A 56,613-nucleotide genomic window follows, 5' to 3' on the forward strand; every position below is an offset into this window, starting at 1 on the left:
CCACGGTCCAGTCGCGCGCCACCGCGGTCAGGCGCGCGCGCAGTTCGATGGCGCGCTGTTGCTTGTCGTCGGTCAGGGTGACGGTCGCCCGCAAGGCACCGGCCTGGGTGGTGGGCTGGAGCGCGATATAGGCGATACCATCGTCGCCGATCACCAACGCGGTGCCGCTGGCGCGGCGGCTGGCCGGGACGGTGGCGTCGAGAGCGATGGCATAGGGTTGATCGACCGTGACGGGAACGGTCGTGCCGTCGCGCACCGGGCGACCGCTTCGGTCGGTCAGGCGGAAGGCGAGGACGGGGTTGGTCAGGCCGTCCGCGGCGAGCTTGCTGGCGTCCGGCGCGACGATGGCGTTGGCAGCAGCGCCGGCATAATGGACGGTGCCGTGCAGCGTCTGGGCGATGCTGCCGTCCGCGTTCATCACGGTCGCTTCCAGCGCATTGTCACCCGGATTGAGGCCGATGCCGGACCATTTGGCGACCGCGATGTCGCCGTTGGTATCGGTGGTGTCATAGGACAGCGCATCGACCAGCCCGCCGTTCAGGCGCAAAGCGACCTTCTGCCCGGCATGATGTTTGATGACGACGCGGGTGGAGGGCGAGCGGGGGTTATAGCCCTGCGCCGGGAAGAGCAGGGCGATGCCGGCATCCTGTCCGTCGAACCAGTCCCGGTCGCCTGCGGCCTGGGCGGCGTCGGGCGCGGCGGGCAGGGCGTCGGTGGTGGTGGCCACAGCGACGCCGGTCAGGCCCAGCTGGAAATCGACGCGCTGGAGCAGGCCGCCGGCGCTTTCGACGAAGCGGGAGGTCGCGCTGCCGCTGTTGCGGGTGTCGGCATCGCACAGCAGCGGCGCGTGGCTGGCGGGCAGGCTGGCACCGTCAAGTTGGACGACGTGGCGGCCCGGACGCACGGCTTCGAAATGATAGAGGCCGTCCTTGTCGGTGACGACGAAGCTGCCATCCTCCATCAGCAGGCGGATGCCCCCTACGCCCTTGCGCCCCTTGGCCGGGGCGTTGCAATCGCCCTCGGTAACGCGGCCGACGACGGTGAAGCCGTCGGTGAAGAGCAAAGCGCCAATGCGGACGGAGGCGGCGGCTTCATTGCTGGTCGCGCCAGCGGAACCGGAGGCAAGCACGCGGTTGAGCGCTTCGCCGCGCGGCGCGCCGGGGGCGACCGAGACGATGTAGCGTATCTCGATCGTTTTGCCGGCGGGCAGGGTCGCAATGGTGAAATCCAATGTGCGGCCGTCGGTCGCTACCGCGGGTTCTTCCGCGCCGCGGGCCGATCCGCGTTCGTAGCGCAGGCCGGGCGGCAGGATGTCGGTCAGGTGGATGCCGCTGGCGTCGGATTCCGAGCGGTTATCGGCGCGGACCAGATATTGGATGAAATCGCCGGGCGAGGCTTCGCGCACCGACGCGGTCTTGGTCAGCAGCAGGCGGGTTTCGCCGATGCGGTCGAGCGGGATGTCGGCGATGAAGGGTTCGGGATCGGTCAGGGCGAAAACGCCGCCGAACGACGCTTCGTTCAGCATGAAACCGCGATTCATCGGCCCGCGCAGCGCCTCTAGGTCGGCGCGGCTGCGGGTCGAGGGCGCGATATAATGGGCCGGCGGCGTGACCCGCAGATGGTAGCGGCCCGGCGCTGTGAGCGGGAAACGGTAATTGCCCTGCGGGAAATCATAGAGGCGGCCGCTGGCGTCGGTGGCGCTGGCGCCGCTGACGACGGTGGCGGGATAGGCGCTGACGCCGTCGTCGCCGAACACTTTGGCTGGCTGGCCGTCTTCGCCCAGCAGCGTCACCGTGGCACCATCGACCAGCGCGCCGGTTTCGGAATCGAACACATAGCCGGTGGGGTCGATTAGGATCGAACTGGTCGAGCCATAGCTATAGGCGTCTTCGGTGAAGCTGAGCATCAGCTGCGCGCCGCGTTCCAGCGTAGGATCGCAGGGGGACGCAGCGCCATCATTGCCCTTCGGCACGCCACCGGCGAAGACGCCGGTGTCGGGGCCGGTTTCCATCAGGGCGATGCTACTGGTCAGGTTAGGGGTATGGACGTTGATCCAGGCGGTTTCGCGCGCCAGCGGATCATGGTTGCCGCCGGGATTGTCCAGCACCAGTATGAGCGGGACAGTAAGGTCGATGGATTCCGCTACCGGTGCGCGCGCAAGGTCGGCGGCATCGACGGGGGCGGGGGTGAAGAGGATGGAGGGCGCTGTCTGGCACTGCATGCCTTGCAGGCTGTAGCCGATCGGGAGCAGGCGGAAGCTCAACCGGGTCGGGCGTTTGCCGCGCGCTTCGACGTCGAAGGCCACGGTATTGGAATCGATGCTGACCGGGCCGGTGGGGGCCTGCCAGTGCAATGTCGCGGTGTTGACGACGCGCGTCTGCCCCTGCGTCGCGACGGGAGTCGCGGCGGCCACGCCGGTCAGGGCGGCGATCAGGCTGGCAAGGGCGCGGATTTTGGCCATAGGGGTCCTACCGGCGCGCGCGGGTAAAGCGCGCGCCGCCAAGTAATCCTTTGCTTTTACAGTGATTTAGTTGATCGTCACCTTGAAGGCGACGGCCAGCGAGCCCAGGCCTGCGACGGTGCCGACATTGGCGGTGACGGTTTGCGTGCCGCTATTGTAATTGGCGGTGAAGCTGTCGGTTTCCGCTGTATCGTCGCTATCGTCATCCTCGGTGGTGCCGGCGAGGACGCAAGTGCCCCCCGGCAGGCCGACGCTGATGGACCCCGGCACATAGGTCGTGGTCGAAGGTACGACGTCCGTCAGTGCGACGCCATTTGCCCCCGTCAGCGCAGTGCCGTTGTGGACGAGCAGGCAATATTGCACTGTCGCGCCAGGCAGCGCCTTGGGATTTAGGGTATTCACGCCATCCGACAGGATCAGCGCGGACTTGGTCACGGTCAGCGCCACATTCTGCGTCCCGATGACATAGGCGGCATAAGCGCGCCCCTGGCCGTTGCGAGCGATATCGCCCAGGTTGAGCGCGGCGTCGCTGTCATCGTCCGCGAACACGATGTCTACGACATTGTCGGCATTGCCAAGATTGAGGTCGGTCGCGACGAGCAAACCGCCCTTGGTTCCCGAAGCGCCGCCAGCGGCGGCAATTACATGCAGCGAAACCTGCGCTTCGTGGATGCCCACGGTCGCGGGGATGTTGCCGATGATGAATACGGCGACCGACGCTTCGGGCGCCAATTCGTCGATATAGGTCTGGGTATCGACATCGACGTCATAGACGCCGTTATTATTGCTATCGACAAAGACCTTCATGGTGGAAATGTCGAAATCGTCGGTACCGGTCAGGATGCCGACCGACAAGGTTGTCTGGTCGGGATCGAGCCAGAAATCCTGCGCGCCGTTGGTGTGGTTGGTGACCTTGAATTTGGTGACGGCGGCCTGTTGGCTCAGATTGACCTGGGTCGCGCCGGTCTGGTCGGTGATGACGGTGAAATCGACCTTGCGATCGACCACGAACTTGGCGGTGTTGGACGTCGTCGTCTGCGACGCGCCGTTAACGGTATAGGTCACGGTCGCGGTGTTGGAGACTTCCGTGCCAGCGGTGGTCGCGGTCGAGGCGGACTGGGCGTGGGCCGTGCCGGTGGCGGCGATGGCGGCGCCGCTCAGCAGCATCAGCCGCAGGGAGCGAGAGATCATATTGTGGGTTCCTGTGGTTAGAGCAGCGGGGATCATTTGAGGACGGCCTTGAAGGCGAGCTGGCCTTGTCCTCCGGCAGGCACGGTCGCGATGCGCCAGCGGATGTGGCGGACATCATTGGATGTGGCCGCGCGGCTGCCGCCGCTGGCCGTGGGCACGCGCAACTGGGCGAGCGCGCCATAGGTCTTGCCGTCGATCGACAGTTCCGGGGTGGCCGATCCGGCACCGGGCGCGCGATAGGTGATCGCGCCGGGCACGGGGTTGTCGAGGACGATGTTGGAGAGCGATTGCGCGCCGGTGTTGCGATAGGCGAGCACGAAGACAACATGGTCGCCCGGCACGGCGCGCGTGGCAGGCGCGAGCGAGGTGCTGACGGCGCCTGCCTTGTCCAGCGCGCGCTGTTCGACGAAGATCTTGGAGGCGACCTGCAACGGTCCCTGGGAAGCGACTGCCGGCGTGACGACGGCCGCGGCGGCGAGGAGAGTGATCAATATACGGGCCATGGTTCCAGTCCTTGTTGGAGCACTGGTTCCCTTGGACGGATTTGCGGCTAACGAAATCTTACCGCGCGGTCCGTAGCGGCGCAGAGTTCGACCATGGTCTAACGGTTGCGTAAAATTCGCAGCGCACCCTCAAAATCGCTGCGGGACGGCTGTTGCGGTCTTGGCGGGCCTGCAACATTGGGAGACGCGCGCATGGTGATGCCGACCGCGCGCCTGCATGGACGCGAAGCCGGTGTCCGGGCTGGTCAGGGGCTTGGATGCAGGCTGAGGCGGCTCAGGCCGCCATGCGACTGCCCGACAGCTTCACCAGCAGGGCGGGAACGTCGGCCGCCGGGATCGGCCGACTGAACAGATAGCCCTGGATCTGGTTGCAGCCTTCGGACCGCAATATGTCGAGCTGTTCGCTGCTTTCGACGCCTTCGGCCGTCGTTTCGATCCCCAGCGCGTCCGCCAGCGTCGTGATGGCGCGGATGATGGCGGTGGCGCCCTTGTTGGCGAGCAGGTCGACGATGAAGCTGCGATCGATCTTGAGCTTGTCGAAGGGGAAGCTGCGCAAATAGCTGAGCGAGGAATAGCCGGTGCCGAAATCATCGAGCGCAACCCGTACGCCCAGGACTTTGAGGGAGTGGAGCGAGGCGAGGGTCGCCTCTACATTGTCGATGAACAGGCTTTCGGTGATCTCCAACTCCAGCCGCTGCGGCTCCAGGCCGGATCGCGCCAGCGCCTGGAGCACGATGCTGTTGAGCGTCGAGCTGCGGAACTGGACCGGGGACACATTCACCGCCACGCGAATGTCGTCGCCCCAGCTCATGGCGATCCGGCAGGCTTCGTGCAGCGCCCATTCGCCGATCGGGATGATCAGGCCGGTTTCTTCCGCCAGCGGGATGAAGTCGATCGGCGATACCATGCCGCGCACCGGATGGTTCCAGCGCATCAGCGCCTCGAACGCGGTCACGCGGTTCTGCGACAGGCCAAAGAGGGGCTGGAAATGCAGCTCCAATTCGCCATTGCGCAGCGCGTCGTGCAGATCGACCTCCATCGCGCGGCGGGCCTGCGCTTCGGCGTCCATGGCGTTTTCGAAGAAGCGATGGCTGCCCTTGCCGTCGTGCTTCGCGCGGTAGAGGGCGAGGTCGGCATTTTTGAGCAGCGAGGTCGCATCCTGCCCGTCCTGGGGTGCCAGCGCGATGCCGACGCTGCCGCCGGTGACGATGCGATGGCCATTGACGGTGAAGGGGCGAGTTAGCGCCTGGACGATCGCGCGGCCGGTCTGGTCGGCGGCACCGCTGCCGTCCTGAACGATGACCGCGAATTCGTCACCACCCAGCCGGGCGACGAAACCCTGTGGGCAGGTTTCGGCCAGCCGCGTTGCGACTTCGCACAAAAGGGCGTCGCCGGTCGGATGACCCAGCGTGTCGTTGACCGCCTTGAAATTGTCTAGGTCAAGACAGAAGAGCGCAAAGTCCACGCCGCCGTGGCGGTGCAGCGCCAGCGCTATCTGTTCGCGCAGCAGGGTGCGATTGGCGAGGCCGGTCAGCGAATCATGGAAGGCCATATGCGCGATCTGGCGCTCGCGCTCCTCGACTGCGGTGACCATGCGGTTGAAGCTGCGCGCGAGACGGCCGATCTCGTCGCGGGTTTCCACTTCCACCTGCGCATGTTCGCCGGCGCTGACCTTGCGGGCGGCAGCTTCCAGCGCGATGATCGGCCGCGCCAGCCGACGCGATGCGGCAAAGGCACCGGCGATCGCCAGCAGCAGGCCGAGCGCGCCGAAACCCAATAAGGCCCACAGGATAGGCGCATAGCCTTGCAACGCGCGGGTGAGGCTATATTCCAGCACCAGCCGTTGCGGTGCCGCCTCCACCAGCGCAGGCACCGGACGCGCCCAACTGAGGATGCGTTCGCCGTCGCGATCGACTTCCTGCACCTGGGTACTACGTCTCGTGGCACCGGTAAGCGGCACGAGTTGTGGATGGAGATCTATCGACGAGAGCTTAGCCAGCTGTCTCAAGTCGGTCGGCCCCATATTGCGCGCGAACACGACCCAGCCCATCAGCATCGGCGCGCGCACCGGCGCGGCGGCGACCATATGGCTTTGCCCGCGCCAGCGCACGATGCCGCGCTCGCGGCCGGCATCCAGCGTATCGAAAAGCTGGGTCTGGTCGTCCACCGACAAGCCGTCGGCCCGGCCTGCGACGACGCCGTCGATGCTTACGAACATGGCATGGTCGATTTTGAATCGGCCTTGCAGGCTTTGGAGCGCCGAGGCGATCGTCGCCGCGTCATTGGTGCCGACCGCCTCGCGAAAGCCGAAGTCGCTGGCCAGCACATTGCCGGCCTGCGTCAACTGGTGGAACTGCATCGCGGCAATTCGGTCGAACAGGGCGCTCCCGACCGTCATTTCGCGGCGGATCTGGCTTTCGGCGTAGGATTCGATCGCCTTGCGCGTGCCATATAGCGACAGCATCGACACTGCGGCGAACAGCGCGCCGTAGAAGAGCGTCATGCGGAATGTGAGCGTCGACTGGAAACGCCAGACGGTGCGCCGCCAGAGCCGCTTTAGAGCAGCGATGCGGATCATCGGCCGCTGCGCAATGTCAGCGGGACGGTCTTGCTGGCCGCGCCGCTGCCTGGAATGGGGACGTTGACGACCATTTCGTTATCTTTCGTCTTGAGCAGCGGATGCCAGATCGTCACCTGCGCCGTGCCCGTTGCCATGCCGGCGAGATGCGCTGAGCCGGCGGCATCGCTCTTGATCGCGAAGGGGGTGTCGACGACCTTGATGAAGCCGCTCATCTGGTCGTGGATGTTGCAGCCCAGCGCTACGGCACCGGTCGAGGTGAAGGTGTAGCTGCGCGTTTCATCCTGGCCGAACAGCTTGATCTCGAACTTGGCCGGTTTCGAGAAGGAATAGACGTGATGGCGCACCTTGTCCTTGTTGGGGAAGCGCACCGTCGTACCGACCGGCACCACCAGCACATGGGGGGCAAAGGCGATATTCTGCTGGACCATGGTGGTGGCCCAGGGAAAACGGATGGGGCCGGGCGGAATGCCGCCGGCGGGGCGCACCGTAACGACGGCGTCCGCGACCGGGCGCCCCGCCGCATCCACCAGCTTTAGGTTGAGATCGCCCGCCAGCGCAGGCGCGGCCAGGCAGGTCAGGGCGAGAGGGGCAAGACGCAGGTAATACATGAAGCGCTCTCCTAATCGCTAAGATTGAAGAAATGTTTAGTGCGAACTGGAGCGAGTTTTTGCAGCGCATGGCCGCCTTGATCGGCAAATCGAATATTAACCACGTGCGGCTATCAGCATGGCATGACCCGATTTTCTTTCTTCGCGCTCGCCGCCCTGACCCTTGCCCTGCCCGCCGGGCAAGCCATGGCCAAACCGCTCCGTAATGGCGGCAAATTGCTGCTGACCAATGGCATCAGCTCGCTGGAGGGCGCAGCCGGTGGCGGCCTGACCCCCTGGGCGGTGATCGCGGGCAATGAGACAGACGAGGGCTTTGGCCTGTCCGCCCATGGCACGATCGTCGAGGTCAAGGATTATGACTATCAGAGCGCTGGCGTCGCCATCGGCATCCGCGACCGGCTGGAGCTGAGCTACACCCATCAGGATTTCAACACGAACGAGATCGGCGCGGCGCTGGGCCTGGGCAAGGATTATGCCTTTTCGCAGGATATCGTCGGTGCCAAGCTGCGCGTCGCGGGCGACCTGGTCTATGATGCATTGCCGGCGATCGCGCTGGGCGTGCAATATAAGAAGAACGGGCAGGGCGACGTCGTGCGGGCGCTGGGCGCGCGCGATGATGAAGGCGTGGATTATTATGCGTCGGTCAGCCGCCTTTTCCTGTCCCGTTCCATCCTTCTGTCCGCCACGGCGCGCCTGACCAAGGCGAACCAGATGGGCCTGCTGGGCTTTGGCGGCGACAAGAATGGCGATTATGGCGTGGAATTCGAAGGATCGGCCGCGTGGCAATTATCGCGCGGGCTGGCCATTGGCGGCGAGTTTCGCAGCAAGCCGAACAATCTGGGCATCGCGCGGGAGGATGACTGGTTCGACGCCTTCGCCGCCCTGTCGCTCAGCCGTCACCTGACCGCGACGGTCGCCTATGCCGATCTTGGCTCGATCGCGACGGTGAAGGGCCAGCGCGGCGTCTTCCTCTCGCTCCAGGCCGCCTTTTAAGGACTATTCCAATGTCGCTGATCCTTTCCCTGCTTCTGCTTCAGGCGGCTCCCCATGCCATGCCCGGCGAGGCGACCGTCGATCCCTATGTCGCCAGCAACGCCAATGCCGGCGCGACGCCCTTCACCGGCGATGCGATGGCCAGAGCCTTTCATGGTCAGGAGGGTATCGGCCGCGTGGTCGATGGCATGGTAACGCGGGCCTATGCCGATCCGGTCATTGGCGAGATTTTCACCAGCCATGACAAGATCCGGTTGAAACGGACGCTGGTCGAGCAATTTTGCTACATCCTAAACGCTGGCTGCTCTTATAGCGGCCGCGACATGGCCAGTTCGCACAAGGATCTGGGCGTGCAGCGCAAGGATATGAACCGGCTGGTCGAGTTGCTGCAACAGGCGATGCGCGAGGAAAAGATCGATTTCCAGGCGCAGAACCGCTTCCTGTCGAAACTGGCGCCGATGCACCATGACGTGGTGGGGCAATAGCAGAGCCGGCCGCGCGCTTGGCCTGAAAGGGAGCTTACGGCGCTTTACCGCAGACGTAGCGCACCAGATGACGGAGTTGCTGGCGCTCGAACATAACGCAGAGCCGGGCACCCGGATCTGCGTTATGTTCGATGCGCCTCCGGCTTAGGCGGCCGGTATCAGTCCTGCCTGGTCGCAAACCAGATGGTGTGGGCGGCGGCTTCGCCGTCGATCACGACCGCCACGTCAACCTCTTCGACATCGAAACGGGCGCGCTCTAGTCTATCGACGAAATCATCGTCGGGATAGGCCGACCATATGGCGAGTACGCCTCGCGGCCGCAGGGCCGCATGGGCCGCGCGCAATCCCCAATTGCAATAGAGGCGCTCATTGGCCAGGTGGATCAACCCGTCAGGCCCGTTGTCGACGTCCAGCAGGATCGCGTCATATCCGACCGTTTCCTTGACGATGGCGTCATGGACATCGCCCATTTTCAGCGTCACCCTGGCATCGGTCAGATAGTCATGGAACAGGTGGGCCAGCGGCCCTTTTGCCCATTCCACGATCGCGGGGAGGAGTTCGGACACCGTGACGGCGGCGGTCGCCGGAAGGGACTTGAGCGCAGCGCCGAGCGTGAAGCCCATGCCCAGCCCGCCGATGAGAATGCGGCTGTCGCTCTGCGTCAGGCGCTCGCATGTCAGGATGGCCAGCGCCTCTTCGGACTGGCGGACCTGGTTGCCCATCAATTCGGTGTCGCGAAACCGGATCGAATAATCGTCGCCGCGGCGCAACAGGCGCAACGTCCCGCCATCGGGAAGATCGGCGGTGTCGACCAGTTCCACCGGAACCGTCGCAACTTCAGCAATGATGGCCAAAAAACATGCCCCCTGATTGGCTTTATGCGCCGTTATTGTGTGGCATATTGTCCGGGTTGGGCCTTGAACGTGTCCCGCGCAAAATTGCGGACGGCTGCCGCCGACTTGAACAGTTCATCCTGCAACTGGGATGTGACGAGCGGATAACCCTGCGAATTATAACGGGTTTCCCGAACGGTGAGCCGAAAATTCCCTTCCTCATCCTTGGTGATCAAAAAGGGGCGAATTTTTTCTCGGCTCATGTACGTTCCTTATAATGTTGGGAGGCCCGCAAGCATATGGCTTGCAGGCCTGTGGTGGTCAGCCCAGCACGGCCGCGACGATCTGTTTCAATTCGCCGCTCGACAGGGTTGCTGCGGCGGGCGTGGCGGAGCGTCCGGCCGACCTGCCATAAGGCAGGCGGAAGGCCGGGCGGCTGGCGTTTTCGGGCATGATATTCATATAAAATCCTGGCGGCCTGGGCCGCGTTCTGTTTGCAGGCGACAGGCGCGGTCTTCCCACAGGGCATGTCGTGGGGATATGATCCCCGGATTGCCGCTTGTCGGTAGAAGTGCGCCCTGCCTCTTCAAGATCAGGCCCGGTTCTTCCGGGCGAGATAGCGCGCGTCGCGCGCAGCTTTACGTTCGGCTTCGGTCAGGACAGGCTTCTCGCGTGCGGCACTGGCCGCTGCGGCTTCGAGGGCCAGCGCCTTTTTGGCGGCCTTCTCTTCTTTAGCCGCTAAAAGGGCGTTCTGACGCTTTTCGCGCGCAGCCGCTTCCTTCGCGAGACGCCGTTCGGCGCGTTCGGCCGCTGCGGCTTCATCGACCGGGGGCTTGTCACGCAGTTGCTCGAGAACCGTCGTCCGGGCGCGCGCGGCCGCAGCGATGCGCTCCTGAAACTGTGGTTCCTTATATCTTTTCATGCAGTAAATTATCCTGTTTTAAGTCCATGCCAGAAGCGGCCGGGCGACCAATGACCGCCCGGCGCACGATCTTCAGGCTGCCTGAAGGTTGACCGCTGAGGTCTTGCCGCGCTGATCCTTTTCCAGATCATAGGTGACGCGCTGGTCCTTTTCGAGCGTGCGCAGGCCGGCGCGCTCGACAGCGGAAATATGAACGAAGGCGTCGTCGCCGCCCGTTTCCGGGGCAATGAAACCATAGCCCTTGTCGGCGTTGAAGAATTTGACGGTTCCGGTGATCATAACGAAGTCTCCTTGTCGCAGGTACACGGGCACACGCGACAATTCGCGCATCCCGGCTTTGAGAGGCAAAAATGGGGACAAAGGAGAGCCGAAGCGGCCCGATATCCGTCAAAACGCGACGTTCAGCGAAATCCGCCTAGCACAGATTGGCCCAATTTCAAAGCGAGCGATCGCCCTGACCGACGGCGATTCATGGAATATACAGCTATATCAAACTGATAAGCATGAATCGTTGGGATGTTCGGCATCGACGGCAGTCAGGTTTTTATGCCATGGAATCGCCAACCGCGCGACGACAGGTCATGTTTCATCGGTCCGCAATTTGACCTTGTTCGGCAGTTTCTTGCCCTTGGTGCGGCGGGAGGGGATTTGCACTGGATTCTTTTTCTTCCATGCCGCCCATGTCATGGGGCCGTCGGGCGTATTGATGATCTCGTCGTCCATCCTCGCAAAACCTTCTGCCGCTGGATTCGTTGCCAGGCGATACCATGGTTGTGGCGTGGCGGGGGTTGGAATGATGGCGGTTGATCGACAGGGATTTTCCGCGCACCACAGGGCGTCCCATCGCCTTACTGCGGTCCGGCTGTCCTAATCACGCCGACGCCGCGCTCCATCGTGATCGCGGTGGCAAAGGGTTGCGACCGCCGTTGCAGCCTTTCAAGGATGCGTGCGCCGGTGGTGCCATCGGCCATATGCGGCACGCCGCGGGCAGCGCCGGTCGCGCTGACGCCCAGATCGACTGGATAGAGGCGGATCTTGGCCAGCTGGCCATCGTGATACTGGCTGACGGCGATGACGGTTTCATAGAGTTTGGGATCGGCAAACTCCTTGGCGTTGCGGGCTGCAAGCGATTCGGGGGTGGTGACGATGCCGGGTGCCACGCCGAACTGGTCGTCCATGTCGGCGGGCACGTCATCGAGGCTGTCGTTCATCATCGCGAAGTTGCCGAGCGAAAGAAGATCGGCTTGCCCCTGTAGATTTCGATCCCGCGCAGCTGATGCGGGCCATGGCCGACATAGGCGTTGGCACCCGCGTCGATCACCTGATGCGCCAGGCCCTGGGCGAAATTCGCAGGGGTCTGGAAGGCATTGCCGGGTTCGTGATTGTGCAGCGAGAAGACGGTGAAATTGCCATTCTGTTTGGCCTGACGGACGGCGAGCAGATTGGCCTTCACGTCCTTCGCATTGAGATCATATTCGATCGTCATCGGCGTGGCGGGATTGGCCGTGGCGCGGAACTCCCGTCCCTTTATCTTCACCGCCGCGTCCGGTTTCGTACCGGCAAGCCGCGCGATGGTCGCCAGGTCCGTGTCCGACACCAGGCCGATTTCCGTGCTGCGGATCGTGTTGGCGCTGGAGCGGCCGGGCGCCTGGCCCAGCGGATCGGCGGCGGGAGTCATGGGGGTGAAGCTGGTCGTTGCCGAGATCAGGCCGACGCGGCCATGCGGGCCGTCATAATAAGACGGCGCGCGGGCGGCGGTCATGGAACGGCCGGTCCCGGCGTGGACCAGATGCGCCTGATCCAGCAGGTCGAGCGTGTCGAGCATCCCCTCCACGCCCCAGTCGGTCGCGTGGTTGTTGGCGTGGCCGACGATATCGACGCCCATCATGGCGACGTCGCCTGGGACGGCCGGATCGGCCAGCATCCAGGTGCCGCCGGATTCCGCTTGGGGCGACCCCTTAAAGGTCTGGAGGTCGAGCGCGGTCGTCTCGAAATTGCCGAAGGTCACGTCCGCGCCCCGCAGGATGCGCGGCATGTCGTGCGAAGATAAATGAGGTCGCCGATCGCAGCGAAGCTGAAGTCGCCAGCGATCGGCGCACAGGCCCCGGCCGCGGATTTCGGTCGCGATCCGGGCAGGCTTGCCGTGCAGCGTGCCGCTGCGCAGATAGGCTGTTTGCGTGACCTGCTGGGCGTCGACGGGGTCCAGATAGCCACGAGCCATCGGGGTTTCGCGATAGGCGTTGACGACCAGCGGCGTGGATATCGAGGCGACCTATACCCTGCCGCTGACCACCTATGGCGCGATTCACTATGACACGATTGGCCGCTACATGACGGTTGGAGCGAAGGTTCGCTTCTGATCTAAGCAGGATGATGGCGGCGCTGGGTCGGCGCCGCCATGAACGCATGAAGGGGACTATGATGAAGCGGTTGGCGTTGAAGGCGATGCTGGCGGGCGCGGCTCTGTCGCTGTCCGTGGGCGGCTTGGCGCAGTCCAGCGCACCGCTTCATTCCCCTGCAGACGCGCAGACACTGGCGGCGATCAAGGCCCGTCCGACGGTCCAATCCGCGCTCGCCGCACTGGAGAGCGAGCATGACCAGTGGGTCGACACCATCGTCTCGCTCACCCAGATTCCAGCGCCGCCCTTTAAGGAAGAGGCGCGCGCCAAGGCCTATGCCGAGCGGTTCAAGGCCGCCGGCCTTGCCGATGTGGAGATTGACGAGGTCGGCAATGTGCTGGGCCTGCGGCGTGGCACCGGCAAGCCGGGCGGCAAGCTGATCGTCGTGTCGGCACATCTCGATACCGTCTTCCCCGAAGGCACCGACGTCACCGTCCGACGGGAGGGCAACAAGCTGTACGCGCCGGGCATAGGCGACGATGTCGCCGGCCTGGCCACCCAGCTTAGCCTGGTCAAGGCGCTGGCGGTTGGTAAGGTCGCGACCCCGATGGACATATTGTTCGTCGGCGATGTCGGCGAGGAAGGGCTGGGTGACCTGCGCGGGATCAAGCATCTGTTTCGCGAGGGGAAATATAAAGGCCGTATCGCCGCTTTCTTTTCGATCGACGACGGGTCGGTCGATGGCCTGACCAACGGTGGCGTCGGCTCCAAACGCTATCGGTTGACCTTCAAGGGGCCGGGCGGCCACAGCTTCGGCGCGTTCGGGCTGGTCAATCCGTTGACGGCAATGAGCCAGGCGATCGTCAATATCTACGGCATTGCCGTCCCCACATCCCCCAAGACCACCTATAGCGCCAGCGTTGTTGGTGGTGGTTCGTCGGTCAACGCGATCCCCAGCGAGGCATGGCTGCAACTGGACATGCGGTCCGAAAGCGCGGCAGAACTGGCGAAGCTGGAGCAGGCGGTCTTGGCGCAGGTCGACCTGGCGGTGGCATCGGAAAATAAGGCGCGATCGATCAAGGATGGCGCGATCAGTGTGGACAAGGCTCTGATCGGCGATCGCCCGGCGGGCATGACCGGCGCCGACACGGCGCTGGTCCGGCAAACCGCCGCCGCCTTCGCGACCGAGGGCGTTGCGGCCAGGCTCAGCTTCAGTTCGACCGACGCGAATGTGCCGATGAACCTGGGCATCCCCGCCATCACGATCCCGCGGGCAGCGACGGGCGGGCGCGGCCATTCCTTGGACGAGTGGATCGATATAAACCCGCGCGAGTCGCTGAAGGTGAAGCGGATGGACCTGCTCGCCATTCTTGCCGCGGCGGGCTTGCGCTAGGCGGCGTCTCAATCTTCTCCAGCCGCCGTCCTCATCTCATTCTTCGTTCGTACCCGACGCTGCGATCAGAAGAGAATGACCGGCTTGATCGCTACGCCGCTCTCCGAATCTCGGAAGGCATCGTTGATGCTTTCAAACGGGTAGAAGCGGATCAGTCTGTCGAAGGGAAATCGCCCCGACTGATGCAGCGCAACCAGTTGTGGGATGAAGGTCTTGGGATCGGCGTCGCCCTCCACGATGCCGCGCACCGCGCGGCCGCCGCTCATCACATGCGACACATCCGCCTGGAACATCGTGCCGGGCGCGGCGGCGCCGACAATCCCGCAAGTGCCGCGGATACCCAGCATCGCAATGGCCTGCTGGATGGCGATCGGCAGGCCCGTACAGTCGATGGCATAATCCACCCCGCCCGGCACGCGGGCGAGGACTTGGGCGACCGGATCTTCGGACCGGCCGTTGATCGTCAATGTCGCCCCCAGTTCGGCCGCCAGCGCCAGGCGATCGTCGTTCAGATCGACCGCGATGATCTCGGCAGCGCCGACCAACTTCGCCGCCATGATCGCGGACAGGCCGACCGATCCGGTGCCCATGACCACGACGGTCTGGCCGGCCTGAACGTCAAGCGCGTTCATCACCGCCCCCGCGCCGGTCAATATGCCGCAGCCGAGCGGTCCGGCGATGCGCAGGTCCAGATCGGCCGGCACGACCACGGCATTGCGTTCGTGGCACATGGCGTGGGTCGCGAAGGAGGATTGGCCGAATATATTGGCGAACACCGGGTCGCCATCGGCCGTTGAGAGGGCGGTGCTGCCGTCGGGGCGGGTGCCAAAGAAATTGCGCGGGAAGAATTCGTGGCAATAGCTGCTGTGGTCCGAACAACAAGTTGGACAGTTGCCACAGCTATTATAGCTCATCACCACAGGATCGCCCGGACGGATGTCGGTCACGCCATCGCCCACCTGTTCGACGATGCCCGCACCTTCATGACCCAGGACCACTGGCTGGGGCACCGGTACGCCCTGCTGCCACATGGTCGCATCGGTATGGCAGACCCCGGTGGCGACCAGCCGCACCAATATTTCGCCCGCGCGGGGCGGTTCGATGGTCAGCGGCCGGATGACCATGGGGCGGTCCGATGCTTCGACGACGGCGGCGCGGATGTCCATCTTTGTCCTCTCTTCATTATCCATATAGTTTATGGGACCGATATCAAATGTCGTTCCAATGTCCAAGTGCGGGATGCGGCGAAATCATTTTTTCTCTGGCTCAGGGGCGGAATATGACGGTAAAAAGCCAAATAGGGCCTGTATGCAGGACATTTTCATGGGCAGCGCAAATGTCATTCTTTGGGTGCAGGGGGATTGCCTTGATCAAACACATTCGCTAATGTGACCGATATCACGATAAAGCGGATGGCAAATCCGAGAGTGTTGGGAGGATGGGAATATGAATCTTCATTTGGTATCTCGCTTCAAATACGGGCTTCTGGGTAGCGTCGCGCTGTGCGCCTTGCCCCATGTCGCGATGGCGCAGGACGCCGCGCCGCAGCCCCAGCAGGCAGCGGTCGATGACGCGGCAACCGCCGACATCGTCGTCACCGGATCGCGCATCGCCCGTTCGGGCTTCAATGCGCCCACGCCCGTCACCGTGGTCGGCGGCGAGCGGCTGGAGCAGCGCGCCATCACCAATGTCGGCGACGCGCTCAATGAACTACCGTCCTTCCGGCCGCTGGTGACCCCGGCGACGCAGCAGGCGGTGGGCGGCAATATCGGTGCGCGCGTGCTTGACCTGCGCGGCCTGGGGGCCACCCGGACGCTGGTGCTGCTCGACGGCAAGCGTTTCGTGCCGTCGACCACGCAGGGCACGATCGACGTCAACCTGATCCCCAGTTCGCTGGTGTCGCGTACCGAAGTCGTGACTGGCGGCGCGTCGGCGGCCTATGGGTCGGACGCGGTGGCCGGCGTCGTCAACTTCATCCTCGACCGCAATCTGACGGGCCTGAAAGGATCGATCCAGGCGGGCATATCCGACCGCGGCGATTATGCCGGGCAGAATGCGCAACTCGCCTGGGGCACGAAGTTCGCCGACGACAAGGGCCATTTCATGATCGCGGGCGAATATGACCGGTCGGACGGGATGGGCGATTGCTACACCCGCGACTGGTGCCCGCGCGAACAGCTGATCGGCAACAGCCCGGCGGGGTCGGGCGGCCTGCCCGCCAGCATCCGTGGCGGCCCGGCCGGCACCGGCAATATCTCGTCCGGTGGCCTGATCGTCGCCAATGGAGGGCCGCTGCGGGGTCTGGCGTTCAACGCGGACGGCACGACGCATGCGTATGATTTCGGCACCATCTACGGCACCAACCCGTCGCCGCTCTTTACGCAAGGCGGTGAGGAATCGGTGCGCAACGGCTTCCTCGACGGCATATTGCTGATCCCGCCGGTCAAGCGCTTCGTGGCCTATAGCCAGGCCTCCTATGAATTTTCCGATGCATTGAAGGCCAATCTGGACCTGTCCTATGCCCGGTCGCAGGGCATGGTGATCGGATCGGTTGCCCGCACGACGCAGACGATCCAGCGCAACAATGCCTATCTGCCGGACGGCGTCGCGGCGATCATGGACGCGAACGCCATCACCTCCTTCACCCTGGGCCGCGCGCTGATGGACCTGGGCGGATCGGTCAACCATAGCGATAACAAGACCTATCGCGCCGTACTGTCATTGGAAGGCAAGATCAGCGATAACTGGCGCTGGGACGCCTATTATCAATATGGCCGCAATAAATTCCGCCAGGATTATAGCGGCAACGTCGTCGGGTCGCGCGTCACCAACGCCGCCAATGCGGTGAATGTGAACGGCCAGGTGGTATGCGGCATCAATGCCGACGCCAGCGCCGCGAATGACGATAGCAGCTGCGTGCCGATCAACCTGTTCGGCCCCGGCAATATCTCGCCACAAGCCGCCGCCTATATCGCGCCGTCGGGTTATCAGACCACCGACACCACCGAACATGTGGTCGCGGCCAACATCAATGGCGCGGTCTTCGCGCTGCCGGGCGGCGACTTCTCGATCGCGGTGGGCGGCGAATATCGCAGCGACAAGGCGGTCGGCACCGCTGACGCCCTGTCCACCGCCAACGCCTTCTGGTCGTTCAACGGCAAAGCGGTGAATGGCAGCATCCGGGTCGCCGAAGCCTATCTAGAGGCGCAGGCGCCAATCCTGAGGGACGTCGCCTTCGCCCAGACGCTGGAACTGAACGGCGCGGTCCGTCGCACCCATTATCGCCGCTCCAGCCCCGGCCTCGACACCACCAGCGTCAATGCGACCACCTGGAAGCTGGGCGGCATCTATGCGCCGATCGAGGAAGTGCGTTTCCGCGTCACCCGGTCGCGCGACATCCGCGCGCCCAACCTGACCGAACTTTTCGGTCCGGTGACGCTAGGCCGCACGACGATCGTCGATCCGCTCAACAATGGCGCGCAGATTCAGGTGAACAGCTTCTCTGGCGCCAACCAGCAACTGTCGCCGGAAAAGGCCGATACCTGGACGGCGGGCGTGGTGCTGGCACCCAAGGGTTTCCTGCGCAACGTCCGCTTCTCGGTCGATTATTATGACATCGACCTGCAAGGCGCGATTTCGACGCTGGGCGCGCAGGTGTTGGTCGATCGCTGTGCGGGCGGGCAGACATCGCTGTGCGACTTCGTACAGCGTGATGCGTCCGGCACGCTCACCAGCGTCAGCGACGTGCTCCAGAATGTCAGCCAGGTGCGCAATCGCGGCATCGATTTCGAGGCGACCTATCGCACCAATGTCGGTTCGCTCGGTAGCCTGGACTTCCGCCTGCTGGCGACCCGATACCTGAAGCTGGAGATTGGCGGCATCGACCGGACTGGCCAGACCGGCTATCGTCCCGGCACCACCACGGGCGTTCCTGACTGGATCGTGGATGGCACGGTCGTCTGGGATCTGGGTAGCGTCGCTCTTAACCTGCACGGCAAATATATCCCCAAGGGTGTGTTCGACACGACCTTGGTCGGCCCGGAGGATGATGGCTATTCGCCCGGCCTGCCGAATAGCGTCAACAGCAACCGCGTTGCGGGCCGCTTCTACCTCGACTTGGGCGCCACGGTGAAGGTGAACGATCAGTTCGAGCTGTTCGGCGTGGTTAACAATCTGCTGGATAAAGACCCGCCGCTCGCCGCCAGCGCGCAAGGGGGCACCAACCAGGTCTATTTCGATCCGATCGGCCGTTATTTCAAGGTCGGCGCGCGCGTTCGCATGTAACTGATTCAACTAAGGAAACTGGCAAGCACATGGCAAAGAAGACTCTGCAACAACTGCTCGAAACCAGCGACAAATGCATCGTCGCCCCCTGCGTCTACGACTGTGCGTCAGCGCGGGCGGTGGAGATGGTCGGTTTCGAGGCGATGATGCTGTCGGGCGGCGAAGTGTCGATCGCGATGAACGGCGTGATCGACTATGGCTTCAACAACCTGACCGATGTGGAATGGATCACAAGCCGCATCAGCCAGACGTCGCCCATTCCGCTGGCCGCCGATATCGAGGATGGCTTTGGCGGGCCGCTGGCCGTCTATCGCAGCGCCCGACGCATGGCGATGGCGGGCGCGACCGCGCTGCAACTGGAGGATGCCGACGATATGGAGGAATCCACCGGCCTGCTGCCGCGCGAACGCTATCTGGAAAAGGTGCGGGCGGCGCTCGCGGCGCTGGAGGGCACCAACTGCTTTCTGATCGCGCGCACCAACGCCGACCCGGAAACGCAGATGGACGAAGGGTGCGAGCGGATGCGGCTGGCGCATGAGTTGGGCGCGAAGATGACCACGGTGGTCAAGATCGGCACGCTGGAACATGCCCAATATGTGTCGTCCAAGGTCCCGGGGTGGAAGATGTTCCCCGATGTGCGCAACGTCAACGGCAAGCCCGCGGTCACGGTGGACCAGATCCATCCCCTCGGCTTCAACATGATGACGATGCATTATACGCTCAAAGCCGCGATGGACGGGATGCTGGAACATGGCATCAAAAACTTCGCGCAGCAGGGTTGTGACTATACCTGCGAGAAGGTCGATGCGACCGGCATCATGGGCATGAGCGCCACGCCTTTGTTCGATCCGCAAAGCTATATGGAATTGGAAGGCCGTTTTTCCGGCCGCGCCAAGGAATATACGATCGTCGGCAACCATGTCGAAAGCTTCCCCGACGGTTTCGTCCGTTCCTCGATCGACGATCGCCTCTGAGAAAGGGTTAGCCTCTCCCCCCTGAAAAGCCCGGTCGTCTGCACGCGGCCGGGCTTTCTTTTTATGGGCGGGGCGAGAAAAACGACGTTAGCGGGCTGATAAGGACAAAATGTTCGGAACCGACGTCCGACTGGCTGGTTTATGCTGTACCGAACGCGATCATCTTTGCCCCCCGCTCGATCCGTTCGGCTCCCTATCGAGGCCCCGCTGTCCCCCCGGCGGGGCCTCATTTATTGGGGCCTGAACGGGCCGATGGGCGGCGGGACTCTCGCGACGCTGAGCAAAGCTCTAGTTCACCGGCGGACATTTCAGGCATCGTCATGCTGAACATGTCCAGGGTGACGACGCTTAAATGTACCTTCTGGTCGCTTTTACCCCGTCGATCCCGCCAGCCTTAGCGCGCGATAGGGGCGCAGAGCCAGCAGGAGCAGCACGCACATGATCGGGGCGGCGCAGCCGACGACGATGGCGAGGGAGTAGCGGATGTCGGTGGGGGCGGTGAAGAGATGGTCGGTCATGAAGCCGATCACCACCGGGCCGATGCCGATGCCGACCAGCGAGATCACCATGATGTAGAGCGCGGTCACCTGGCCACGCGCGCGGTTAGGCAGGATGAGTTGCAGCGCGGTGCCGGCGCAGGGAACGGGCATACAGCTTAAGAACATGGCGGGCGCGATCAGCGCCAGCGCCGCCCAAGCGTTCGGCATCAGCGGGGCGAGCGTGCCGAAGACACCGCAGGCGAGGAAGCCGAAGGCGGCGACGCGCAGATGGGCGTCGACATGGCCGGCGCGGGTCAGCCGGTCGCTGAGCCAGCCGGCAAAATAGGTGCCGCCCGTGCCGCAGATCATCATGATGAGGCCAAAGCCGATGCCGACCTCAGCCGGGGTCCAGCCATAGACGCGGGAGAACAGAGCGGGGGTCCAGACATTATAGGCGAAGTTCACCACCGTCACCATCGAGAAGCCCGCGAACATCAAAGTCAGCGCGCGGCGGCGGGCGCGGATGACGGCGAGAACTTCGGGGATGGTGAGCGGCGTCTTGCCGCCGGGGCCGCGTCGTTCCGGTTCCTTCATGAAGAATAGCGCCGGGGCCAGCAGCAGGCCTGGCGCGCCGACGATCAGGAAGGCGGCCTGCCAGGGTTCCAGGCCAAAGGGCAGGCCGGACAGGGTCCAGCGCTCGGCGAGCCATTGCAGCAGCTTGCCGCCCGCCATGAAGGCAAGGCCGATGCCGAAGGGGGCGCTTAGGAAAAAGACGCTGACGGCGCGGCCGAGCTTTTCGGATGGGAACAGGTCGCTGAGCAACGACAGCCCGCTGGGCGTCACGCTGGCTTCGCCGCAGCCGACCGCGACGCGCGAGAGGAAGAGTTGCGAGAAGCTGCGCGCCAACCCCGACCCCATTGAGGCGAGGCTGAAGAAAAAGAGAGAGATGCCCAGCACGATGCGTCGTTCGTAGCGATCGGCGAGACGGCCCAAGGGTACAGCGCCCAGCGTGTAGAAGATGCCGAAGGCGACCCCCTGCAACAGCGCGAAGCTTGTGTCGTCGAGGCCGAATTCCGCCTTCACCGGCTCGACCGTCAGGTTGAGCACGACCCGGTCGAACTGCGAGGCGATCGAGGCGAGCGAGAGCAGCAGCGCCACGGTCCAGGCGCGGCGCGCGTCTGGCCAGGGGCGCTGGTCGGCGTCTGCTTCGGGGACAGGGATGTCCGGCTGGGTCATCAGGGCCATGTTCATCCTCTTGTGGTACGGGCTGGCGACGGCAGCCTCTTTATGAATGGTGCAGTGCGGCTTCGATCAGGCGGACTTGTTCGGCGACCGGCAGAGTCCCGTCGAGGATCAGCGCCCGCTCGTCCGCATCCGGCAGTTCAAGCGTGGCGAGTTGGCTGTCGAGCAACGATGTCGGCATGAAATGGTCGGGCCGCTGACCCACGCGCCGTTCCAGATCGGCGCGCGACAGATGCGGCAGGGCGAATAATATGTCGCCAACCTGCTGCCGGATGAGGTCGCGATAGCAGCGTTTAAGCGCGGAGCAGGCGGCGACTGCGCCGCCCTTCGACCCGGTGAGGGCGATGGCGACGTTGCGCAGGAACAGCTGGCGCGCGGCATCGTCCAACGGGATGCCGGCGGTCATGCGTGCGACATTTTCGGGCGGATGGCAGAGGTCGCCTTCAACGAAGGTCCAGCCGAGATGCTGCGCCAGCGCGTGCGCCAGGGTCGATTTGCCGCAGCCGGCCACCCCCATCACCACGACCGCGCGAGTCATGTCGACCGCTCTCCGTCCAGGTCGAACAGGCGCATATAGGCGGCGCTGTCGGCCGCGCCGAGACCGCCGGCCACGGCCATGCGGTGCAGGTCGGCGATCAGTGAGGTGACCGGCAGCGGCGTGCGGGTTGCGAGAGCAGAGGCCTGCACCGTTTCCAGATCTTTCAGCATATTGTCGATCCGACCGGTGTGCGAATAGTCGCGCCGGGCCATTTTCGCCATATATTCCTGTAGGATGCGGCTATCCCCCCGGCCGCCTGCGAGTGCCGCGGGGATGAGGGTGGCATCGACGCCATGCGCTTCGGCGAAGCGCACGGCTTCGGCCACGGCCATGAAATAATTGGCGCAGAGGATCTGGTTGATGAGCTTGACCGTCTGGCCTGCGCCGGGTGCGCCGAAGCGGGTGATGTTGGTGGACAGCAGCTCCAGCACCGGTCGCGCGCGATCGACATCCTCCGTCGCGCCGCCGACCATCAGGGTCAACTTGCCCTGCGTGGCGGCCGGCGCGCCGCCCGACAGGGGCGCATCGACCCAGCCCATGCCGGTTTCGTCGCGTAGCCGCTGCGCCATGCTGGCGGTGTGGCCGGCGTCGATGCTGGACATGTCGATCAGCAGTTTGGCCGCGTCCGGCGCTTGCGCAACGCCATCGGGGCCGAATACCGCCTGTTCCACGATGGCGGCGCTGTTGAGGCTGATGATGATATGGCTCGCGCTGGCCGTGGCCTCGCGTGCGCTGGCAGCGGCGGTGGCGCCGCGCGCGACCAGCGGGGCCATCTGCGCGGGATCGCGGTCGTAGAGGTGGAGGCTGACCCCGCTATCCAGCAGGCGACCGGCGATCGCCGATCCCATCACGCCCACACCGATGACCGCGATCTGCATATTATCTGTCCCTTACCGAAGCGCGCTCGACGATGCGCAGGCCGACATCGACGGTCGATGGGGCCGGGGTGGCATCGCTGGCGAGCAGGTCGACCAGCATCTTGCCGGTGCGCAGCCCCAGCGCGTGAAAATCGACATGGATGGTGGTGAGCGCGGGGTTGATTTCCCGGCCGATCTCGAAATCGCCAAAGCCCATGATGGAAATGTCTTGCGGGATGCGCAGGTTCATCCGCTGCGCCTCCATCACCGCGCCGACGGCGGACAGATCGGACACCGCGAAGATCGCTTCGATATCCGGTTGTTGTTCTACCAGCGCGCGGAAAGCCGCGGCACCATGGTGGAAGCTGACCGGGGCCGTGCCGTGGCGCAGGACGCCGTCGGTCGAGCGGCGGGCCAGGCGCAACTCCTCCTCGAAGCCGCGCATACGTTCTTCGCCGCGATGGTCGGTAACTTCCCCTTCGGGCGAGGCGGCGATCGCGCCGATCCGGGTGAAGCCGCGATCGAGCAGATAGCGGGCGGCGGTGCGGCCGACCTGATAGTTGGAAAAGCCGATCGCATGTTCGATCGGCTGGCTCGGCAGGTCGGCAATCTCCACCACCGGCACGTCGGCGGCCATCAACATGCGCGACGCATTGCGCCTATGCATCGCGCCAGTCAGCACGATCGCTTCGGGCCTGCGGGCGAGCAGGTTGCGCAGCTGCCGCTCCTCCTCCGCCATGTCATAGTCGGTATAGGCGATCAGCAGATGATAATCGGCCCCGCGCAGCGCGTCGGTCAGGCCATGGGCGACGGCGGCGAAGTTGGCGTTGGTCAGCGTCGGCAGCATCAGGGCGATAAAGCCGGTGCGGCGGCTCGACAGGCTGCCGGCGGTCTTGTCCGGCACATAGCCCAGGTCCGCCACGGCCTTGAACACCTTGTCGCGCGTGGTGGGCAGCACCAGTTCGGGATCGCTGAGCACCCGCGACACCGTCATGCGCGATACGCCCGCCAGCCGCGACACGTCGCGGATGGTCGGTCGCTGCGACGTGCGCCGGCCGGGTTTCGGCTCGGCGGGAGCGGCGGTTTCGCGGGGGGGACGGCTCATGGGCGGGGCTTTCCTGATGGCTGCTATCCTGGTCGCATATCAGCGTCAGGCGGCGGCGGCCACCGCATTGCCGCTGCTGATGGCGTGGTAGAAGCGGCCCTCGAACATCTCCAGCAACTCCAGCGTCAAGGCGCGCGCCTGGGTGCGGATGGGGGAGGCAAGCGCCTCCTCCAGCGCGGCGAGGGAGGGATAGTCGACCTGTTGCATCATCGCGATCGGCGGCGCGCCTTCGTCCACCTGATCGACGAAGAAGAGGCGGACATTACTGCCATGGGGAAACTGACCCCAGAGCGGGGCGAGACGGGTGCGGACCTCTTCGCGGAAACGGTCCTCGAAGCCCGGCTTGATCGTGCCTTCGAAAATGGCGGTGCGTGTGATCACAGGACGTCCTTGTTGATGGCGATGTGCAGTTTGACGAAGCGGGAGCGGTCGCCGGCCTGTTCGAAGGCGTCGACCGATTGTTCGAGCGGGAAGGTGCCGGACAGGATGGGCGAGACGTCGATCGCGTCGCTGACGATCAGGTCGACGGCCAAGCGAAACTCGCCATTGGCGCGGAAGGCGCCGACGAACTCGATCTCGCGCGATTGCAGGGGATTCACAGGGATCGGTGCGGTGCCGGGGGGCAGCATCCCGACCTGGACGATGCGGCCGCCGCGCCGGACGATGGGGAAGAGCGAGAGGACGGCCGAGGGCGCGCCGGACGCTTCGAACGCGACGTCGAAATGGCCGGCGGGACTGGCATAGGCACCGAGCGCATCAGGATCGCTGGCTACGTTGATGGTGCGGGTCGCGCCCATGCGATCCCGCGCGACGGCGAGTGCGGCATCCTCGACATCGGTGCAGACCACTTCGATCGCGCCGGCATGGAGCGCGCAGCGGGCGGTCAGCAGGCCGATGGGGCCAGAGCCGGTGACGATGACGCGCTTGCCCATCAACGGCCCGGCGCGGTTCACGGCATGGAGGCCGATCGACAGCGGTTCGGCGACCGACAGTTTCAGTAGGTCTGCGTCGGCGGGGACGGGAATGATCTGATCCTGGCGCAGGATCAGCGTCTGGGCGAAGCCGCCCTGGACATGGGGGAAGCGGCCAGCGCTGCCCAGGAAGACCATGTCGGTACAAAGGTTCATGCGGCCGGCGCGGCAATAGTCGCAGGTGAGGCAAGGGCGGCTGGGGTCGAGCGCGGCCTTCATGCCCGGCGTGACATGGGTCACGGCCGATCCGGTTTCGATCACGACGCCCGAAATTTCATGCCCCAACGCCATCGGTTCGCGCACCGCGAAATCGCCGACCGCGCCGCGATGATAATAATGCATGTCCGATCCGCAGATTCCGCCATAGGCGACGCCGACGCGCACCTCGTCGGGCGCCAGGGCGCGCTCCGGGCAGGTTTCCACCCGCAGATCCTTCTTCCCATGACATATTGCAGCCAGCATCACGCTCTCCTTATATGGGACCGATATCATTTGGCACATTGGATCGCAATATCCAATATTTGCGACGATGTGACAATTTTCCAGATTGCAATGTGACCGGTCACGTAATAGGCAAAAGCGCGTGATGGAGGTTTCGATTTATGTCCTTGTTCAGTCTTGATGGCCGTACCGCACTGGTGACCGGCGCGGCGCGCGGCATCGGCTTCGCGATCGCTGATGCGCTGGGCCAAGCCGGCGCGCGCGTCGTCCTGAACGGGCGCAGCCAGGATGGGCTGGATGGTGCGGCGGCGATCCTGCGGGGCAAGGGCGTGGACGTGGCGACCAGCCTGTTCGACGTGACCGACCAGCCGGCGGTCAAGGCCGCTATCGCCGCAGTGGAGCAGGATGTCGGCGCGATCGACATCCTCGTCAACAATGCGGGCATTCAGCGCCGTGCGCCGCTCGACCGCTTCGACGACGATGATTGGCGCGAACTGATGGCGACCAACCTCGACAGCGTATATTATGTCAGCAAGGCGGTGGCGCCGCACATGATCGCACGCGGGCATGGCAAGATCATCAATATCGGCAGCGTCCAGTGCGAACTGGCCCGCCCCGGCATCGCCCCCTATACCGCCAGCAAGGGCGCGGTGAAAAATCTGACCAAGGGGATGTGCGCGGATTGGGCACGGCACGGATTGCAGGTGAACGCGATCGGGCCGGGCTATTTCGATACGCCGCTCAACAAGGCGTTGGTCGAGGACCCCGTGTTCGATGCGTGGCTATGCCAGCGCACGCCCGCCGGGCGTTGGGGCAAGCTGGAGGAACTGCACGGCGCGGCCGTCTTCCTCGCCTCCTCGGCCTCCAATTTCGTCAACGGCCAGACCATCTATGTCGATGGCGGCATCCTGTCGGTGATTTGAGGAGTGACTATCATGGCCGACACGATCGCGTTGCAGCTTTGCCCGCTGTCCGATTATCTGGAGGCGGAACTGGCCGTTCGCTGCCAATTGCTCCGTTGGTTCGACATGGACGAGGACGCGCAGCGCGCCTGGTTGGAAACCAACGCGGACAAAGTGGTTCTGGTGGTGACCGGTGGGCATCTGGGCTGTTCCAACGATCTGATCGCGGCGCTGCCGTCGCTCAAGCTGATCGCCATAAACGGCGTGGGCTATGACAAGGTCGATGTGGCCTTCGCCAATGGCCGCGGCGTCGATGTCAGCACCACGCCCGATGTCCTGACCGACGATGTAGCCGACCTGGCGGTGGGCCTGACCATCGGCCTGCTGCGCCGCCTGCCCGCGGCCGATCGCTTCGTGCGCGATGGCCGCTGGATGGAGGAAACATTCCCGCTGGGGCGCAAGGTCAGCGGACGGCGCTTTGGCATCGTCGGGCTGGGCCGGATCGGCCGGGCGATCGCCGATCGGCTGAGCGGCTTTGGCGCGGTCGCCTATCATGGCCGGTCGGCCAAGGATGCACCCTATCGCTTCGAACCGGACCTGGCGACGCTGGCGCGGGACAGCGACATATTGGTGCTGGCCTGCGCCGCGACCGAAGACACCCACAACCTGATCGATTCGGATATCCTGGCGGCGCTGGGCGCGGACGGCTATCTGGTCAATGTTGCGCGCGGATCGGTGGTGGACGAGGCGGCGCTAGTGGCGGCGCTGGGCAGCGGCGGCATTGCCGGCGCGGCGCTCGATGTGTTCGTGGAAGAACCATCGGCGCCGGCCGGCCTGATCGCCAGTGATCGGACGCATCTGGCCCCGCATATCGCCAGCGCCACGGTGGAGACGCGGATCGCCATGGCCGATCTGGTGCTCGCCAATGTCGATGCGCTGCTGGCCGGACGGCGGCCGCCCACGGCGCTGAGCCTGTGATGACGCGGCGCGTCGCGGTAATCACCGGGGCGGGCAGCGGCATTGGCCGCGCCGTCGCGATCGCGCTGGACCGGCGTGGTTATCGGCTGGCGCTGGCCGGGCGGCGGGCTGACAGTCTGGCGGACACGCGCGACATGATGGATGGGGGCGGGGAGGCGCATTTGCTGGTCCCGACCGACGTCACCGATGCGGGCAGCGTGACGGCTTTGTTCGATGCCACGGTCGCAGCGTTCGGCCGGGTCGACCTGCTGTTCAACAATGCCGGGATCAATGTGGTCGATGTGCCGATCGACCAGTTGGCGGAGGGCGACTGGCGCCGGGTGATCGACACCAATCTGACCGGGGCCTTCCTTTGCCTACAGGCGGCGTTCCGCGCGATGAAGGCGCAACAGCCGCAGGGCGGCCGAATCATCAACAACGGCTCGATTTCCGCGCACAGCCCGCGGCCCCAATCGATCGCCTATACCGCCAGCAAACATGCGATCACGGGCCTCACCAAATCGGCCGCTCTCGACGGGCGGCCGTTCGGTATCAGTTGCAGCCAGATCGACATCGGCAACGCCAGCAGCGCCATGGGTCAGCGCATGTCCGCAGGCGTGCCCCAGGCCAATGGCGAACGGGCGGCCGAACCGGTGATGGACGTGGCGCAGGTGGGTGAGGCGATCGCCTATATGGACGGACTGCCGCCCGAAGCGACCGTACAGTTCATGACGTTGATGGCGACCAACATGCCCTTCATCGGGCGCGGTTGAGGGCCGGGCTTACTTCTTGCCAGCCCGGCCGGTTCAGCTATCCGCCTTGTCCGCGGCCTGGCGGGCCGCCAATTGCCGGGCGGCGGTCGTTGCCGCGTCGGCGGCGGTTACGATGCCGTCCTTGTCATTATCCTGCTCGGCAAAGGCGCGCGCACCCGACAGGTCATATTCGGCCTTGGCCATCTTGCCGTCCTTGTCCTTGTCCAGCACGCCGAAGCGGACATGGGTCTGGCGGATCTGGCGCTGCCGTTCCTCGACTTTCTTCTCTGTGCTGCGGTCGGATGCGGCGAGCTGCTGTTCCAGTCTCGCGCTATATTCCTGCACATATTCATCCTCCGATACCCAGCCGTCGCCATTGGCGTCAGTCGCCTTGAAACGGGCGACGCGGCCGGCGTCGAATTCGGCGCGGCTGACCTGGCCGTCATGATCGGCGTCATAATCGTGGATGAAGGCCGATCCTTCATGCGGCGCGGCGACGGCGGTGCCGGTCAGCGCAAGCAGGGCGGCGGTCAGGGAAAGCTGGAATTGCATACAATCTCCGTCGAATGGGAAAGGCGCTGCGCTCAGGCTGCGTCGAAGGTCAGGGTGTAGGTGTAGCTGCGGTAAGGCGTTTCCGACCCCGCCAGCGCGGCGCTGCGATGGCGCACCAGAATCAGATAGGTGCCTGGATCTTCGGGCTTCAGGGTGAAGCGGCCATCTGTGCCGCTCTTCACCTGCGCCGCCACCTTGCGCCCGTCATAAAGGCCCGCGCTGCGGAACAGGGTGATGTCGGTATGGGCGAGCGGCTTGCCGTCGAACAGCAGCGCGAAGCGGACGTCCGATCCTGAACCGATGGCGTTGGGATGGGTGATCGCCTGGATCTCAAGCCCCGTGCCGATGGGTCTCAGCGCCGCGTCGGTGGGCTGGCCGCGCGTCACATAGGCGTCGGCCAGGGTCATGCTCTGCACCTCGACCTGCTCGGCATTGGCGGGTGGTTCGCCTTCGCCGCGCATCGCCCACGTGTCGCCTTGCCGGAACATCTTGCCCTTGCGTCCGGCGCGCTGGCCGCTGGTCACGCGATAAGTGCCGTCGGCGGGGATCGCCGCCTCGAAGACGCTGAGGTCGCGCAAATGGGTGATGGGTCCGGTCGGCAGGTCTTTCCCATCCGGGCCGACCAGATGGAAAGGCGCGTCGCGCATTGCGACTTCGGGCAGGAACGCGTCTTCTGCAAAGGCCGACTGCACGGTGATATGATCGCCCTTGCCCACATCGAACAGGGTCGGGAGCACATAGGGCATGTGCGCGTTCGCGGCGGAGGTGCCAGCGAGAGCCAGCAGCAGCGCTGCGCGGCGATAGTGCAATATTGTCATAAAGTCCCCTTTCTCGCCGACCGAGTATATCTAATGAGACTCACTTGCAATATCATTTACAACTGATAGGTGCGTCGTCGTTCGGGGCGATAAGGCCCCATGCCATTTGCCGAAAATAGGGGCCGCATAGATGACGAAGACCAGATTAACGCTGTTGTTGGGAACCGCGATGATCTTCGCGCCGATCCAGGCATGGGCGCAGGATGATGCCGACGCGCCGGAAACGACGCGCATGGCGCTCGACCGCATGGTCATCTCCGCCGGCACCGAAAAGGTCGCGATCGACACGCCGCAGGCGGTCAGTACGCTGGACCAGGACGATATCGATCAGGTCCAGGCAACCACGATGGGCGACCTGCTGGAAGGGATGCCGGGCGTCAACGTCCAGGGCGGCGTCGGCCAGCTCGGCCAGGGCTTCAACATTCGCGGCATGGGCACTGCGATCGGCGATAGCGACAATCGCATCCTGCTGACCGTCGATGGCGTCACCAAATTCTACGAACAATATCGCATGGGCGCGCTCTTCACTGAGCCTGAGCTTTACAAGCGGATCGAAGTGCTGCGTGGCCCCGCCTCCTCGACCCTCTATGGCGCCGGTGCGCTGGCGGGCGTGGTCAATTTCACGACCAAGGATGCGTCCGACTTCCTGAACGAGGGCGATCCGCTGGCAGTCCGTCTGAAGGCGGCGACCGAAACCAATGCGCAGGCGCACACCCTGTCGGGTATCGTCGCGGTCCAGCCGATCGAGGGTGTCGAACTGCTGGGCAGCTACAACTACCGCCGCACGGACGATTATAAGAGCGGCAATGGCGACACCGTCGCGGCCTCCGCCACCTTGTCCGACAGTTGGCTGGTCAAGGGCCGGGTCGCGATCGGCGGCAACAAGAAACATGCCATCTGGGCCAGCTATCAGGACTGGATCAGCGACGCGCCGCAGGTCTACGACCAGATTTCGGCCGCCACCGGCGCTGCATTGATGCGCCGCCGCGTCCACGACAAGACCGCCGTGCTGGGCTATGTCAACGATTTCGACGGCAGCAAGATCTTCAATGTCGAGGCGCAGGTCGCCTATTCGCTGTCGAAGGTGCACCAGACCGAAACCACCTTCCTTGGCCCGCTCGCCTATTCCGACTTTTCCTATGAAAGCTGGCAGGCCAAGATCCAGAACACCAGCGAGTTCGCCATGGGCGGCGACTGGACGACCTTCCTGATCCTGGGCGGCCAGTGGAGCAAGCAGGAGCGGCGCAACCCGCGCGTGGCGCTGGACGGCACGGTGACGCCGGGCGCGGGCACTCATCCCGAAGGCGATATGAGCCGCTATGGCCTGTTCGGTCAGTTGGAGATCATCTGGTCAGACAAGCTGACGATCATGCCCGGCGTCCGCGTCGATTGGACCGAGCTGACGCCCGGCGACACGGTGGTTGGCGGCACCACCCTGACGGATAAGGTCAAGGATAGCGGCGTATCGCCCAAGCTGGCAGCGCTGTACAATTTCACGCCCTGGTTCGGCCTGTTCGGATCGGTCGCGCGCACGGTGCGGATGCCCAATGTGGACGAAATCTTCACCCGTTCCGCGACCCGCCCCAACAATCCAGACCTGAAACCCGAAAAGTCCGATAATGTCGAAGTCGGCTTCACCTTCTCCTTCGACGACATGCTGGGCAAGGGGGATCGCTTCCGCGCCAAGACCACTCTGTTCCAGAACGACGTCAAGGATCTGATCGTTAACGTCACCGCCGCGGCGGGCACGCCCTATTTCCAAAACGTCAACCGCTCGCGCTTCAAGGGGCTGGAGGTCGAGGCTGAATATGCACTTGGCGGATTCTTCGCACGCGGCAACGCCTCCTTCATCAATGGCAAGAACCGGCTGACGGGGGACTATCTCAACACCATCCCCGCCAACGACTATCGGCTGACCCTGGGCTATGCCGATGCGGCGAGCGGCCTGTCGGGCGGCTGGACCGGCGAGTTTGCCGAACGGCAGGACAAGGTGACGACCGGCGCATTCTCCTCCGCCGGATCGGGCCTGCCGACGCCTGGCTACACCGTCTACAACCTCTTTTTCGCCTTCAAGCCGCAAAGTGGCGCGGCCAAGGGGTTTGAGTTCCGCATCGCCATGGATAACGTCTTCGACAAGCAATATCGCCGCCACTTGTCGTCGCTCGCGGCGGAGGGACAGAGCTTCAAGTTCACCGTGGCGAACATATTCTGACGCCATGGCACGGGTGGCGCATCCTTTCCGCATCGGTGGGCCAGCGGCGGCATCGCTGCTGGTCAACGGCCTGCTGATCGCGGCGCTGCTGAACCTGGGCCTGGGGCATGTCAGTCGTCGGACCGAATCGCCGACGCTGACCGTCCTGTCCCTCGCCCTGCTCAAGGGGGTGGAGCAGGGCGAGGAAGAGGCGGAGACGGCAGCGCCCAGCACCACGCCCGCCGTCCCGCCTCCACCCGTCGAACAGCCGCGGGTATCGCAACAGCCGGTCGTGGCGCCCGCTGCGCCACCGATCGTGGCGGCACTGTCGCGTCTGTCCTTTTCCACGCCGATGCAGGCGGCCGCGCCCGTTGCGAGTCCCGCCGCGCCGCCATCGCACCAAGCCATGGCGGCCGTTTCCACCTCGTCCTCGGCTGCGCCTCCGCCGCGACGCGGAACCGCCGACGGTCTGGACGTAAAAGCGCCGCCCGGCACCAGCCGCAGCTATGCCGCCAAGGTCCGTTCCTGGCTCTACGCCCATAAAATCTATCCCCGGCGCGCCCGGATGCGGCGAGAAGAAGGGCGGGTGCAGGTCCGCTTCGTCCTCGACCGCGCGGGCATGTTGCTGGAAGGTTCGGTCATCCATGGATCGGGCCACGCCATACTGGACCAGGAGGCCGAAGCGATGCTGCGCCGCGCCTCCCCCTATCCACGCGCGCCCGCCGAACTACCGGGCGATCGCATGGAATTTACCGCGCCGATCGAGTTCACTCTGCCTGCCTGAACGGCAGCGCCGTGTCGATGGGATGATGGCCGATGGCGCGCCGGGGATATCGCGTTGCTATGCCAATGCCGGAAATCTGTCCGCCAATGGCGCGAACGGCCTCCCAAGATTATGAGTCGCTTGTCGCCCCCTGGGTCGGCACCAATCTTAGCGGCATGCACATGCTGCCGACAATCTGCTCCATCGTATCCTCCAGCGCGTCCGGGAAGGATTCCCCAAATTCGGCCTCGTCGGTTCCGTGGTGGCGCATCAGAATGTTGAGGAACATGAGGCTGACGCTGATCAGCCGTCGTTGCGCGACATAGGGGGGAATGTAATCGACGCGCTCGCGCATCAGCCTCAGCGCTTCGGTCAGGTGCGGTGGTTCCGACCCGCTAAAGTCGCCAAATTCGGGCGATCGACTTTGCAGCAGATATTGGCTCAGAAAGCTCGCATAGGAGTGGTTGCCGTCGGCGTCGTGCAGATGAAGCTGAGGAAGCAGGATTATTTCTAGGATGGTCCGGGCATCCTTGAGGCGGCCCATTGCCCTGGCGCGCTGGAGCATGGCACCGCGCTCTGCTTCCATCTGCTCCATGCGATAGTCGAAAATGGCGCGGACCAGGCCTTCGCGCGAACCGAAATGATATTGCACGGCAGCATGATTGCCTTGGCCCGCTTTCGTGGCAATTTCCCGCATGGACGCGCCGTTGATGCCATTTTGCGCAAAAAGCTGCTCTCCCGCCAGGATCAGGCGCGTCTTTCCGTCGATAGTTTCGGCCGCGGGCAAGGCGTCCATTGCAATTTCCACGTTCGACACCGCAACATCCTAAAACAAGTGTAATATTTTTAACCGCTATGCATGGGTCGGGCTGCTGGGCAAAAGCGGGACGTGCCGGCTATTGTGCGCGTCAGCTTGCACGAAAGACCAGGAAATTCAAGTTTTTCCAATTTCATGAGGCTGAGAGGAGGCGGATTGGCGGAATTATCCATGTAATCCGACCTTTGCAGGCTATATGCGTATTTACACTTGACTTAAATTGCCTAAATCGATTATTCCCTAATCGTCATTAGACAGCGCCATGCCGGCACCGCGCCAAGACGGTCAAAACGGCAAGACGCGATAGACGCTCAAGGAGAGACTTTCATGGCGATGGAAACCGGCCTTATCTTTCACCCCTATATGCGCCCCGGACGCACGGCGAGGCAGACGTTCGAATGGGGTGTCCAGAATAGCGTTGCCTGCGACAAGGCAGGCTTCACCTCGATGATGATCTCCGAACATGCATCGCAGATCTGGGAAAATATCCCCAACCCCGAACTGATCATGGCCGCCGCTGCGTTGCAGACGAGCCAGATCAAGTTTGCCCCGATGGCGCACATTCTGCCGCATCAGCACCCCGCCAAGCTGGCCGTCATGATCGGCTGGCTCTCGCAGATATTGGAAGGCCGCTATTTCCTGGGCATCGGCGCGGGTGCCTATCCGCAGGCATCCTATATGCACGGCATCAAGGACGCCGAGCCGCAGATGTTGAACGACATGGTCCGTGAATCACTGATGATCATGGAAAAGATTTGGAAGCGTGAGCCGTTTTTCCACGAGGGCAAATATTGGGACGCCGGCTTCCCCGAAGAAGCGCCCGCCGAAACCGAGGATGACGAGCAGCATATGCTCGCCAATTTCGCGCCCTTCAACGGCGCATTGCCCGAAATCGCCGTCACCGGCTTCAGCGCCAATTCGCCGTCGATGAAACTTGCTGGCGAGAAGAACTTCAAACCGGTCTCGATCTTCTCGGGCCTGGACGCGCTTAAGCGCCATTGGGAAATCTATGCCGAGGCCAATATCAAGGCAGGCTTCACCCCCAATCGCCAACGCCATGCGGTGTCGCAGACGGTGTTCTGCGCCGACACGGACAAGGAAGCAAAGCGTCTCGTGATGGAAGGGCCGATCGGCTATTGCTTCAACAAATATCTGATCCCGATCTGGCATCGTTTCGGCATGATGGACGGCTTTGCCAAGGATGCGGGTATCGATCCGGCGGACGCTGACCTGGAATTCCTGGTCGACAATGTGTTCGTCGTGGGCTCGCCCGACACGGTTGTCGACAAGCTGAACACGCTATTCGAAGGCTGCGGTGGCTGGGGCACGCTTCAGGTCGAATCGCATGACTATTATGACGATCCAACACCTTGGTGGAACTCGCTTGAACTGATCGCCAAGGAAGTGGCGCCGCGCGTCAAATTGCCCGGTGCCAAAGCGGTCGCCGCGGAGTCGGTTGCTGCCTGAACGAGACGAAGGATGGAGAGGGGGCAAAATCCCCCTCTTCATCATGGCCCTTCAGGCGGGGCGAGAACTGCCGGCAAACCCATGCAGCAACAGGTCCGCTGCCTGCTCCGCGATCTGGGCTGGGGCCAATTTGCCCGGCCGATACCAGGATGAGCAGGAATCCAGCATGGCGATCAAGAACTTCCTGACCACGGTCGGGTCCAGCGTAGCACTGGCGCTGCCGTCGGCTTGCGCGGCCACGATCAGGTCGCGCCAATAATTGTCGAAACTGGAATAGGCCGCCAGAACGCGCCGCCGCATTTCGTCCGGCAGGTCGTTGAACACGCGGGCCACGGCGGAGGAATAATCGTCGCCTGACAGCAGGAAGTCGATATGCGCGACGATCGCCGCTCTCAGCCTGACCAGCGGCGCCGCATCCGGCCCCAACACCTCGACGCGGGCCACGATATGGCGGCTATTGTGGTAAATCCCTTCCATCATCACTTCTTCGACCAGATGATCCTTGGACGGAAAATGATGATAGATGCTGGGCGCCAGCATTCCGGCGCCCTTGGCAATCTCACTGAGTTTTGCGCCCGCTAATCCCTTCTGGCGAAGGACTGTCGCCGCGGAATCGAGAATGCGCGTTCGGCCGTTATCTGCGTGTGCCATGGCATCCCTTAGCAACAATATAAGGGGATGTCAGTATTATGGCGGCCGTTCGCTGCCTACCCGGCATAAGGGACATTAGGCACCCCGGACGCTGGGGGATCGAGAATTTCGAACAACCCGCCGGCGAGCGGCTGCTCGGCAAACGTCGCGGCGGAAAAGCCTTGCGACCCGGTGATGAGGAACAGCCGGTCATGGTTGCTGCCTCCAAAGGCGGGGCGAAGGCCGCGCCGCACCGGCAAGCGTCGCTCCTCGATCAACGTCGCGTCCGGCGCGAACCGACGCAGCACCCAGCTTTCGTAAAACGCCATCCAGATGCAGCCTTCGACGTCGACGGCCATCCCGTCGGGATAGCCATCCTGCGGCTTGAAGTTCAGGAAGTCGCGGCGGTTCGACAGCGTGCCATCGTCGGCGACGTCATAGGCCCAACTGACCAGCGGCATGGAATCATTCACATAGGCGGTCCGACCGTCCGGGCTGAACGCGGGACCATTGGCGGTGACGATATTGCGTTCCTGCGTGCTCACGCTGCCATCGGCGTCAAGCCGATAGAGTTCGCCGGTGTTACGCACGTCGAGCTTGCCGAGCGTGCTTTCCTTGTCGTCTGTGGTCGTGCTTTCGTCCCACTGGCTGGAATCGCACGAGCCGGACCAATAGCGTCCCTTGCGATCGGTGACGCCATCGTTCAGCCGCGCAATCTTGGGATTGGGTATCGGATGGATGAACGGCGCGTAAATCTGCTTGTGCGGATCGACATGGGCAAAGCCATCGGCGCAGGAGGCGACGAAGCCGCCGCTGGCGCGGGGCGCAATCGCGCTGATCCAGGCGGGCGCGTCCCAGCGCCCCGTGCGGCCGCTGTCCAGATGAAACCAGTTGATGCTGGGCGCTTCGATATCGACCCAGTAGATGCAACCGTCCCGATCGTCCCAGACCGTGCTTTCGCCCAATATCGCCTTGGCATCCCACAGGCACCGCCAGCCTTCACCTTCCATCATCGCCTCATCCTGTCTGCTATTATAATTTGATCACGGGGTCGCCAAAGGGTTCGTCGCGTTGGCGGACCGCCGCCTTCAATCCCTCGCTGCGGACCGTCTCGTTGAAACGCGTGCGGCTGGCGGCCAGATGACCGCGCGCGTCCATTTCGGCGGCCATGCGCTGCAACGTGCGGGCGCCCATCAGTTCCAGTCCCAGGTTCACGATCCGCTTGTTGGCGCTCAGCAGGTCGGCGTCGATCAGGGCAAGGCGCGCGGCGAGCGCGGCGACCTCCGCGTCAAGCTGGTCGGCAGGCACCGCTTTGAGCGCCAGCCCGATCTGCGCGGCATCGTCGCCACGGATTGAATCGCCGGTCAGCAGCAGCCGCTTGGCCCATTGGGGGCCGACCAGATACAGCCACATATGGCTGGGGAGCGACCCTTGCGAGCGGGCGGGCGGGAAGCCGAACAGCGCGTCGTCGGCGCAGATCACCATGTCGCATAACAGCGCCAGGTCGGTGCCGCCTGCCAGGCAGCGACCATGGACCTGGGCAATGACGGGCTTGTGCATGTCGAACAGGGCCATGCGCAATCGCTGCGCCTTTTCCTGGTGCCAGCTATCGTCGTCGAACTTCGCGCGGCCGCGCTTGTGGTCGACCTGTCCGGGGATCGGCTGGTCATATTTCTGGAGGTCGTAGCCCGAACAGAAATCCGGCCCCGCCGCCTTGAGGACCACCGCGTGGACGCGGTTATCCTCGTCGGCTTCCCAGAGCAGCGCGCTCAGTTGCTCCTGCAACGGTTCGCTCAGCGCATTGCGCTTTTCGGGACGATTGAGGGTGATCCAGGCCGTTCCGTCACGGACCTCGTACAGCAGCTGCTGTGCGGCGTCTTCCATGTTCATCCTCTCTCTATTCCCGTCGCGACATCTTGCGCGCCGCGACGGATGCTAACAGCTCAGGCGACCGATTGCAGGGGGGGAGGCGCCAGGGTCGGGGCTGAGACGTCGATATCCTTGAGATGCGGCAGCACCTTGCGGGCAAAAAGTTCGTAATTGTCGCGACCGACCTCGAAAGGCATGTCTCCAAATTGGGTGTAGATGATGAAGCTGCCGACATCGAAGCGTTCGACCATCGCCTTCAGCTTCTCCACCACCTCTTCGGGGCGTCCCCAGATCTGGAGATCGGCCAGGAAATTATTGAATTTCTCGATGCCATGCTTTTCGACGCTATTGGCCAGTGCGCCATAATATTCATAGCCTTCGATCTTCTCGAATTCCTTGTTGCCGAACTGGTAGAAGGACGATGTCGACCGGGCATATTCGACCAGATATTTGTCGCGCATCTCCTGCGCCTTGGCGGCATCCTCGTTCACCGCGACGAAGGCGACGACCACGGGCTTGGGCGCAGGGCGTCCCTGCATGGCGAAGAAGCGGTCGCGATAGCTTTTCACATCTTCGGCCACCCGGTCCCAGGGCTTCTGGGCGATGATCATCAGGCCGACGTCGAGGTTCGCCATCAGCTTGACCGATTCCGGCGATACCGCTGACGCGAACACCCGGCCGCGATAGCTGGCATAGGGGCGCGGGCGCAATTCGACGCGGGGTTGTTGCAGATATTTGCCGTCATATTCCATGACCCCGGTTTCCAGGGCGGCGAGCAGCGCTTCGGCATATTCGCGGAACCTGTGGCGCGCTTCGCCCATCGGCACCTGGAACCCGTCAAACTCGCCCTTGCCCAGTCCCCGGCCGATGCCCAGGATTGCACGCCCTTCCGACAGTTGGTCGAGCAACAGGAAGCTTTCGGCGATGCGGACCGGGTTCTGCCAAGGCAGGACCGTGACCGTAGTGCCCAGCTTTATGCGCTTCGTCTTGGCCGCGACCCACGACAGGAATTGCGGCACGTTGGGGGTCATCATGTAACCGGTGAAATGATGTTCGGGCGTCCAGACGGAATCGAAGCCGCGATCCTCGGCCCCGGCCGCCAGCGCCAGCTCATGCCGGTAGACTTCGTTATCGCTGACCTGATCCTTGAGATTCTGGAACGTCAGCCCCAAACCCACATCCATAAAAGCCTCCAAAAAATCTGTTGGAAGTAAACTAATCAAAATTAGGCTACTTTGGCAAGCCCCCGCCTGAAACTTTGCTGCGGAAACGCGCCAGATGGGTTGCCGACGTCGACCGAAACAAAATTTCGAATCCCAATAATATCTATGTATATCATCATTATAGTGGATAATAATGATGCCAGCGTACAGGCGACATAACAGGATAGGCCAGGTCCGGAGGAAGGACGGTGCTTGACGCAAAAGGGCAAAGTGGGCATATTAATTTCAATTAGGTAGAGGAGGAGAGCCCCGGTGATGGAGGCCATAGCAGAACGGCGGCGGGCCATGTCCGATCGGCACCCCATCTGGGAAGAGATGACGCTGGATGCCTATCTTGCGCACACGCAGCGCCATTTCGCGGCCAAGCCCTTGGTTATCACGGATACCGAAACGCTCGATTATGCGGCGGTGAACGCGCAGTCGGAGCGTTTCGCGGCCGCGCTTGGCGGGCTGGGCGTAAATCGGGGCGACCGGGTTGGGCTGCTGCTCGCCAATTATCCGATCACGGTATCGCTGATGTTCGCCATCTGGCGTGCGGGGGGTGTCGCGGTGGCGATCAACACCCTCTATGCCCCCAAGGATCTGGAATATGTCATCCGCGAAGCGGGCTGCAACGTCCTGATCAGCATGGCGCGCTTCGGGTCACGACGCTATGATCTGGAACTGGATGCCCAGGTGCCCGGCTGGCGCACCGGCGATTGCGCCGCCCTGCCGGAATTGCGCGCAGGCCTGGTGTATGATGCGGAAGCGCCCCAGGCCTTTCTCGACTCTCTCCCGGTCGGCGCGTTGCCGACACAAGGCGCGGACCCGCATGATCCCGCCGTCATCATGTTCACGTCCGGCACTACAGGATCACCCAAGGGGGTCATGCAGACCCATGATAATCTGCTGCGGGCGGCCTATGCGGGAGCCTATCATCAGGCGTTCGATGAAGGGCGGCGCGCGGTTTTCTCGCTCCCGCTCTATCATGGCTTCGGCCTGGTCGTAGGCCTGCTGTCAGGCATGGTCGTCGGGGGATCGATCGTCCCCTTGCTCCGCTTCGATGCGGATGCGCTGCTCGCGGCGACGCAGCGCCATCGCGCCACCTATCTGATGGGCGTACCCACCATGACGATCGCGATGATGGAGCGGGCGAAGGTCAAGACCTATGACCTAAGTTCCCTCAACGCCGTCCATAGCGCGGCAGCGCCGACCCCCAGCTGGGTCTGGCGGGACATTCAGGAGACGTTCGGCTGCGAGGAGATATTCACCAGTTACGGCCAGACCGAAGCCACCGCGACGATCGTATGTACCCAGCCGGGTGATTCGATCGACATCGTCGCGCAGACGCAGGGCTGCATCGTGCAGGCGGGCGTCGCTGGGATCGCCGAGCAGGATGGCCGGATTTGCGAGTTCAAGACGATCGATCCCGTCACTGGCGCCGATCTGCCGCCGGGCGTTGCGGGCGAACTCTGCACGCGCGGTCCGATGAACAGCCTGGGCTATTTCCGCCGACCCGAGGAAACGGAAAAGCTGTTTCTACCGGGCGGATGGCTTCGCACGGGCGATCTGGGGCAGTTTCGTCCGGACGGCAACCTGTTCCTGACGGGACGATCGAAGGAATTGTACAAGAGCCGGGGCGAACTGGTGTCGCCCAAGGAACTGGAGCAACTCGTTACCACTCATCCCGCCATCGGTCAGGCCTTCTTCATTGGTATGCCCGACGACCGTTGGGGCGAATGCGGCTGCGCGTGGATGGTGCTTACCGAAGGCTATGCCGTGTCGGAAGAGGACATCCTGGCCTGGCTGAAGCCGCAAGTGGCCGGGTACAAATTGCCGCGCGACATCTGGTTTATCTCGGAAGAGGATCTGCCGAAAACCGGCACGGGCAAGGTCCAGAAGAACAGTTTGAGAGAGATGGCGCTGGCCCACCTCGCCACGCAACGCGGCGCGGCCTGAACGCACAGCCCAGACATGGAAAGACGGATCGATGAGTAGCGAAGGCATTTCGTCCATAGAGGACATCATCCACGACGCGATAAACGGGCTGCCCTATATATTGGTCGATGCCGACGATCGCGAGAATGAAGGCGACGTCATCATCCCGGCGCAGTTCGCGACCCCGCGCCAGATCAATTTCATGGCCAAACATGCGCGCGGACTGATCTGCCTGGCGATGACGAAGGCGCGGGCGGAACAGCTGAAACTGCCACCGATGGCCGTGAACAACCAGTCCGGTCATGGCACGGCCTTCACCATATCGATCGAGGCGCGCGAAGGCGTCACCACCGGCATTTCTGCGCAGGATCGCGCGCACACCATCGCCGTGGCGGTCGATCCGACCAAGACATCGTCGGACATCGTGTCGCCGGGGCATGTGTTCCCGCTGACGGCGCGCGACGGCGGCGTATTGGTGCGGGCAGGGCATACCGAAGCGGCCGTGGACATTTCCCGCCTGGCCGGGCTGACCCCCGCCGGCGTCATCTGCGAAGTCATGAACGACGATGGCAGCATGGCACGGCTGCCCGAACTGCTGGTCTTCGCCAAGGAACATGGGTTGAAAGTAGGCACGATCGCCGACCTGATCGCCTACCGGCGTCGGTTCGAAAAGCTGATCGAGCGGGTCGCAAGCGCGCCGTTCCACAGTTTCTACGGCGGCGACCTGACCATCCATGTCTATCGCAACCTAGTCGACGGCGGCGAGCATGTTGCGTTGGTCAAGGGCGAGATTCGCCCCGATCGTGACACGCTCGTCCGCGTGCATCAGGTCGACATGGCGACGGACATGCTCGGCTGGTCCCAGGCGCATCCCGACTATGTGCCCCACGCGCTGAAAGCCATCGCCGCGCATGAGGGGCAGGCCGTCGCCGTGTTCGTGCGCGATCCCAGCCCGGACTCCATCTCGAAGCGGATCGAGGGGGGGCGCAAAACCTATCATGATGCCAATGCCACCCGCGATTATGGCATAGGCGCGCAAATCCTGCTGGACCTTGGCGTGCGGCAGATGACCTTGCTGACGTCGAGCAAAGCGAAACTGGCGGCGCTCGAAGGCTTTGGCCTGACGGTGGGGGATCGCATTCCCCTGCGCGACGTCAATATTGCGCCCGCGCCTATATTAGCCGATTGAGGGGGGGGACGAGATTGCTCGCCCCTCGCTCCATCCGGTTACAGCAGAGGCGACACTTTCCCGTAGCGGCCCTTGTGAAACAGCAGGGGTGCGCCGGGATGGTGGATGTCCAGGGCGTGGACCTCGCCAATGGCGATATAATGGTCGCCCGCCTCATGGATCGCATGGAAGGAACAATCGATCCATGCCAGCGCCCCGTCCAATATCGGCGCGCCGCGGGCCGACAGATGATGCGGCACCCCGTCGAACTTGGCGGGGTCTTTGGACGCCAGCGTCCGGCACAAACCTTCCTGATCATCCGCCAGCACATTGACGCAAAATCCGTCACAGGCTTCGATCTTGGGCCAACTGGATGAGGCCTTGTCGGGGAAGAAGGCGACCAGGGGCGGGTCGAGCGAGACGGATGTGAACGACCCGACGATCATCGCGGCGGGCGTGCCGTCCTGCTGCATGGCGGTGATGGCGCACACGCCGGTCGGATAATGGCCCAATATTTGCCGGAAAGTAGCGGCGTCTGCAACGATGGACATGCGTTCCCTCACACCTTCCAGACCAGCGGAATATCTTCGACGGCCGATACGATACCGGCGTGATAGACGGGCGCGGCGCCTTCTTTCAGCGCGAAATGGGGGATGCGGGCCAGCCATTCCTGCAACATGACCAGCACTTCCATGCGCGCCAGGTGCATACCCGCGCAGCGGTGCGGCCCTTGGGCAAAGGTCGAATGGGCGACATTGCGGCGGGACAGGTCGACCGTCATGGCGTCTTCATGCAAGCTATCGTCCAGGCCATGCAGCGCCGTGGGCAGCAGGATGAGGTCGCCGGCCTTGAGCTGCGTGCCATGATATTCCATGTCCGCCACCACATAACGCGCATCGGACACGACGGCGAAGCGACGGAACATCTCCTCCACGCCGCGTTGCAGCTTCATTGGGTCCGCCACCATCTCCTCGACCGTTTCGGGATGGCGCGCGAGATAGATCATCATGAAGCTGAGGAAATTGACGACGGTGTCCAGTCCGCCCAGCAGCAGCAGCGAGACGAGGCCCAACATCTTGTCTTCGGGCGTGGGCGCGCCGTTGATCTCGCTATTCACCATCTGGGTGATAAGGTCGGTGCCTGTGCCCCCGCGTCGTTCCGCGATGATCGGCGCGACATAGGCGAAGAAGCCGGCATTGGCCTTTTTCAAGGAGCGCCCCTGTTCTTCGGGCGTATTGCCCGACGGCCGGGTCATTTCCTTGGCCAGCGCGTTGAGGCCCGCCGCGTCTTCCATTGGCAGGCCCGCCAGCGCCAGGAAGACCTTCACCGGGAAGATGTTGGCGAAATCCCTGGCAAAGTCACAATGGCCCTGCGCCGCGAAACCCTCGATCAACTCGATCGCCACGGCCCGCACATCGCCTTCGACCTTGCGGATCTGCGCCAGGTTCAGCCCCTTGTCGATGGCCTTGCGATAGGGGGTATGTTCGGGCGGGTCCATCTTGGTCGGGACCATGTCATAGGCCTCGCCCGCCTCGCGCGGCACCCAGATCACCCGGCTCGAAAAGCGGTCCGGGTTGCGATAGATGTCATCGATCAGCGCGCCGCGCGTCGCGATCCAGTGGCCGCCGGTAAAGGGCGTCCAGACCAGCGGCGGTGTGTCGGGTTGCTGCACCTTCTTCCAGGCTTCATGCACGCCTTCCTCGATGCCATCCAGATCATATATGTCGATGTCGCGCACCAGTGGAGCGGGTACATAATCGGGAATGGGCATACGGTGCTTGGCAGATGGCGGGGCGATCGTATCGACGTTCATGCCTGCGTCCTTCTCAGCTCATGGTGGGATCGATGACGGCCTTGGTGGCGACGCCATTCTTGGTCACGGTCAGGGCTTGTGCCGCCTGGCTGATGCTGAAGCGGTGGCTGACCAGTGCGGCCAGCGGCACCTGGTTCTGCACCCGCGCGGCAAATTGCATCCCCTGATAGTAATTTTTAGGCGCCGGGAAGGATGCGCCGCCGATCGTCAGGTTTTTCAGCGTCAGGTCGCGCGGGGAAATCGGCTGCGTGCCGATCGCGCCCCAAAGACCCAATATGATGTAGCGGCTATGGATGCCGCTAATGTCCACGCCCTCCGGGAATGCGGGCAGCGCGCCGGCGGCCTCGATCACGATGTCCGGTCCCTGCTTGCCGATCCGATCGTAGATCATCCGCTTGCGCTCGTCAGGGGACAGGCTGAGCGACACGGTGGATGTCGCGCCCAATGTCATGGCGGCGTCCAGCCGGGCCTGCGCGCCGTCGATGACGATGATTTCCCGCGCGCCGGCCTGTGCCGCGACCAGGATGGCGGACAGGCCGACCGGGCCAGCGCCCTGCACGACGACGGAATCGCCGAACCGCACCGGGCCGCAGCGATCGAACCCCCGTAGCACGGTGGGCAGGGCGCAGCCGAGCGCGGCTATCGCTTCAGGTTGCGCGCCATCGGGCAGACGATAGAAGGGCATGTTGTTGGGCAGCCAGGCATAGTCCGCATAGCTGCCCCAATTGGGTTTGGCCGCGTCTTCGAAATATTGGCTGTTCTCGCATGGCGTCTGTTCCAGCACGGTGCAGGAATAGCAGCGATGGCACAGGGCGATCGGCGACCAGATGACCAGATCGCCAGCCTTGACCGGCGTTCCGGCATAGTCGGTGGAGACGCCCGCGCCCAACTGCGTAATTTCGCCGACGCCTTCATGCCCCAATATGATCGGGAAGGGCATCTCGCCCGCTTCGCCGGTCAGGATATGAACGTCGCTGCCGCACACGCCGCCCAATATCGTGCGGACGAGCGCGCCGCCCGGCTCCGGCGCATGGACTTCTACATCCCATGTTTCCAGGCGGTTCTTTTCAACGAGTACTGCGGCTTTACCGTACATGGCCCATCCTCTCGATACCGACCCAATTTGGTCCCACCATCTTGCTGACATGGTGCCGCGCCCGCTTAACCGGGCATTCGATCGATGGCAAACTAATCAGAATTAGATAAATTACACAATAGCAAATCCGGTCGGGGTGTTGATCCCTAGGGCCAAGCCCGTCGGGAAAATCGCCGGGAAATGTGTTATCCATATGATATATATGAAATATAGTTCATATTACGGGCTGGCTATACGGCCAGAATGACCCGCGCTCTAATCCCGTTCTTGACTTTCCGATCAAGCCGCGCTTTGTATAACCAAAATTAGGCTTCAACAGCCAAATACCCAGTTATAGGAGAGAATATGGGCCGCCTTACAGGAAAAACCGCCATCATCACGGGTGCGGCGCGGGGCATGGGGGCATCGCACGCCCGCCTCTTCGTGCAGGAAGGGGCCAATGTCGTCCTGACCGATCGCAATGTCGATGGCGGGCAGGCGCTGGCGACCGAACTGGGCGATGCTGCAACCTTCGTGGCCCATGATGTCACCCAGCCAGCATCCTGGGCCGATGTTGTCGCGGCAGCGGTGGACGCCCATGGCACCATCGACATTCTGGTCAATAATGCCGGTATATTGGGCCCGATGGCGACGACTATCGACCTGACCGAAGAAGGCTATGATCAGGTCTGCGCCATCAACCAGCATAGCGTCTTCTACGGTATGAAGGCGGTCCTGCCGGTGATGGTCAAGGCGGGCCGAGGGTCCATCGTCAATATTTCGTCGATCGCGGGCATGGCCGCCAATTACGGCTTCCCCAGCCTGGCCTATGTCGCGAGCAAATTTGCCGTGCGCGGCATGACGAAGGCGACGGCGATGGAGTATGGCAAGCATAATATCCGGGTCAATTCGGTCCATCCCGGCTTCATCCAGACGCCGATGATGGTAGAGGCGACTGACGAAGTTGGCGGCGACGCCCTTGCCCAGATCCCGCTCGGCCGTATCGCCGAACCGATCGAGGTGTCGAACCTCGTCCTGTTCCTGGCGTCCGATGAATCCTCCTATATCACCGGGGCGGAACATCTGGTCGACGCCGGCATGTTGGCGCACTAGGCAACAGGCGGGGCCAAAGCCCATGGCATCGATCGACTTTGAGGTGCGGGGAAACCTGGCCGAGGTCCGCCTCAATCGGCCCGCGGTCCTCAACGCCGTCAACGCGGAGATGGACCGGGCGTTGGCGCAGGCATGGGCGCGGATCGACAGCGATCCCGACATTCGTGTCGCGATCCTGACCGGCGCGGGGGATCGGGCCTTTTGCGCAGGGGCGGACATGTCGGACCCGCCCACTGGGCAGGACGGGCTGTCGTTCGGCGGCGGGCTGACGGGCATTGGCGGTCGCCTTGTGCCGTTGCAAAAGCCGCTGATCGCCATGGTGCATGGCCATGTCCTTGGCCTGGGTTTTGAAATGGCGATGTGCGCCGACATCCTGATCGCCGCGGACGACACGCAATTCCGCCTGCCAGAGGCGCGTGCGGGCTTCATCGACCATTGCGGCGTCGTGCATCGCGCCATCCGCCAACTGCCCCATCACGTGGCCATGGCGATGATCGTGGCGAGCGAACCGCTCGACGCGGCCCGCGCCTTGCAATACGGTCTGGTCAACGAAACCGCACCCATGGCGGATCTTGTCGCGACGACTGAACGCTGGGCCCAGAAGATCCTCGCCTGCGCACCACTCGCATCGCAGGGCGGCAAACAGGCTGCGCTGTTGGGCCTGGAGCATGGCCTCAAAGCGGCGCTCGATCGCCGCTATCCGCTGATCGATGCCTATGCGGCGACGGCAGATTGCCGCGAAGCCGCGTCGGCCTGGAAAGAGAGGCGCGCGCCGCGGTGGCAAGGCCGGTGACCCCCGCAATCCCATGCGCGGTGCCGGTGCCCTGGTCGCAAAAACAGTCCCGATAGAAAATATGTCGCAGCCTGGCTGCGTTTGGAAAGGTGTTACAATCATGGAACTGCACGGCAAGAAGATCATCGTCACCGGCGCGGCGCAAGGCATCGGGGCGTCCGCCCTTCGCGCCTATGTGGCGGCCGGCGCGCATGTCGCGGCGATGGATATCGACGCGGCGCAGGGGGAGGCGATGGCCGCCGCCGCGACCGCCAAAGGGCCAGGCTCAGCCTTCTTCATCAAATGTGATGTAGGCGATCGCGCAGAAGTGGATGCCGCCTTCGATGCGGCGGCGGCCCGTTTGGGCGGCCTTGATGTGCTGGCCCATATCGCGGGCGTTCATCGCCATGCCCCCACGCATGACGTACCCGACGAGACACTGGCCTGGCTTTTCAACGTCAATGTGAACGGCACCATCTATACCAACGGCGCTGCCTATCGGCATATGCCGGACGGTGGCTCCATCATCAATTTCGGGTCGGAATCAGGGCTGACCGCTGAAATCAACAATGCCGTTTATGGTGCGTCGAAGGCGGCGGTCCACGCCTGGACCCGCAGCGTTGCCCGCGAATGGGGCAAGCGCAACATCCGCCTGAATGCGGTGCTGCCCTATATCGTAACGCCCATGTACGCGCGTTTTCGGGAGGCCCTGTCCCCGGAAGACCTGGCCGCCCATGACAAGGCGACCGCCGAACAGATTCCGCTGGGCGGAAAATTCGGTGATGCCGACACGGATCTGGCGCCTGTGCTGCTATTCCTGGCCAGCGATGGCGCGCGCTTCATCACCGGGCAACTCATCCCCGTCGATGGCGGGCTGATTTCCGTTCGGTGATCTGGACGGGCATCGCCAGCGGATAGGCTATCCCATCCGCTCGATGACCATGGCGATGCCCTGTCCGCCGCCGATGCACATGGTGATCAGACCGTATCGGCCCCCGATCCGCTCCAGTTCGTAGATCGTCTTGACGGTCAATATCGCGCCGGTCGCGCCAACCGGATGGCCCAGGGCCACGCCGGACCCGTTCGGATTGACCTTTGCCGGATCGAATCCCAGGACTTTGGCGACGGCGCAGGCCTGCGCTGCAAAGGCTTCGTTCGATTCGATGACATCCATCTGTTCAAGCGCAAGACCCGCACGCGCAAGCGCGATGGGAACCGCCTTGACTGGACCGATGCCCATACGGTCCGGCTGTACGCCGGCATGGCCCCAACTGATGATCCGGGCCAGCGGTTTCAGATTGCCCGCATCAACCGCCGCCTGCGACGCCAGGACGACAGCGGCCGCGCCGTCGTTGATCCCAGATGCATTGCCGGCGGTGACGGTGCCGTCCTTCTTGAAGGCTGGCTTCAGCCCGGCAAGCTGTTCCACGCTGGCATCCGCACGCACATGCTCGTCGGTATCGAACAGCCTGGTCCCTTTCTGATCCTTGACCGCGATCGGCAGGATTTGCGACGAAAAGCGTCCTTCCTTCTGGGCATGCGCCGCCCTGTGGTGACTCTCGACGGCCAGACGATCCTGATCCTCGCGCGAGACGGCATGATCGGCAGCCACATTTTCAGCGGTCACGCCCATGTGGAAGCCTTCGAAGGGGTCGCTCAGGACCGCCAGTAGGGCATCGACCATTTTGACGTCGCCCATCTTTTGCCCGAAACGAGCCGCGGCGACATGGTGCGGGGAACGGGTCATAGACTCCGCGCCGCCGGCGACGGCGAAATCGCATTCGCCCAGCGCCAGCATCTGCGCAGCGGAGATGATCGCCTGGACCCCAGACCCGCACAGCCGGTTCAGGGTGAGGGCGGGCACCTCGATCGGAATGCCGGCTTCGACCGCCGCGACCCGCGCCAGATAGGCGTCCTTGGGTTCGCTGGGGATGACATTGCCCATGACGACATGACCCATCTGATCGGCGGCGACGCCGGACCGTGCGATCGCTTCGGCGATGACCGCTGCGCCCAGTTTCGCTGGCGGGTAATCTTTTAGGCTGCCGCCAAAGTCACCTATCGCCGTACGAACGCCCGCCAGAATATATACAGCTGTCATAGCCGCTCCTTGAATTGGGTAACGCGATTCAGGCTGCAAACATCGCTAGATCGGTCGTGTTGCTATCGTCGGGCAGATAGCGGTTGATGCGGCCCATCGGCAAGCCGCGACCGTCCTTCCCCGGCATCACGCCAGTTCGAACCCCTCATAGCCGCCATAGGCGACCTCCTCGCACCGCTTGCGATATTCCGGGCCACCACCGACATAGACCAGGGTACGGCGTACCGTGGTCCCATCCGGCTTGTGCGTCACCTTGACCCACCAGGCATTGGTGTCGGCCATCAGCGTCCTGGCAAAATCGGCATATACCGCGTCGGTCCACTGTTTTTCGGCCGCCTGCGTCGGTTGCGCATAGCTGTAATTGCCAGCCTTCATGTAACAGAGCATCTGCGTGACCCATTCAGCCTGAAGCGCGCCGCACACCCCGACATTACAAAATGCCGAGCCGTTATGCGGTCCAACCAGCGTATAGAAGTTGGGAAAGCCGCGCGCCTGTAAGCCTAGATAGGTTGACGGGCCATCGACCCAGGCGTCGATCAGGCGCACGCCGTCATGGCCACGGATATCGATCCGGTCGAGCGATCCGGTTATGCCGTCGAAGCCGGTCGCAAAGATGATGACGTCCAGATCGTAAATCTCGCCGCCGATCTTCGCACCTTGCGCGACAAACTCCTCGATCGGCGTCGTCTTTATATCGACCAGATGGACGTTGGGCTGGTTATAGGTTTCATAATAGTTGGTTTCCATCGGCACGCGCTTCGCGCCAAATGGGTGATCGACTGGTATCAGCTTTTCAGCCACCTCGGGATCATCGACCCTCTGTCTGATTTTCCCGGCGACGAAATCCGCCAATATCTTGTTGGACTCCTTGCTCAGTAACAGGTCGCGGAAGGTACTCAGCCAGATACCATATCCGGGGCGATCATAGAGCGCCTCGAAAAATGCGGTGCGCTCCGGTTCCGGCACTTCGGATGTCTTGCGCGTGTCGCGATGATAGGGGAAAGCAGTGGGCGTCGTCTTCACATATTCCAACACGGTCGGAAAACGGGCCTTGATCAGGTCCATTTCTTCGTCGCTCAGGGCCGAATTGCCAAGCGGCGTGCACCAATTGGGCGTGCGCTGGAACACGAACAGATCCTGCGCGGTTTCCGCGACGATGGGGATGATCTGGACACCGGTGGCGCCGGTGCCGATCACGCCCACACGCTTGCCGGAAAAGTCGATGTTCCGGGGCTTGCCGTCTGCATCCCTGGGCCAGCGCGACGAATGAAACGCCTCGCCCTGGAACAGGTCCAGCCCCTTATAATCTGGCATGGCGGATGCCGATAGCGGGCCGGTGGCCGATATCAGATAGCGGCAGGTCAAATCGGTGCCGTCGTCCAGCCTGATATCCCAGACATTGCCGTCGTCATTATAATGGGCCGACACGACCTTCGTCCTGAATTTGTAGAACCGCCGGATATTCATCTTGTCTGCCGCAGCATTAACGTATCGCAGCATTTCGGGCTGCGCGGCGAAATTCTCGCTCCACCGCCATTCGGGGATGATGCCTTTCAGCGCGAAATAGCCATAGGCATAGCTTTCGGTATCCAGCCGACAGCCCGGATAGCGGTTCCAGTACCAGGTGCCCCCGACATCCTCAGCCGCATCGACGCCCAGCACGCTCATTCCGTTCTGGTCGAGCAGATAGGTTTGATAGATGCCGGTTACGCCCGCACCGATCACGACTGCGTCATAGTCGGGGTTCATAATAGTCGGCATGGTCTATGACTTTCTTAGCGCGATAGGGTGATGGGACGTCGCCAGTCTTCAAGCGATAGTCCGGTTTTGGTCTGACAGGCTGAATGTCTGGCACCGGGACAGGATGGGCGACATGGGATGGCTTAAGGGGCAGGGCTATACTGCCCTGCCCCCCAATGCCGTGATCAGAACCGATAGGTGACTTCCGCACCAAAAGTCTGGGGTTCGCCCCAGATCGCGGTGTTGAAGCCGCCGCTGCCGCCTTCGACATAGCCCGAATTATAGTAGAATTCGTCGAGCAGGTTCTTGACGTAGGCCGCGACCGAGAATTTGCTGCCCATGACGTCGTTCCAGCTCAACCGAACGTCGACGGTCGCGTAGCCAGGCAATTTGGTGCGTGGCGTTATCGAGCCTTCATTGTTCGAAAAATGGGTCGACGTCTGGCCGAACACGTCGGTACGCAGCTTCACCTTACCCACGTCTTCCGACAAGGGCATCGTGATTTCGGCAAAAACCGAGCCCGCCCATTTGGGCGCATCGGAATAGGTGTCGAACGGAATGATCGGTCCGCCCAGCGGCGCAAGATCGACGATGTTCTTGGTGAATTTCGCGTCGGTATAAGCGCCCGATATGCCGAACTCCAACCAGTCGCTGGGCTTGAGGTTGACGTCGAACTCGACGCCCTGGATGCGCTTTTCGGGCACGTTCACGGTGAACGCCGATGGTCCCGCGCCAAGGTCGACGAACAGCGAATGCTGAGCGTCCTTTACGATCTGGCGATAGATGGCCAGATTGACCCGCGTGGGCATGGAGCCGATATAGTCGTTGAACTTATAGCCCAGCTCGAAGTCATAAGTATTTTCATTGTCGAAGAAATTGGCGTTGTTGAACGGTCCGACCGCGCCGTTGAAACCACCGGCGCGGAAGCTGCCGCGCTGCGCGAAATAGACCATGTTGCCGGAATTGATCTGATACTGGATGTTGAAGGTCCAGCTTGGATCATGAAGCTTGGCTTCCTGCTTGAGTGGTGTGGTGCCGCTCAGGTTGAAGAGGCTTCCCGCCTTCTGGCGAAGGCTCACCGTTTCCCAGCTATAGCGTCCGCCGGCCGTCACGCTCAGCTTGTCCGTCACGGCATAGGTCAGCTGGCCGAACACGGCCTTCGATTCGTTGCCGACTTCATAATTATAGGCGATGTCGGCCAGCGGCGTCGGCAATTCTGCACCGACGATCACCGGAATATATTCCTGCTTGGTCGTATCGGAATAGAAGACGCCCAGGATATATTCGAGGCCGCCGGTCTTGCCCTGCAACTGAAGCTCGTTCGAAATCCGTTCGGTGCTGAACACTTCGCCGCCCGGAGGGCCATTGCCCAGGCCCGAGCGGTTGTAGAGGCTCAGCGAACCGAAGGGCGAACCGGTCAGAATGCCCGGCGTCCGGGCGAACGCATCGGCATAGTTGAAGATATTCTTGAGCACGACGTCGTCACCGATTTCGGCCTCCACGGTATTGGTGATGAACGCGGTGTGGGCCTTATGGGGCAGGTCGTAGCTTAGCCACACCTTATAGGGATTGGCCTGCTGCCATGCCAGATAGCCCGCCACCGCGCCTGGCCAGGTGCCATCGCCCCGCGGCCCGTCGCCAATCAGCGGCGCGAAGGGGCTGTTCATCCCGTACAGGGTGTCGAGCGTGCTGTTGAGGACGAACCCGTTATTGGTTTCGCCAACCTGATGATAGGAATAGAGGCCGCCGGCACCTTCCGATCCGCCGAAGTCGCTGTACTGCGCGACCGTCGTCATCTTGAAACCATCTCTTGGCTCCAGTACGACCGTGATACGGCCAGACAGGGAATCGGTATCGCCCAGCGTGTTGCCGGTCTTGATGTTGCGGATGTAGCCATCCTGCTTGTTATAGTCGCCCGCGACGCGGACCTTGATGATGTCGGACACTGGAATGTCCAGTGCGCCCTGGACCTGGATATAGTTGCGCTGGCCACCCTTGACGGTCAGGAAACCACCGAAATCATCACCCGGCTTGGTCGTTTCGTACAGGATTGCGCCGCCCGTCGCATTGCGGCCGAACAGGGTGCCTTGCGGTCCTTTGAGAACCTGCACCGAATTGAAATCGAAAAAGGCCGTCGACGTATTGCCTTCAGTGGCCGGCGCCTCGTTGATATATGTCAGAACGGCGGGGCTGGAGCCGGAAAACGGATCGAGCGTCTGGCCGCGCAGCGTGAAATTGAGCTGGTTGGAATTCTGTCCGCTCTTGACGATCAGGCCGGGGACCAGCGCCGCCAGATCCTGCTCGCTGGCGACGTTGCGCGACTGGAGTGTGTCGGCATTGAAGGCCGCGACGGCCACGGGCACTTTGGACAGGGACTGTTCGCGCCTCTGGGCGGTGACGACGATGTCGGCTGGCGACGCGATTTTCTCGCTGCCCGGTTCGTCGGCCGCCGCCTGAGGGGCATCCTGACCAAATGCAGGCATCGCAGCCAAAAGCCCAACAGTGGCAATGCCACAAGCCAATCGTTGCTTAACATTCATAACACTCTCCCATTTTGCCGTGCCCCTACAGGCATCTTTGAGAACTTCAAACTAACTGTGATTAGGGAAATGTCAACTGGCAATAGACGGTGTGGAAACGCGGCGATCTCGAACGGGATCCGGATACGCCTGAGTTAGGTTGATATGTCTTATTTATCTATGTAAAACAGCAAAATAAATAATTTTTGACGAACAGAAAATGCTTCTGAAATTCCATATGTGCGATCCGCCGACGCGATATTTTCAGTTCTTAAAAACAAACTAAAATTAGGTTCTTTTGGATGACTGTGTATAGGTCGCGATGGGATAATTGCCTTGACGCCGTTATGTGACGGCTGCCAATCGCCGATGAGGGTCAGTGCCTAGCAGAAAGGGTTGCCAGCGGGCGTGGACATGCCCGCAGAGGCCGCGCCGACATTTGCTTTGATAGTGAAAATGCATCGCTGTCCTACCCGACCGATGGAGAAGTCCCATAATCGACGTTATTCATGCGGCCGGAGTTTCACCCTCGCAGGCGCTACCCGCGATGATCCTCCATGTATGGCACCGCGCTAGGCTCGGGACCTGTTAAATCACTTTAGGAGTTGGTGTTTGATTGATTCAATGGCGGTCCCAACTCAGGCCTTACAATATCGACCCAAGTGAGGCGCTCAGAGGCCAATGTTCGGTCCCCATGCGCTGACGGTCCGCTATTCCAGCGGCCTTTGCACTCATCGGACGAAAGGTCAGCTTGAACGCCCAACCGTTCCACCACACATCGGCGTCATGGCTAAAGTCACAATATGGTATGACGGCGGATGCCCCCTTTGCCATCGCGAGATTGCGCTCATGCGTCGACTGGATACACGTCGGCGGATTGATTTCATCGACGTGAGCAAAGAGGGTGGCATCTGCCCGATTGATCGGCAGACCCTTCTTGCCCGGCTGCACGCGAGCGAGAACGATGTCCTGCTTTCGGGCGCGGCCGCCTTCGCTGCAATGTGGCGCGCAATCCCACTGCTGCGGCCTCTCGGTGTGCTGGCAAAGTCGCCGACAATACTCAGGGTTCTGGAGTTCGCATATGTGACGTTCCTGAAGGCGCGCCCGACGCTCCAGCGATTTGCTGGCGGGAGGTCAGCGAGATGACGCCGCGTCGCGACCCGGTGCCACCTGGCCATGTGAGCGTGTGGGACTTTCCGCGTCCGGCGGTGGCCGAGCCTGTTGGGTTGCATGTCGTCATCGAACATCATGGTGTCATCGTCGCTGACACGCGCCGTGCGGTGCGAACGCTGGAAACCAGTCATCCGCCCAGCTACTATATTCCAAGGGACGACATCGCGACCGGCGTTCTGCGTCAAGCCAGCGGCGGTTCATTCTGCGAGTGGAAGGGTGCCGCGACTTACTGGGACGTTGTCCTCGATGGCGTATCGCTGTCGCGTGTAGGATGGAGCTATCCGGCGCCGACGCCCAATTTCGATTGTTTGCGTGACCATGTCGCCTTCTATGCCGCTCCGTTTGATCGCTGCACGGTCGATGGACAGACCGTGCTTCCCCAGCCGGGCGGCTTTTATGGCGGTTGGATCACTGCCGATCTGGCCGGACCGTTCAAGGGCGGACCCGGGAGCATGGGATGGTAAGGCGTTGAGCGAGGGCAAGGGCGACCGGCCTGAACGGAGCATCCCACGGGGGCGACTGTCCCGGCTGGGTCACTTTGGTCGGCTTGCCGGCGGCGTTGCGGGTGGCATGGCGGCAGAAGGCATGCGCCGGCTCGCCAGCGGCGAGCGACCGCGGCTGAGCGACCTGCTTCTCACACCGGGTAACGCCATGCGGGTTGCAGACCGTCTGTCACATTTGCGCGGCGCGGCCCTCAAACTTGGCCAGATGATCTCGATGGACGCCGGTGACATACTGCCGCCGGAGCTTTCAACGATTCTGGCAACCGTGCGCAACCAAGCATATCGCATGCCTCCGCAACAGCTTGGTGCTGTGCTCAAGAGGGAATGGGGGACGGACTGGCGGCGACGCTTTTCGCATTTCGATGCCATGCCGATCGCCGCCGCCTCCATCGGGCAGGTGCACCGCGCGACCCTTCCTGACGGACAGGTGCTCGCGATAAAGGTCCAGTATCCCGGTGTCCGGGCGAGCATCGACGCCGATGTCGACAACGTGGCGACGCTGTTGCGCATCTCAAACCTGCTCCCGCGAACGCTGGACCTTTCGCCGTTGCTGGCCGAGGCCAAGCGGCAGCTTGCCGAGGAAGCGGACTATCTGCGTGAAGGGGAGCAGATGCGCGCCTATGGTGAGCGCTTGTCGTGCGACGGGCGCTACATAGTTCCGACATTGCATTCGGATCTCACCACGGCGGACGTGCTGGCAATGCAGTTTGTGGAAGCACAGCCGATCGAGACACTCGCCGATGCGGGACAGGACGTCCGTGACCGCGCCATGACGACGCTCATAGAACTTGTCCTTCGCGAGATTTTCGAGTTCGGCGTCATGCAGACTGATCCCAATTTCGCTAATTTCAGGTGGCAGCCGGATACTGGGGCACTGGTACTGCTCGACTTCGGTGCGACACGGGTCGTACCGGTCCAGACCGTCGAGTCCTACCGCGCACTGATCGCCGCCGGGCTGGCGCATGATCGCGACGGCATCCGCGATATAGCGGTTGAAACTGGCTTTCTGGGTGCCGAAGCCGTCGCCGCCCACCGCGCCACGGTTGACCGCATCATTGCGGCAATCGACGACGCGCTCGGCAGACCAGAACCTTTCGACTTTGGCGATCGGGCGTTTGTGCCTGTCGTGCAGGCAGAGGCCTCGTCGCTGGTCGGCGACCGGGCTACCTGGCATATCCCGGACACCGAAAAGCTGTTTGTTCAGCGAAAGATCAGCGGGACAGCTATGCTCTGCGCGCGGCTGAAAGCCCGCGTCGACGTGGTCGGCCTCGCGCGGGCGGCCATAGCGTCAGGCCTGCCCTTGGCCGACGGACAAGAACCCCATCTCGCGTCAGCACCTGGCAACAAACCATGATGAACGCCAGAACAGAAGCTGGTGACTTGCTGCCGCGTTTCTCATATTCAAAATCGGGTCCAGCGGGGACGGGCGATAAAATGAGGACAGCCATGAGAGCTAGTCAATGGATGCGGGCCCTGACCCTCATTGCAGCAACAGTGACGCCCCTATCGGCACATGGGCAATCGACCATCGGGTTCGATGGACGTTGGACAGTCAATCTCTCTACTGACCCGACCAAGCCATATGAAAAGCAGATGGAAATTAAGCTGGGTTCTGACGGCAGCGTGAGTGGCTCATTTTACGACAGCAGAATTTTGGCCGGCCGCTGGAAGAACGATCGCGGACGAACATGCGTCAGTTTCAGAACAACGGACGGCGCGGGCCCATATTATACGAGCGCTTGCCTCCGCGATGGCGGCGTGGAGGGCCAAACATGGGCCGAACATCGTTCATTTCTGTTCAATTGGAACGCCAAACGCGCCGAGTGACGCACAAAATGGCGGGTTGTTACCATCTGATGTACGTGTTCACTTCGTTTCATCTAACGATAATCGAACCTTATACGACGTTCATAAGCCAAATTTCCGTCGCCGAGTGCAAGCTTTGTGCATAGGTCGTGGAGGGGATCGTTGAGGGCCTGCGGCTTATTTCTTCTTGGTCGAAACTCTGGTCGCGATGCGATGAAGGGCGCGGCGTTCGGTCGGGCTTGCCTTATTGTAGATTTCCTCGCTCGTCAGCCTGCGCCAGCGATCCAGGCGCGCGGCTGAAAGCCTACCGTCGGCGATGGCCGCGCGAACTGCACAGCCCGGTTCCACCTCGTGCGTGCAGTTGGAAAATCGGCAATGCTCGGCCGACTCGACGAAATCGTCGAATATCTCGGCAATGCCCGATCCTGCATCGGTCAGCTGCAATTCGCGCATGCCAGGGGTATCGAGCAACCAGCCCCCCCCCGCCAGCCGGTGCATCTCGCGCACCGTCGTCGTATGGCGCCCCGTGTCGTCCCCCTTGCGGATGGCCTGCGTCATTATGCCGTCGGAGCCACGCAGACTATTGACCAGCGTCGACTTGCCAACGCCAGAGGAACCGACAAGGGCAACAGTCTGTCCTCTGCCGCACCAGGTGGCAAGGCGCGCGACGCTGACAGGATCGCGCCCGTTGACGGCTTCGATCAGCAGCCCCGGTCGCAGATCCCGTACCGCTGCCACGAAAATATCTGGCGTGTCCGTAAGATCCGTCTTG

General features: G+C 62.8%; 54 protein-coding genes (2 of these 54 running past the window's edge). 20 read left to right on the forward strand and 34 right to left on the reverse strand.

What is annotated here, in order from left to right; translation table 11 throughout:
• The 5 genes from HHL08_RS00275 to HHL08_RS00295 all read right to left on the reverse strand — a co-directional run.
• Positions 1-2,461, reverse strand: the beginning of a protein-coding gene (locus tag HHL08_RS00275) for a DUF11 domain-containing protein (protein ID WP_169570410.1). 2,504 nt of this gene lie to the left of the window's left edge; the window shows 2,461 of its 4,965 coding nt (coding positions 1-2,461); it begins with the start codon at positions 2,459-2,461; the stop codon falls past the left edge of the window.
• 66 nt (positions 2,462-2,527) lie between these two features.
• Positions 2,528-3,652: a hypothetical protein gene (locus HHL08_RS00280; RefSeq protein WP_235954501.1), complete on the reverse strand. Its 1,125-nt coding sequence runs from the start codon at positions 3,650-3,652 to the stop codon at positions 2,528-2,530.
• Between the two features lie 32 nt (positions 3,653-3,684).
• Entirely contained in the window at positions 3,685-4,155 is a 471-nt protein-coding gene (locus tag HHL08_RS00285; protein WP_169570412.1) for a DUF11 domain-containing protein, read from the reverse strand.
• Between the two features lie 274 nt (positions 4,156-4,429).
• The gene (locus HHL08_RS00290; RefSeq protein WP_235954502.1) at positions 4,430-6,733 is read right to left on the reverse strand and encodes a putative bifunctional diguanylate cyclase/phosphodiesterase; all 2,304 of its coding nucleotides are present in this window, start codon (positions 6,731-6,733) and stop codon (positions 4,430-4,432) included.
• Positions 6,730-7,344 (reverse strand): methylamine utilization protein, encoded by a 615-nt coding sequence (locus HHL08_RS00295; RefSeq protein WP_169570414.1) that lies wholly within the window; start codon positions 7,342-7,344, stop codon positions 6,730-6,732. The genes HHL08_RS00290 and HHL08_RS00295 overlap by 4 nt, the downstream gene beginning before the upstream one ends.
• 123 nt (positions 7,345-7,467) lie before the next feature.
• On the opposite strand from HHL08_RS00295, the gene HHL08_RS00300 reads away from it, so the two are divergent.
• Both HHL08_RS00300 and HHL08_RS00305 read left to right on the forward strand, forming a co-directional pair.
• The gene (locus tag HHL08_RS00300) at positions 7,468-8,337 is read left to right on the forward strand and encodes a DUF3034 family protein (RefSeq protein ID WP_169570416.1); all 870 of its coding nucleotides are present in this window, start codon (positions 7,468-7,470) and stop codon (positions 8,335-8,337) included.
• Positions 8,338-8,348: 11 nt separating this feature from the next.
• Entirely contained in the window at positions 8,349-8,822 is a 474-nt protein-coding gene (locus HHL08_RS00305; RefSeq protein ID WP_206377617.1) for a group I truncated hemoglobin, read from the forward strand.
• Between the two features lie 158 nt (positions 8,823-8,980).
• Here HHL08_RS00305 and HHL08_RS00310 read toward each other — a convergent pair whose 3' ends face one another.
• The 8 genes from HHL08_RS00310 to HHL08_RS00340 form a co-directional block, all read right to left on the reverse strand.
• Positions 8,981-9,676 (reverse strand): polyamine aminopropyltransferase, encoded by a 696-nt coding sequence (locus HHL08_RS00310; RefSeq protein ID WP_206377618.1) that lies wholly within the window; start codon positions 9,674-9,676, stop codon positions 8,981-8,983.
• A 32-nt stretch (positions 9,677-9,708) separates the two neighbouring features.
• Positions 9,709-9,918 carry a hypothetical protein gene (locus HHL08_RS00315; RefSeq protein ID WP_169570417.1) on the reverse strand — a complete coding sequence of 70 codons (210 nt, stop codon included), beginning with the start codon at positions 9,916-9,918 and terminating at the stop codon, positions 9,709-9,711.
• A gap of 58 nt (positions 9,919-9,976) precedes the next feature.
• Positions 9,977-10,117, reverse strand: coding sequence for a hypothetical protein (locus HHL08_RS00320; protein WP_169570419.1), 141 nt, complete (start codon positions 10,115-10,117; stop codon positions 9,977-9,979).
• Positions 10,118-10,247: 130 nt separating this feature from the next.
• On the reverse strand, positions 10,248-10,577 hold the full coding sequence (locus tag HHL08_RS00325) for a DUF6481 family protein (protein ID WP_169570421.1): 330 nt from the start codon (positions 10,575-10,577) through the stop codon (positions 10,248-10,250).
• 72 nt (positions 10,578-10,649) lie between these two features.
• Positions 10,650-10,856 (reverse strand): cold-shock protein, encoded by a 207-nt coding sequence (locus tag HHL08_RS00330; RefSeq protein ID WP_169570423.1) that lies wholly within the window; start codon positions 10,854-10,856, stop codon positions 10,650-10,652.
• A gap of 300 nt (positions 10,857-11,156) precedes the next feature.
• Positions 11,157-11,300 carry a hypothetical protein gene (locus HHL08_RS00335; protein ID WP_169570425.1) on the reverse strand — a complete coding sequence of 48 codons (144 nt, stop codon included), beginning with the start codon at positions 11,298-11,300 and terminating at the stop codon, positions 11,157-11,159.
• Between the two features lie 125 nt (positions 11,301-11,425).
• Positions 11,426-11,788 (reverse strand): hypothetical protein, encoded by a 363-nt coding sequence (locus HHL08_RS25455; RefSeq protein ID WP_235954503.1) that lies wholly within the window; start codon positions 11,786-11,788, stop codon positions 11,426-11,428.
• The gene (locus tag HHL08_RS00340) at positions 11,788-12,798 is read right to left on the reverse strand and encodes a CapA family protein (RefSeq protein ID WP_235954504.1); all 1,011 of its coding nucleotides are present in this window, start codon (positions 12,796-12,798) and stop codon (positions 11,788-11,790) included. Before HHL08_RS00340 ends, HHL08_RS25455 begins: the two co-directional genes overlap by 1 nt.
• 185 nt (positions 12,799-12,983) lie before the next feature.
• On the opposite strand from HHL08_RS00340, the gene HHL08_RS00345 reads away from it, so the two are divergent.
• Complete coding sequence (locus HHL08_RS00345) at positions 12,984-14,309, forward strand: M20/M25/M40 family metallo-hydrolase (protein ID WP_235954505.1); 1,326 nt, start codon at positions 12,984-12,986, stop codon at positions 14,307-14,309.
• A 65-nt stretch (positions 14,310-14,374) separates the two neighbouring features.
• Here the strand turns inward: HHL08_RS00345 and HHL08_RS00350 are convergent, their stop codons facing one another.
• Positions 14,375-15,499 carry an NAD(P)-dependent alcohol dehydrogenase gene (locus HHL08_RS00350; RefSeq protein ID WP_235954506.1) on the reverse strand — a complete coding sequence of 375 codons (1,125 nt, stop codon included), beginning with the start codon at positions 15,497-15,499 and terminating at the stop codon, positions 14,375-14,377.
• A gap of 256 nt (positions 15,500-15,755) precedes the next feature.
• Between HHL08_RS00350 and HHL08_RS00355 the strand changes: the two genes are divergently transcribed.
• Complete coding sequence (locus tag HHL08_RS00355; protein WP_169570426.1) at positions 15,756-18,593, forward strand: TonB-dependent receptor; 2,838 nt, start codon at positions 15,756-15,758, stop codon at positions 18,591-18,593.
• A gap of 29 nt (positions 18,594-18,622) precedes the next feature.
• Positions 18,623-19,567, forward strand: a complete 945-nt coding sequence (locus HHL08_RS00360) for an isocitrate lyase/PEP mutase family protein (protein WP_169570428.1) — start codon at positions 18,623-18,625, stop codon at positions 19,565-19,567.
• A 371-nt stretch (positions 19,568-19,938) separates the two neighbouring features.
• On the opposite strand, the gene HHL08_RS00365 is transcribed toward HHL08_RS00360, so the two are convergent.
• From HHL08_RS00365 to HHL08_RS00390, 6 genes are read right to left on the reverse strand one after another with little or no spacing between them, the layout of a single operon-like run.
• Positions 19,939-21,291 (reverse strand): spinster family MFS transporter, encoded by a 1,353-nt coding sequence (locus HHL08_RS00365; protein WP_169570430.1) that lies wholly within the window; start codon positions 21,289-21,291, stop codon positions 19,939-19,941.
• A gap of 40 nt (positions 21,292-21,331) precedes the next feature.
• Entirely contained in the window at positions 21,332-21,826 is a 495-nt protein-coding gene (locus HHL08_RS00370; protein ID WP_169570432.1) for a gluconokinase, read from the reverse strand.
• Positions 21,823-22,704, reverse strand: a complete 882-nt coding sequence (locus HHL08_RS00375) for an NAD(P)-dependent oxidoreductase (protein ID WP_169570434.1) — start codon at positions 22,702-22,704, stop codon at positions 21,823-21,825. Before HHL08_RS00375 ends, HHL08_RS00370 begins: the two co-directional genes overlap by 4 nt.
• Position 22,705: 1 nt before the next feature.
• Complete coding sequence (locus tag HHL08_RS00380; RefSeq protein WP_206377619.1) at positions 22,706-23,788, reverse strand: LacI family DNA-binding transcriptional regulator; 1,083 nt, start codon at positions 23,786-23,788, stop codon at positions 22,706-22,708.
• 45 nt (positions 23,789-23,833) lie between these two features.
• On the reverse strand, positions 23,834-24,169 hold the full coding sequence (locus tag HHL08_RS00385) for an EthD domain-containing protein (protein WP_169570436.1): 336 nt from the start codon (positions 24,167-24,169) through the stop codon (positions 23,834-23,836).
• Positions 24,166-25,221: an L-idonate 5-dehydrogenase gene (locus HHL08_RS00390; protein WP_169570437.1), complete on the reverse strand. Its 1,056-nt coding sequence runs from the start codon at positions 25,219-25,221 to the stop codon at positions 24,166-24,168. Before HHL08_RS00390 ends, HHL08_RS00385 begins: the two co-directional genes overlap by 4 nt.
• A gap of 140 nt (positions 25,222-25,361) precedes the next feature.
• On the opposite strand from HHL08_RS00390, the gene HHL08_RS00395 reads away from it, so the two are divergent.
• The 3 genes from HHL08_RS00395 to HHL08_RS00405 are packed head-to-tail and all read left to right on the forward strand — an operon-like array spanning position 25,362 to position 27,832.
• The gene (locus HHL08_RS00395; RefSeq protein WP_169570439.1) at positions 25,362-26,123 is read left to right on the forward strand and encodes an SDR family oxidoreductase; all 762 of its coding nucleotides are present in this window, start codon (positions 25,362-25,364) and stop codon (positions 26,121-26,123) included.
• Between the two features lie 12 nt (positions 26,124-26,135).
• Positions 26,136-27,080, forward strand: a complete 945-nt coding sequence (locus tag HHL08_RS00400; protein WP_169570440.1) for a 2-hydroxyacid dehydrogenase — start codon at positions 26,136-26,138, stop codon at positions 27,078-27,080.
• Complete coding sequence (locus HHL08_RS00405) at positions 27,080-27,832, forward strand: SDR family oxidoreductase (RefSeq protein WP_169570441.1); 753 nt, start codon at positions 27,080-27,082, stop codon at positions 27,830-27,832. Before HHL08_RS00400 ends, HHL08_RS00405 begins: the two co-directional genes overlap by 1 nt.
• A 33-nt stretch (positions 27,833-27,865) precedes the next feature.
• Here HHL08_RS00405 and HHL08_RS00410 read toward each other — a convergent pair whose 3' ends face one another.
• The gene (locus HHL08_RS00410; RefSeq protein ID WP_169570443.1) at positions 27,866-28,363 is read right to left on the reverse strand and encodes an EF-hand domain-containing protein; all 498 of its coding nucleotides are present in this window, start codon (positions 28,361-28,363) and stop codon (positions 27,866-27,868) included.
• Between the two features lie 32 nt (positions 28,364-28,395).
• The gene (locus HHL08_RS00415) at positions 28,396-29,181 is read right to left on the reverse strand and encodes a DUF4198 domain-containing protein (RefSeq protein ID WP_169570445.1); all 786 of its coding nucleotides are present in this window, start codon (positions 29,179-29,181) and stop codon (positions 28,396-28,398) included.
• Positions 29,182-29,311: 130 nt separating this feature from the next.
• Between HHL08_RS00415 and HHL08_RS00420 the strand changes: the two genes are divergently transcribed.
• A complete protein-coding gene (locus HHL08_RS00420; RefSeq protein ID WP_169570447.1) occupies positions 29,312-31,393 on the forward strand; it encodes a TonB-dependent receptor domain-containing protein in 2,082 nt (693 codons plus the stop codon).
• Positions 31,394-31,397: 4 nt separating this feature from the next.
• Positions 31,398-32,156 carry an energy transducer TonB gene (locus tag HHL08_RS00425; protein ID WP_169570448.1) on the forward strand — a complete coding sequence of 253 codons (759 nt, stop codon included), beginning with the start codon at positions 31,398-31,400 and terminating at the stop codon, positions 32,154-32,156.
• A gap of 109 nt (positions 32,157-32,265) precedes the next feature.
• On the opposite strand, the gene HHL08_RS00430 is transcribed toward HHL08_RS00425, so the two are convergent.
• A complete protein-coding gene (locus HHL08_RS00430; protein WP_169570450.1) occupies positions 32,266-32,931 on the reverse strand; it encodes a TetR/AcrR family transcriptional regulator in 666 nt (221 codons plus the stop codon).
• A 348-nt stretch (positions 32,932-33,279) separates the two neighbouring features.
• On the opposite strand from HHL08_RS00430, the gene HHL08_RS00435 reads away from it, so the two are divergent.
• Positions 33,280-34,419, forward strand: coding sequence for an LLM class flavin-dependent oxidoreductase (locus tag HHL08_RS00435; protein WP_169570452.1), 1,140 nt, complete (start codon positions 33,280-33,282; stop codon positions 34,417-34,419).
• Between the two features lie 51 nt (positions 34,420-34,470).
• On the opposite strand, the gene HHL08_RS00440 is transcribed toward HHL08_RS00435, so the two are convergent.
• From HHL08_RS00440 to HHL08_RS00455, 4 genes are read right to left on the reverse strand one after another with little or no spacing between them, the layout of a single operon-like run.
• The gene (locus HHL08_RS00440) at positions 34,471-35,070 is read right to left on the reverse strand and encodes a TetR/AcrR family transcriptional regulator (protein ID WP_169570453.1); all 600 of its coding nucleotides are present in this window, start codon (positions 35,068-35,070) and stop codon (positions 34,471-34,473) included.
• A gap of 56 nt (positions 35,071-35,126) precedes the next feature.
• Positions 35,127-36,062: an SMP-30/gluconolactonase/LRE family protein gene (locus HHL08_RS00445; protein WP_169570455.1), complete on the reverse strand. Its 936-nt coding sequence runs from the start codon at positions 36,060-36,062 to the stop codon at positions 35,127-35,129.
• Between the two features lie 19 nt (positions 36,063-36,081).
• Positions 36,082-36,933, reverse strand: coding sequence for a crotonase/enoyl-CoA hydratase family protein (locus HHL08_RS00450; protein WP_206377620.1), 852 nt, complete (start codon positions 36,931-36,933; stop codon positions 36,082-36,084).
• Positions 36,934-36,992: 59 nt separating this feature from the next.
• On the reverse strand, positions 36,993-38,102 hold the full coding sequence (locus tag HHL08_RS00455) for an LLM class flavin-dependent oxidoreductase (protein ID WP_169570458.1): 1,110 nt from the start codon (positions 38,100-38,102) through the stop codon (positions 36,993-36,995).
• A 294-nt stretch (positions 38,103-38,396) separates the two neighbouring features.
• Here HHL08_RS00455 and HHL08_RS00460 point away from each other — a divergent pair, with 294 nt between their 5' ends.
• Both HHL08_RS00460 and ribB read left to right on the forward strand, forming a co-directional pair.
• Positions 38,397-40,079 carry a class I adenylate-forming enzyme family protein gene (locus HHL08_RS00460; protein WP_169570460.1) on the forward strand — a complete coding sequence of 561 codons (1,683 nt, stop codon included), beginning with the start codon at positions 38,397-38,399 and terminating at the stop codon, positions 40,077-40,079.
• Positions 40,080-40,110: 31 nt separating this feature from the next.
• On the forward strand, positions 40,111-41,247 hold the full coding sequence (gene ribB / locus HHL08_RS00465; protein ID WP_169570461.1) for a 3,4-dihydroxy-2-butanone-4-phosphate synthase: 1,137 nt from the start codon (positions 40,111-40,113) through the stop codon (positions 41,245-41,247).
• A 38-nt stretch (positions 41,248-41,285) separates the two neighbouring features.
• Here the strand turns inward: ribB and HHL08_RS00470 are convergent, their stop codons facing one another.
• Genes HHL08_RS00470 through HHL08_RS00480 form a run of 3 tightly spaced genes read right to left on the reverse strand, consistent with a single transcriptional unit; the run spans position 41,286 to position 44,135 of the window.
• Positions 41,286-41,777 carry a flavin reductase family protein gene (locus HHL08_RS00470; protein ID WP_169570463.1) on the reverse strand — a complete coding sequence of 164 codons (492 nt, stop codon included), beginning with the start codon at positions 41,775-41,777 and terminating at the stop codon, positions 41,286-41,288.
• Positions 41,778-41,785: 8 nt separating this feature from the next.
• Entirely contained in the window at positions 41,786-43,039 is a 1,254-nt protein-coding gene (locus HHL08_RS00475) for a cytochrome P450 (protein ID WP_169570464.1), read from the reverse strand.
• 13 nt (positions 43,040-43,052) lie between these two features.
• Positions 43,053-44,135: a zinc-binding dehydrogenase gene (locus HHL08_RS00480; protein ID WP_169570465.1), complete on the reverse strand. Its 1,083-nt coding sequence runs from the start codon at positions 44,133-44,135 to the stop codon at positions 43,053-43,055.
• A 345-nt stretch (positions 44,136-44,480) separates the two neighbouring features.
• Here HHL08_RS00480 and HHL08_RS00485 point away from each other — a divergent pair, with 345 nt between their 5' ends.
• The 3 genes from HHL08_RS00485 (at position 44,481) to HHL08_RS00495 (ending at position 46,891) form a co-directional block, all read left to right on the forward strand.
• Positions 44,481-45,227, forward strand: a complete 747-nt coding sequence (locus HHL08_RS00485) for an SDR family NAD(P)-dependent oxidoreductase (RefSeq protein WP_206377621.1) — start codon at positions 44,481-44,483, stop codon at positions 45,225-45,227.
• A gap of 22 nt (positions 45,228-45,249) precedes the next feature.
• Positions 45,250-46,020 (forward strand): enoyl-CoA hydratase-related protein, encoded by a 771-nt coding sequence (locus HHL08_RS00490; RefSeq protein ID WP_169570467.1) that lies wholly within the window; start codon positions 45,250-45,252, stop codon positions 46,018-46,020.
• Between the two features lie 100 nt (positions 46,021-46,120).
• Entirely contained in the window at positions 46,121-46,891 is a 771-nt protein-coding gene (locus HHL08_RS00495) for an SDR family NAD(P)-dependent oxidoreductase (protein WP_169570468.1), read from the forward strand.
• A gap of 27 nt (positions 46,892-46,918) precedes the next feature.
• Here the strand turns inward: HHL08_RS00495 and bktB are convergent, their stop codons facing one another.
• From bktB to HHL08_RS00510, 3 genes are all read right to left on the reverse strand, one after another.
• The gene (bktB, locus tag HHL08_RS00500; RefSeq protein WP_169570469.1) at positions 46,919-48,100 is read right to left on the reverse strand and encodes a beta-ketothiolase BktB; all 1,182 of its coding nucleotides are present in this window, start codon (positions 48,098-48,100) and stop codon (positions 46,919-46,921) included.
• Between the two features lie 126 nt (positions 48,101-48,226).
• Positions 48,227-49,861 (reverse strand): flavin-containing monooxygenase, encoded by a 1,635-nt coding sequence (locus HHL08_RS00505; RefSeq protein ID WP_169570471.1) that lies wholly within the window; start codon positions 49,859-49,861, stop codon positions 48,227-48,229.
• 164 nt (positions 49,862-50,025) lie between these two features.
• Positions 50,026-52,323 (reverse strand): TonB-dependent receptor, encoded by a 2,298-nt coding sequence (locus HHL08_RS00510; RefSeq protein WP_235954507.1) that lies wholly within the window; start codon positions 52,321-52,323, stop codon positions 50,026-50,028.
• A gap of 822 nt (positions 52,324-53,145) precedes the next feature.
• Between HHL08_RS00510 and HHL08_RS00515 the strand changes: the two genes are divergently transcribed.
• The 4 genes from HHL08_RS00515 (at position 53,146) to HHL08_RS00530 (ending at position 55,862) form a co-directional block, all read left to right on the forward strand.
• Complete coding sequence (locus HHL08_RS00515) at positions 53,146-53,505, forward strand: thiol-disulfide oxidoreductase DCC family protein (protein WP_169570474.1); 360 nt, start codon at positions 53,146-53,148, stop codon at positions 53,503-53,505.
• A complete protein-coding gene (locus HHL08_RS00520; protein WP_169570475.1) occupies positions 53,502-53,996 on the forward strand; it encodes a DUF427 domain-containing protein in 495 nt (164 codons plus the stop codon). The genes HHL08_RS00515 and HHL08_RS00520 overlap by 4 nt, the downstream gene beginning before the upstream one ends.
• A 106-nt stretch (positions 53,997-54,102) precedes the next feature.
• Positions 54,103-55,389: an ABC1 kinase family protein gene (locus HHL08_RS00525; RefSeq protein ID WP_235954508.1), complete on the forward strand. Its 1,287-nt coding sequence runs from the start codon at positions 54,103-54,105 to the stop codon at positions 55,387-55,389.
• Positions 55,386-55,862, forward strand: a complete 477-nt coding sequence (locus HHL08_RS00530) for a hypothetical protein (protein WP_235954509.1) — start codon at positions 55,386-55,388, stop codon at positions 55,860-55,862. Before HHL08_RS00525 ends, HHL08_RS00530 begins: the two co-directional genes overlap by 4 nt.
• Before the next feature lie 156 nt (positions 55,863-56,018).
• On the opposite strand, the gene rsgA is transcribed toward HHL08_RS00530, so the two are convergent.
• A protein-coding gene (gene rsgA / locus HHL08_RS00535) for a ribosome small subunit-dependent GTPase A (protein ID WP_328804529.1) crosses the window boundary here: on the reverse strand, positions 56,019-56,613 show its 3' portion. Its footprint extends 224 nt past the window's final position; the window shows 595 of its 819 coding nt (coding positions 225-819); its start codon lies beyond the right edge, outside the window; its stop codon occupies positions 56,019-56,021.

Source organism: Sphingobium psychrophilum, from assembly GCF_012927105.1.
Taxonomy (GTDB): Bacteria; Pseudomonadota; Alphaproteobacteria; order Sphingomonadales; family Sphingomonadaceae; genus Sphingobium; species Sphingobium psychrophilum.

Coding starts and splice junctions, on each gene's coding strand:
- HHL08_RS00370 (WP_169570432.1), bottom strand. CDS start 21,826: ATGACTCGCGCGGTCGTGGTGATGGGGGTGGCCGGCTGCGGCAAATCG.
- HHL08_RS00425 (WP_169570448.1), top strand. CDS start 31,398: ATGGCACGGGTGGCGCATCCTTTCCGCATCGGTGGGCCAGCGGCGGCA.
- HHL08_RS00490 (WP_169570467.1), top strand. CDS start 45,250: ATGGCATCGATCGACTTTGAGGTGCGGGGAAACCTGGCCGAGGTCCGC.
- HHL08_RS00305 (WP_206377617.1), top strand. CDS start 8,349: ATGTCGCTGATCCTTTCCCTGCTTCTGCTTCAGGCGGCTCCCCATGCC.
- HHL08_RS00365 (WP_169570430.1), bottom strand. CDS start 21,291: ATGGCCCTGATGACCCAGCCGGACATCCCTGTCCCCGAAGCAGACGCC.
- HHL08_RS00390 (WP_169570437.1), bottom strand. CDS start 25,221: ATGCTGGCTGCAATATGTCATGGGAAGAAGGATCTGCGGGTGGAAACC.
- HHL08_RS00515 (WP_169570474.1), top strand. CDS start 53,146: ATGGCTAAAGTCACAATATGGTATGACGGCGGATGCCCCCTTTGCCAT.
- HHL08_RS00420 (WP_169570447.1), top strand. CDS start 29,312: ATGACGAAGACCAGATTAACGCTGTTGTTGGGAACCGCGATGATCTTC.
- HHL08_RS00340 (WP_235954504.1), bottom strand. CDS start 12,798: ATGGCTCGTGGCTATCTGGACCCCGTCGACGCCCAGCAGGTCACGCAA.
- HHL08_RS25455 (WP_235954503.1), bottom strand. CDS start 11,788: ATGAACGACAGCCTCGATGACGTGCCCGCCGACATGGACGACCAGTTC.
- HHL08_RS00495 (WP_169570468.1), top strand. CDS start 46,121: ATGGAACTGCACGGCAAGAAGATCATCGTCACCGGCGCGGCGCAAGGC.
- HHL08_RS00400 (WP_169570440.1), top strand. CDS start 26,136: ATGGCCGACACGATCGCGTTGCAGCTTTGCCCGCTGTCCGATTATCTG.
- HHL08_RS00505 (WP_169570471.1), bottom strand. CDS start 49,861: ATGCCGACTATTATGAACCCCGACTATGACGCAGTCGTGATCGGTGCG.
- HHL08_RS00470 (WP_169570463.1), bottom strand. CDS start 41,777: ATGTCCATCGTTGCAGACGCCGCTACTTTCCGGCAAATATTGGGCCAT.
- HHL08_RS00510 (WP_235954507.1), bottom strand. CDS start 52,323: ATGCCTGCATTTGGTCAGGATGCCCCTCAGGCGGCGGCCGACGAACCG.
- HHL08_RS00360 (WP_169570428.1), top strand. CDS start 18,623: ATGGCAAAGAAGACTCTGCAACAACTGCTCGAAACCAGCGACAAATGC.
- HHL08_RS00405 (WP_169570441.1), top strand. CDS start 27,080: ATGACGCGGCGCGTCGCGGTAATCACCGGGGCGGGCAGCGGCATTGGC.
- HHL08_RS00485 (WP_206377621.1), top strand. CDS start 44,481: ATGGGCCGCCTTACAGGAAAAACCGCCATCATCACGGGTGCGGCGCGG.
- HHL08_RS00375 (WP_169570434.1), bottom strand. CDS start 22,704: ATGCAGATCGCGGTCATCGGTGTGGGCGTGATGGGATCGGCGATCGCC.
- HHL08_RS00320 (WP_169570419.1), bottom strand. CDS start 10,117: ATGAATATCATGCCCGAAAACGCCAGCCGCCCGGCCTTCCGCCTGCCT.
- HHL08_RS00300 (WP_169570416.1), top strand. CDS start 7,468: ATGACCCGATTTTCTTTCTTCGCGCTCGCCGCCCTGACCCTTGCCCTG.
- HHL08_RS00335 (WP_169570425.1), bottom strand. CDS start 11,300: ATGGACGACGAGATCATCAATACGCCCGACGGCCCCATGACATGGGCG.
- HHL08_RS00380 (WP_206377619.1), bottom strand. CDS start 23,788: ATGAGCCGTCCCCCCCGCGAAACCGCCGCTCCCGCCGAGCCGAAACCC.
- HHL08_RS00345 (WP_235954505.1), top strand. CDS start 12,984: ATGAAGGGGACTATGATGAAGCGGTTGGCGTTGAAGGCGATGCTGGCG.
- HHL08_RS00290 (WP_235954502.1), bottom strand. CDS start 6,733: ATGATCCGCATCGCTGCTCTAAAGCGGCTCTGGCGGCGCACCGTCTGG.
- HHL08_RS00460 (WP_169570460.1), top strand. CDS start 38,397: ATGGAGGCCATAGCAGAACGGCGGCGGGCCATGTCCGATCGGCACCCC.
- HHL08_RS00415 (WP_169570445.1), bottom strand. CDS start 29,181: ATGACAATATTGCACTATCGCCGCGCAGCGCTGCTGCTGGCTCTCGCT.
- HHL08_RS00410 (WP_169570443.1), bottom strand. CDS start 28,363: ATGCAATTCCAGCTTTCCCTGACCGCCGCCCTGCTTGCGCTGACCGGC.
- HHL08_RS00315 (WP_169570417.1), bottom strand. CDS start 9,918: ATGAGCCGAGAAAAAATTCGCCCCTTTTTGATCACCAAGGATGAGGAA.
- HHL08_RS00350 (WP_235954506.1), bottom strand. CDS start 15,499: ATGGATAATGAAGAGAGGACAAAGATGGACATCCGCGCCGCCGTCGTC.
- HHL08_RS00280 (WP_235954501.1), bottom strand. CDS start 3,652: ATGATCTCTCGCTCCCTGCGGCTGATGCTGCTGAGCGGCGCCGCCATC.
- HHL08_RS00530 (WP_235954509.1), top strand. CDS start 55,386: ATGATGAACGCCAGAACAGAAGCTGGTGACTTGCTGCCGCGTTTCTCA.
- HHL08_RS00480 (WP_169570465.1), bottom strand. CDS start 44,135: ATGTACGGTAAAGCCGCAGTACTCGTTGAAAAGAACCGCCTGGAAACA.
- HHL08_RS00450 (WP_206377620.1), bottom strand. CDS start 36,933: ATGGAAGACGCCGCACAGCAGCTGCTGTACGAGGTCCGTGACGGAACG.
- HHL08_RS00440 (WP_169570453.1), bottom strand. CDS start 35,070: ATGGCACACGCAGATAACGGCCGAACGCGCATTCTCGATTCCGCGGCG.
- HHL08_RS00525 (WP_235954508.1), top strand. CDS start 54,103: ATGGCGGCAGAAGGCATGCGCCGGCTCGCCAGCGGCGAGCGACCGCGG.
- HHL08_RS00430 (WP_169570450.1), bottom strand. CDS start 32,931: ATGGACGCCTTGCCCGCGGCCGAAACTATCGACGGAAAGACGCGCCTG.
- HHL08_RS00355 (WP_169570426.1), top strand. CDS start 15,756: ATGAATCTTCATTTGGTATCTCGCTTCAAATACGGGCTTCTGGGTAGC.
- HHL08_RS00455 (WP_169570458.1), bottom strand. CDS start 38,102: ATGGATGTGGGTTTGGGGCTGACGTTCCAGAATCTCAAGGATCAGGTC.
- HHL08_RS00475 (WP_169570464.1), bottom strand. CDS start 43,039: ATGAACGTCGATACGATCGCCCCGCCATCTGCCAAGCACCGTATGCCC.
- HHL08_RS00325 (WP_169570421.1), bottom strand. CDS start 10,577: ATGAAAAGATATAAGGAACCACAGTTTCAGGAGCGCATCGCTGCGGCC.
- HHL08_RS00395 (WP_169570439.1), top strand. CDS start 25,362: ATGTCCTTGTTCAGTCTTGATGGCCGTACCGCACTGGTGACCGGCGCG.
- ribB (WP_169570461.1), top strand. CDS start 40,111: ATGAGTAGCGAAGGCATTTCGTCCATAGAGGACATCATCCACGACGCG.
- HHL08_RS00435 (WP_169570452.1), top strand. CDS start 33,280: ATGGCGATGGAAACCGGCCTTATCTTTCACCCCTATATGCGCCCCGGA.
- bktB (WP_169570469.1), bottom strand. CDS start 48,100: ATGACAGCTGTATATATTCTGGCGGGCGTTCGTACGGCGATAGGTGAC.
- HHL08_RS00520 (WP_169570475.1), top strand. CDS start 53,502: ATGACGCCGCGTCGCGACCCGGTGCCACCTGGCCATGTGAGCGTGTGG.
- HHL08_RS00295 (WP_169570414.1), bottom strand. CDS start 7,344: ATGTATTACCTGCGTCTTGCCCCTCTCGCCCTGACCTGCCTGGCCGCG.
- HHL08_RS00330 (WP_169570423.1), bottom strand. CDS start 10,856: ATGATCACCGGAACCGTCAAATTCTTCAACGCCGACAAGGGCTATGGT.
- HHL08_RS00445 (WP_169570455.1), bottom strand. CDS start 36,062: ATGATGGAAGGTGAAGGCTGGCGGTGCCTGTGGGATGCCAAGGCGATA.
- HHL08_RS00285 (WP_169570412.1), bottom strand. CDS start 4,155: ATGGCCCGTATATTGATCACTCTCCTCGCCGCCGCGGCCGTCGTCACG.